The organism is Flavobacteriales bacterium (assembly GCA_016713875.1).
Classification (GTDB): Bacteria; Bacteroidota; Bacteroidia; order Flavobacteriales_F; family PHOS-HE28; genus PHOS-HE28.
Genome location: JADJOI010000003.1, coordinates 2,574,732 through 2,632,402 on the forward strand (window position 1 = coordinate 2,574,732; position 57,671 = coordinate 2,632,402).

Below are 57,671 nucleotides of genomic sequence, written 5' to 3' on the forward strand. Positions count from 1 at the left end.
CGGCCAATGCGGCGGCGGCCGTGTTGTCGAAGACCTGGATCAGCACCGTGTCCGTGGTGATGCCTGGTGCGCAGGGACCGTTGTCGATGGTCCACAGCAGCGTGGTGGTGCCCGGGGTCAGGCCGGTGATGTTGCTGGTGGGGCTCGCCGGATCGGTCACCGTGCCGCTGCCGTTCAGCACCGTCCACGTGCCGGTGGCCGGGAAGATGAGCGCGTTGCCGGCCAGCGTCGTGCTGCTGGTGGGCGTGCACAGCTCCTGGTCGGGACCCGCATCGGCCGCGTCCTGGCCGGCGTCGAACACGCTGATGGTCACCTGATCCGTCGTGGTGCCGTTCGGGCAGGGCCCGTTGCTCACCGTCCACTCGAACACGCTCACGCCCACCAGCAGGTCGGTGATGGTGGTGGTGGCGCTGGTGGGGTCCGTGATAGTGCCCGAACCGCTCACCAGCGTCCACTGGCCGGTGGCCGGGTAGGTGGGATCGGTGGCCGCCATCGTCACCGTGTTCGGGAAGGTGGGGATGCAGATCTCCTGGTCGGGACCGGCGTCGGCCGAGGCGGAGTTCTCATCGAAGAGCGTCACCTGCAGCGTGTCCGTGGTCACCGCGTCGGGGCAGGGCCCGTTGTCGATGGTCCACACGAACACGTTGTCGCCGATGCTCAGGTTGAACACCGCCGTGTTCGGGTCGCTCGCATCGGCCAGGATGCCACCGCCCTGCAACACCGTCCATTGGCCGGTGGCCGGGAAGATGGGATCGTTGGCCGTGAGCACCGCGCCGGTGGTGGGGGTGCAGAGCTCCTGGTCGGGACCGGTCTGCGCGGGCGGCTGGTTCTCGTCGAAGATGAAGACGCTCACCGTGTCGGTGCTCGGCGGGCCGAAGCCGCACTGGCCATTGTAGATCTGCCACACGAACACGTTCTCACCCACGGCCATGTCGGTGATCATCGTGAAGGGGTTGTTGGGCTCCACGATGGTGCCGCTGCCGCTCAACAGGCTCCAGGTGCCTACACCCGGGAAAGCGGGGATGTTGCCCTGCATCATGGTGCTCACCTGCGGGGTGCAGAGCTCCTGGTCGGGACCCGCATCGGCCGTCGGCGCGGTGGGGTCGTACACGTAGATCTGGATGGTGTCGCTCATGATGCCGTTCGGTGGGCAGGGACCATTGTCCAGGGTCCACACGAACGTGCTGATGCCCACGGTGAGGTCGGTGATGGCCGAGGTGGGGCTGGCGGGGTCCACGATGGTGCCCGAACCGCCGATCAGCGTCCAGCTGCCGGTGGCGGGGGCCTGGGGCGGAGCGGCGGCCATCACCGTGCTGGTCAGCGGCAGGCACACCTCCTGGTCCGGTCCTGCATCGGCGGCGCTGGTGCTGTCGCTGAAGAGGATGACGGACACGTCATCGAAGGTGATCGGGTTGGCGCAGGGGCCGTTGTCCACCGTCCACCGGAAGGTGTTGACGCCGATGCTCAGCGTGCTCACCAGTGTGCCGGGGTCGCTCGGGTCGGCGAACACGCCCGTGCCGGCGATCACCGTCCAGGTGCCCGTGGCCGGGAAGGTCGGCGTGTTGCCCGCCAGGAAGGTGCTGTCCGTGGGCATGCACAGTTCCTGGTCCGGACCGGCATCGGCCGGCGGGTTGTTCGGGTCGAACACGAAGATGCTCACCTGGTCGTCGCTGATCCCGCAAACACTGTTGTCGATGGTCCACTGGAAGATGTTCTCACCGATGGTGAGGCCCGTCACTTCCGTGAGCGGATCGTTGGCATCGGCGAACACGCCGGTGCCCTGCACCAGGGTCCAGGTGCCGATGGCCACGCCCACGGCGGTGTTGCCCTGCAGGAAGGTGCTGCTCGTCGGCGCGCAGAGGTCCTGGTCGGGGCCCGCATCGGCCGGCGGCGCGTTCTCGTCGAAGAGGTTGATCACCACGTTGTCCGTCGTGATGCCGTTGGCGCAGGGGCCGTTGTCCACCGTCCAGGCGAACTCGTTCAGGCCGATGCCCAGGCCGGTCACCGTGGTGTTCGGATCGCTCGGATCGGTGATGGTGCCCTGACCGTTCACCAGGGTCCACAGGCCCGTGGCCGGGAAGGTCACCGCGCTGCCGCTCAACGTGGCGCTGGTGATGGGCGTGCAGATGGCCTGATCGGCACCCGCGTTCGCATCGGGGTTGGTGTCATCGAAGATGAAGATGCTCATCGCGTCGCTCGTCACCGGGTTGGCGCAGGGCCCGTTCGTCACGGTCCACAGGAACACGTTCTCGCCCACCGTCAGACCCGTCACGGCCGAGCTCGGATCGGTCGGGTCCACGATGGTGCCCGTACCGCTCACCAGGGTCCACAGGCCCGAGGCGGGGAAGATCACCGCGCTGCCGGCCAGCGTGGTGGTGGTGTCGGGCGTGCAGCGTTGTTGATCGGGCCCGGCGTTCGCCACTGGATTGTTCTCATCGTAGAGCAGGATGGTCAGCGTATCACTGGTGAGGCCGTTCGCGCAGGGGCCGTTGTCCACGGTCCACACGAGGATGTTCTCACCCACGATCAGGCCGCTCACGGTGGTGGCCGGGTCGTTGGCATCGGCGAAGGTGCCGCCACCGGCCGCCACGGTCCATGTGCCCACGCTGGGGAAGATGGTCGCACTGCCCGCCAGGGTGGCGCTGGTGGTGGGCGTGCACAGGTCCTGGTCGGGGCCGGCGTTCGCATCGGCGCTCAGCGGATCGAAGACCTGGAGGCTCACCTGGTCGGTGGTGATGCCGTTGGTGCAGGGGCCGTTATCCACGGTCCACTCCAGGATGGTCTCGCCCACCACGAGGTCGGTCACCACGCTGTTGGGGTCGTTGGGGCTCACGATGGTGGCCGTGCCGCTCACCACGGTCCAGGTCCCGGTCGCGGGGAAGATCACCGGACTGCCGCTCAGGGTCACCGTGTTATCCGGTGCGCACAGCTCTTGATCGGCACCTGCGTCGGCCACCAGGTTGGCATCGTCGAACACGAAGAGGCTCACCAGGTCGGTGGTGTTCCCGTTCGCACAGGGCCCGTTGTCCACGGTCCATTGCAGTACGGTCTCACCCACGCCCAGGCCGCTCACCGCGCTGTTCGGGTCGTTCGCATCGGCGATGATGGCGTTGCCGCTCACCACGGTCCACGTGCCGATGGCCGGGAAGATCGGCGTGTTGCCGGCCAGCGTGGTGGTGCTTGTCGGCGTGCACAGCTCCTGGTCCGGACCTGCGTCGGCATTGGCGTTGGTGGCGTCGAAGAGGAACACGCTCACCGTATCGGAGGTGATGGGGTCCGTGCAGGGGCCGTTGCTCACGGTCCACACCAGCACGTTCTCACCCACGCCCAGGCCGCTCACCACAGCGGTCGGGTCGCCGGGGTCGTTGATCGTGCCGCTGCCGGCGATGAGCGTCCAGGTGCCGGTGGCCGGAAAGGTGAGGGCGCTGCCCGCCATCGTGGCGTTCACGTTGGGCGTGCAGAGCTCCTGGTCGGGCCCGGCATCGGCCACCAGGTTGTTCTGATCGAACACGAAGAGGCTCACCTCGTCGAAGGTGATCGGGTTCGCGCAGGGACCGTTGTTCACCGTCCAGCGGAACACGTTCTCGCCCACGGGCAGGCCGGTGATGGCGGTGGTGGGGCTGCCGGGCGTCACGATGGTGCCGCCGCCGCTCACCAGCGTCCAGGTGCCGGTGGCCGGGGTGATCAGCGCGCTGCCCGCCATCACGGTGCTCGTGTTCGGCGTGCACAGCTCCTGGTCGGGGCCCGCGTCGGCCGGGGGGTTGTTGGCATCGAAGACCAGGATGTTCATCTGGTCGTTCGTGTTGCCGTTGATGCAGGGGCCGTTGTCCACCGACCAGCGGAAAGTGTTGATGCCGACCGTCAGGTTGTCGACCGTGGTGTTCGGGTCGGTGGGATCGGCCAGCGTGCCGCTGCCGGCGATCAGGGTCCATATACCGGTCGCGGGCGGAAGCAGCTCACTGCCATCCAGCACCGCGGCATCGTCCGGGGTGCAGTACTGCTGGTCAGGGCCCGCGTTCGCGATGGGGTTGGTGTTGTCGTACACCACCACGCGCAGCGTATCCACCGTGAGCCCGTTGGCGCAGGGCCCGTTGCTCACCGTCCAGGTGTACACGTTGGTGCCGATCGAGAACCCGCTCAGGTTGGTGAAGGGCGCGTTCTGATCATCGAAGGTGCCGCTGCCGCTCACCACGGCCCAGGTGCCGGTGGCCGGGAAGGTCAGCGGACTGCCGTTCACCACGGTGAGGGTGGTGAGGATGCAGAGCTCCTGGTCCGGGCCGGCGTTGGCCACCGGGTTGTTCGCATCGAACACGAAGAGGCTCACCTCGTCGAAGCTGGGCGTTCCGCACACCCCGTTGTCCACGGTCCAACGGAGCACCGTCTCACCCACGCCCAGTCCGGTCACCAGCGTGTTGGGGTCGTTGGCCGACACGATGGCGGCCGAACCGCTCACCACCGTCCAGGTGCCCACGGCCGGGAAGGTCACCGTGCTACCGGCCATGCTGGTGCTGCTGGTGGGCGTGCACAGCTCCTGGTCGGGGCCGGCGTCCGCGGCGGCGTTGCCACCGTCGAACACCGTGATGCTCACCTGGTCCGTGGTGGTGCCGTTCGCGCAGGGTCCGTTGTTGATGGTCCACTGGAACACGTTGACGCCCACGCCGAGGCCGGTGACCACGGTCAGCGGGTCGTTCGGGTCGAAGATGCTGCCGCTGCCGCTCACCAGGGTCCAGGTCCCCGTGGCCGGGAAGGTGATGGCGTTGCCCGCCAGCGTCACCTGGTTGGGGACATCGGGGATGCAGATGCTCTGGTCCGGACCGGCGTTGGCGTTGGCCTGGTTGGCATCAAACACCGTCACCGTCATCACGTCCGTGCTCACACCACAGGCGCCGTTGTCGATGCTCCATTGCAGCACGTTGGTGCCCACGCTGAGGCCGGTCGCCGAGGTGGTGGCACTTCCGGCGTTGGCGAAGGTGGCCGTGCCTTGCAGCACGCTCCAGCTTCCGGTGGCCAGGCCTGTGGGCGTGTTGCCGGCCATGGTGATGCTCGTGGTCGTGCTGCAGATCGTCTGGTCAGGACCTGCCTCGGCGGGTTGAGCGTTGCCGTTGAAGAGGTTGATCGTCACCTGATCGCTGGTGATCGGGTTGGCGCAGTTGCCGTTGCTCACCGTCCATTGGAACACGTTGGGACCGAGTCCCAGACCGGTCACCTGGCTGTTCGGGTCGGTCGGATCGACGAGGGTGCCGCTGCCGCTGATCAGGGTCCAGGTGCCCGTGGCCGGCACGATCAGCGAACTGCCGCTGAGCACGGTGCTCGTGATCGGTGTGCAGAGATTCTGGTCGGGGCCGGCGTTGGCCACCGGGTTGGCGGCATCGAACACGAACACGGTGATCTCGTCGGTGGTGAGGCCGTTCGCGCACACCCCGTTGCTCACTGTCCAACGGAACACGTTGATGCCCACCGCCAGCCCCGTCACCAGGGTGTTGGGGTCGTTCGGGTCCACGATCGCACCGGTGCCGCTCACCAGGGTCCACGTGCCTACCGCGGGCGGGATCACCGCACTGCCGGCCAGGTTCACCTGCGAGGGGAAGGTGGGGATGCAGATCTGCTGGTCGGGACCGGCGTTGGCCACCGGGTTGGCGCTGTTGAAGAGCGTGATGCTGACCTCATCGCTGCTAGTGCCCGCGCAGGGACCGTTGCTCACCGTCCAGCGGAACACGTTCACACCCACACCGAGCCCGGTGATGCCGGTGCTGGCGCTGTTGGGCGAGGTGATCGTTCCCGTACCGCTCACCAGCGTCCAGGTGCCCGTGCCGGGGAAGATCACCGCGCTGCCGTTCAGCGTCGTGCTGTTGGTCGGCGTGCACAGCTGCTGGTCGGGTCCCGCGCTCGCCGCCAGCATGGACGGGTCGAACACGGCCACCGTCACCTGGTCCGAGGTCGGTGCGCCGCAGGCCCCGTTGTTCACGGTCCACTGGAACACGTTGTTGCCCACGGCAAGGCCGGTCACGGCGCTGGCGGGATCGTTGGGCGTGCTGATGCTGCCGCTGCCGCTCACCAGCGTCCAGGTGCCCGTGCCGGGCGCCGTCACCGCGTTGCCGGCCAGGGTGGTGCTCGTGGCCCCGCAGAGCGACTGGTCGGGACCTGCGCTGGCGTTCGCCTGGTTCGCATCGAACACCGTGATCGTCACCTGGTCCGAGCTGATCGGGTTCTGGCAGGCGCCGTTGTCCACCGTCCACTGGAACACGTTGGCACCCAAGCCAAGCCCGGTGACGATGCTGGCCGGGTTGCCCGGCGACACGATGTTGCCGCTGCCGCTCACCAAGGTCCACACGCCCGTGGCGGGGAAGGTCGGCGCGCTACCCCCCAGGGTGATGGAGGTCGTCGTGGAGCAGATGGACTGATCGGGGCCGGCGTTGGCGGTCGGCGCATTGGCGTCGAACACGCGGATCGTGACCTGGTCGTTGGTCAGGCCGTTGGCACAGGGTCCGTTGTTCACCGTCCACCGGAACACGTTGTTGCCGATGCCCAGGTTGGTCACCTGCGTGGTGGGATCGTTCGGGCTCACGATGGTGCCGCTGCCGCTCACGAGCGTCCACGTGCCCACAGCGGGCGCGATCGGCGTGTTGCCCGCCAGTTGCGTGCTGTTGGTGCTGCTGCAGATCTCCTGGTCGGGGCCGGCGTTCGCCGACGGCGAGGCGCTGCTGAAGACCGTCACGCTCACTTGGTCCTGGGTCACCCCATTGGCACAGGGACCATTGTTGAGGGTCCACTGGAAGATGTTGACGCCCAGGCCCAGGTTGGTCACCAGGGTGCTGGGGTTGCCTGGCGAGGAGATGGTGCCTTGTCCGCTCACCAGCGTCCACGTACCCGTGGCGGGCGCGATCGGGGCGTTACCGGTCAGGGTGATGCTGTTGGGCGGCGAGCAGAGGGTGAGGTCGGCACCGGCGTTGGCGTTCGGACTGTTCTGGTTGAAGACCGTCACGGTCACTTCATCCTGCGTGCTCGGCGGCGCGCAGGGTCCGTTGCTGATCGTCCAGCGGAAGCGGTTGACGCCGACGCTCAGGCCGCTCACGCCACTGGTGGGGTTGCTGGCGTTGGCGAACACACCGCTGCCCTGCACCACCGTCCAGGTGCCGGTGGCCGGGAAGATCACCGCGTTGCCGGCCAGCGTGGTGCTGGTCGTCGGTGTGCACAGTTGCTGGTCGGGGCCGGCGTTCGCAGCGGGCTGCGCGTTGTCGTACACGAAGAGGGTCACCTCATCGGTGGTCGGCGCACCGCAGGGTCCGTTGTTGATCGTCCATCGGAAGATGTTCGCACCGACGCTCAGGCCGCTCACCGCGCTGGTGGGGCTGTTCGGAGCGGCCACCGTGCCGGTGCCGCTCACCAGCGTCCAGGTGCCCACCGCCGGGGCTGCGGCCGTGTTGGCGGCCAGGTTGGTGCTGGTCGCCGGCAGGCACAGGGCCTGGTCGGGCCCCGCGTTCGCGGCGGCCTGCCCGGGGTTGAAGGAGGTGATCGTCACCTGATCGGTCGCGATGCCGCAGGTGCCGTAGTCCACGCTCCACTGGAACACGTTGGCGCCTTGCGAAAGACCGCTCACCCCGCTGGTGGCTGAGTTGGCGTTCGCGAACACGCCGCTGCCGCTCACCACGGTCCACGTACCCGTCACCTGGCTGTATGGAAGCACCCCGGCCAGGGTGGCCGTTCCACCGCAGACCTGTTGGTCGGGCCCGGCGTCCGCCGCCGTGAACGGAGGTGTCACGATCACCGAGTAACCGAAGTCGTTGGTGCCGACCAGGGGGCACGCATCATCGGTCACGGTCACCGTGAAGTTGTTGGTGCCGATGTCCGCCACCGCGGGCGTCCAGTTGAAAGTGCCCGTGGGGAAGGGCAGACCGGCCGTGGTGAACGTGGCTCCGGCAATGCCGCCGTTCCAGTTCATCTGCACCGTCTGCCCGGCGTTCGCATCGTTGGAGTTGATGGTGAACGTGATCGGCACACCGGCACAGACCGAGGTGGTGTAGTTCGCCGAACCGTTGATGCCGCTCGCGGTCGGGGCGGTATTGCCCGCGCACGCACGCACCACCACCTGCACGTCGCGCGTCACCGACCCGATCTGCACCCCGTTGCGGAACTCGCGCACACGATAGGTCACCACGGCCACCTGAAGCTGGTTGGGGATCACCGTCATGGTGCCGGTGGTGGCGTTCAGCTGCACGGCCCCGGCGCCGCCGCCGTTGCGCACCGGTTGCAGGGCGCTGTAGCCCGCCGCGTAGGTGAGGTTGTTGCCGTTCGCGCCGCGGGCGGCGATCAGTTCATAGGTGAGCTGATCACCATCGGGATCCACCGCGCCGGGGTTGTAGCTTACACTCTGGCCCAGGCAGTAGAACGGCGTGGGGTTGGTGAGGAAGTCGGCCGAGCTGTTGCACGGGGTCACCGTGTTGTTCAGCGTGGCGTCCAGATAGAGGTCCTGGTTCCCGGGGTTCTGCAGCGAGGTCACCGCGTTGTTGCGGCAGCACAGCGACCAGCTGAACACCCAATCGGTGCCGCAACCGGCCCATTGAGTGAGGTTCACCAGGCGCGTGTAGGTGTACTTCTCCACCCCGTATACACCTCCCGGATTGAGGCATCGGTCGGTCTCGCTGGCGCAGATCGGCGTGATCACCTGAACGCCCTGGAAGGTGAAGCACTGGTTGAAGTTGGCGCCGCATTGCGTGCTGCGCACATTGAAGCTGAGCCCGTTGTTGCAGTTGGTGGGCGCGGCCACCCCGTTGCAGTCGCGGTAGAAGTCGAGCGTCACCAGATACTGGTTCGGCGCCACACAGGTGTAGCTGATCTCCCCACCCATGGCGTGGGTGGCGTGGGCCTCATGCCCCCAACCCAGGGCGGCCACGACGGCCAGAGGGACCAGGGATCGACGGAGGAGGGAGGAGATGCGCGGGACGAAGCGGGAGCGGAGGGTTCGGGTCATGGACCAGCCTGTTGTGGCCCTTGCGGAAGCATGGCAGAGGGTCTTCCCTGCCGGACGCAACGCAGCCTCACTCTGAGTGAACCAGGTCCGCTTCGCTCAGCGGACCCGTGGTCTGCAACGCGCCCATGCTCCGTTAAGGTGCCGGGCAAACGTAGCCGCGGCCATGCCGCAGGGCTGAAGCGCAGCGGCCGCAGTTGTCAACACGGCGATGTGGGGTGCCCGCGCTGTTCTAGGCATGCACGCGAAGCGCCACCGCGGGCCCGCTCCGGCTCAACGCTTCACGAAACGCTCCATCCTCCGGGAGCCGTCGGTCAGGTCGAGCTCGAGCAGACCAGGACCGGACGGCAACCCGCGCACATCGATCGACGCGCGATGCGGTGTGGCGAAGCGGCCCCGTGAAAGCTCGCGCCCCTGCACATCCCGCAGGACCCATGCCTTCAGGCCTGCGCCCACAGGCGCGTCCACGAACAGCGCATCGTCGGCGGGGACCGGATACACGCGCGCAGCAGGCACGCGCTCCTGCGCGAGGCCCACATTGCCGCCCGACAGGTCCACATCATCCACCCACAGCACCGAACCCGGGTTGGTTCCTGAGAACACGGTCAACAACAGGGTGTCAGGCGTGAACATCACCACGGCCGGGGCCGAAAGCAAGGTCCAACCCGAGGTAGGCCCCGTGACCTCCGCATAGGCGGACCCGACCGGAACACCGCCGTTCATGAACAAGGCGAGGATCCGCGCGGTGTCCTGACCCGATGGCTGATACTGCACCCACGCGTTCATCGTGCCGGGCAGATCGGCATAGGGCACACCACCGCTCACACCGAAGCCCGTCACCGTGCCGTTCGTCAGGATGCCAGGAATGGTGTCGTTGCCCACGCCCAGAGTGGTGATGCGCGCGGAGAGCGCACCGCTGTGCGCCTGGGTGGAAGGGATCACCGATGCCAGTTGGTACGGAGCGAGCAGTGCGTTGAAGGAGCTCCACCCGTCCGGGTCCTCGCTCGTCACTTCATCCCACAGCTCGAACTCATGATTGGGCAGCACGTCCGGTGCAGGCGTGATGAAGGACGTGAGCCGCACGGCGTCCACCTCGATCCAGGAGCCATCGGCGATCCCTGCTGGAGCGAAGGGGTTCGAGCTCGCGAAGGCCACCACCACGCTGTCCGGTGCGATGGGCACCCCCTGGTTCACCGGCAGGTCGAAGGCGGTCCAGGCGGCCTGCGTTCCTCCGATCGTGTGCACATCCACGACGGCGAGCACCCCGAAGCTCCAGATGCCCACCAGCACCACGGCCGAATCACCGGGCTGCAGGTCGTAGCGATAGAAACCTTCGATGGCGTCGATTGCGGTGGTGAAGGGCACCCCGGCCACCGGGGCATTGCCATCGATGTTCCCGAGCAGGGCGTACCCGAAGACCGTGTCGTTGCCCAGGATGCGCGTCTCCAGACGCACACCAAAGCTGCCGGAGGCCCCGGGCACCTGGGCGATGGTGTTCAGACCTGGAACCTGCTGTTCGGAAGTGGTCCAGTCGCTCAATCGTTCGTCGAGCACGGTGGTGCTCCACGACTCGAAGCCACTGTTGGTGATGCCCTGCGCCGCAACGGAGAGCGAGAGGGCAAGGACGGCACCGGAAAGCAGGATGCGCAGCGTCATGGTCGGTGGGTGAACAGGCGAAAGCTAGAGGTTCGGCCCGGACCACCGGATCCGGTCAGCGCTTGATGAACCGGAAGCTGCGCAGCCCTTCGGCAAGGTCCACCACCACGAAATAGGAGCCGGCAGAGAGGTCACCGACAGCCATGGACCACATCGATCCTTCTGCGATCGTGGTGCTGCGGAGCATGCGGCCCTGGGCATCGTGGATGCGCACCTGTCGAACACGCCCGTGGTCCACGTGGAGGTACAACATGTCCGTCACCGGATCGGGGTAATGCCTGACCGTGGCCGCGTGCAGGTCTTCCAGACCTTGAGCCAAGGTGATCGATACATCATCGAACTGACCGCTGCCCGGTTGGATGGGACCGCCGATCAGGCCGGAGTTGAACACCAACAGCAGGGTGTCCCCGGTGCCCAGCTCAACGGTATCGGAGAACATCACATAGGTCCACGCGGTACCGATCGCACCCGTGCCCTCCTCCAGCTCGATCACCCCATTGTTGATCCGCCCAAGCCCCATGTAGGCCCCCAGGCAGGCCGGTCCGCCATCGCAGCGCAACCAGGCGGCCATGTCGATGATCTGCCCGTTCGAGAAGCCGGTCAGCCGTTGGAACAGGTAGCTGGGGAAGCAGCCCTGGGTCTGTCCCGCTTCCTTGGAGACGGCCCAGTCGCCCGCAGCAGGCGCACCGCCGGAAACAGCCATCGGGTCCGAACAGGTCCATTCCCAACCGGCGAGCGAGAACTGCCCGGCCTGTTCGAAACTGCCGTTCACCACTTGGGCCTTCAACGGCATAGGGGCCTGCGACAGGAGGATGACGAAGGCGCCGGTGCGGAGGAGTGTGCGATGGTCCATGCCCGGATGACGAGGAATGGGTCGCGAACGCTGCCTGAATACCATGTCATGCACGACCTTCGCGCACATGGCAGGCATCCTACTTTGGTCCATCGTAGCGCTGGTCCTTGCCTCCTCGGGCCTTGGGCTGTTGCTGGTGGGCTACCGCCGTCGTGCCGCCTGGCTCCTCATCCCGGGCGTGCTCTGCCTGATGGCCTCCACCGTGTGTGCCGGCGTGGTGGTGGTGAAGGCCGTGGAGCACGCGGCGGAGCACAAGGAAGTGCGGTGAGCGCTCGTGCCCGAGGCTCCGCAGCAGGCCGTATATTCCGTGGGACTTACAACCCCAACAACACCTCGCCCGGATCCTTGCCGCCGAACACCAGCTTGCTGGGATCCTCGATCATCTCCTTCACCTTGTGCAGGAAGCTCACGCTCTCCTTGCCATCGATGATGCGGTGATGCCCCGCAGGCGCCACGCCTGTGATCTCGTCAAACAGTGCACCCCTTAGGCCTCTTGAACAAAACCGAGATATCAATGCAGCAATCTGCGCTTCTCCACATAAGCTCCCTGCTCAAAATGCCGCATGATATACCGCTCATACTTGGTCAAATGATCGGCACTACGCACCACATGGTCAAAGCATTCTTCCTGCCAGAAAGTGCCTGTACGTCCTATCAGCTTGTTAATGGCCTTGGCCGTATACGACTTCCAGCTGTGCATGATGACAGACAGGTCATAGCCGGGATATGGTACAACCAGAACATGAATATGGTTGCCAGCGATGGCCATGGTCCCGAGTTGGTAGCGTTCGCCATCCCAGAGGTGCAGCGTTTCCAGCATGACCTGCCGAGCCTCCGGTATGCGCAAGGCACATGATCCGGCACCGGCATCCAGCCATTTCTCCACGCGAGCACGGAACAGCTTATGATGCTCCAACTGCACTTCACGCGGCAGGGTGACGATATCCTGCGATCCATACTGCCGGTTCCAGGCGTCCCGGTCCTTCTTCAACTGCTCCAACTGCACCTTGGCCAAACTGTCCGCCTGCCGCCACGTGACGAAGTGCACCTTGCCCGGCTGCTTCCAATGCGGCCGGTTGCGGTAGGTGATCATCAACTCCGCGCGCTTGTCGAAGAAGAGATCGTTCGGGTCCATCTAGCAAGACGGCATCGGTTCGGGATTGAAGGTAATGCGGGGCGGTGGGGGCTCGTCCCACAGGCGCCCCGCCTGTGGTGGAGCGGGGCAATCAAGACTAACGTGATGCAATGATCTCTGAACTGATCATCGCCATAGACGTTCACCAGGGCCTTGTGATCAGGCTGAACAGCTCTTGTCGAAACTGCGCACTACTTCTCAATACATCTGTTCAACTCGAGTTGCCGCTCAGAAGCCGAACCAGTTCTCGGCAATACACGAAAGTGAACACGGTACCGACCATACATCCCGCTAAAAAGATCCACACCCTCGCAACCTCCTACAGCCTCATCCAACGTGTGCCCATTAGCAGGAACTCGGGAATGTATTCGACTGAATAGCACGCATTCGCTCCAACAAAACCGACAAGGAGGTAGATGAATGTCATCAACAGGCCGCCTCCCTTGTCAGCCACTGCCGCGCCGATGATCTCCGACGACAGCAACACCAGTGCTGTTGGAACGCACAGTAGCCCCAAGAAGACGAGCCTACGTCGTTCCCAATAGAGCAGTCGTTGGTTCCGATAGGTCCGCAAAGACCCAAGCGTCGAGGAAGCATGATCATCCATCGCTCAGGGTACAACTACAGTCTGCTACGGATCGTTGTCGCGCCTTCAGTCAACAGGCGAGGCGCCTGTTGCACTACAACCCCAACAACACCTCGCCCGGATCCTTGCCGCCGAACACCAGCTTGCTGGGATCCTCGATCATCTCCTTCACCTTGTGCAGGAAGCTCACGCTCTCCTTGCCATCGATGATGCGGTGATCGTAGCTGAGCGCCACGTACATCACCGGGCGGATCACCACCTGGCCGTTGACGGCCACGGGGCGCTCCACGATGTTGTGCATACCCAGGATGGCGCTATGCGGCGGGTTGATGATGGGTGTGCTGAGCATGCTGCCGAACACCCCGCCATTGGTGATGGTGAAGGTACCACCGGTCATCTCATCGATGCTCAGTTTGCCGTCGCGCGCCTTCACGGCGAGCTCCTTGATCTTCGCTTCGATCTCCGCCAGGCTCATGCGCTCGGCGTTGCGGACGATGGGCACCATCAGCCCCTTGGGACTGCTCACCGCGATGCCGATGTCGGCGTAGTCGAAGGTGACGATCTCGTCGCCCTGGATCTGGCCGTTCACCGCAGGGAACAGGCGCAGCGCCTCCGTCACCGCCTTGGTGAAGAAGCTCATGAAGCCCAGGTTCACGCCTTTCTGCTCCTTGAACTTGTCCTTGTACTTGTCGCGAAGGGCCATCACCGCGCTCATGTCCACCTCGTTGAAGGTGGTGAGCATCGCGGTGGTGTTCTTCACGCTCACCAGGCGCTCGGCCACCTTCTTGCGCAGGGTGGTCATCTTGGCCCGGCTGTCGTTGCGCGTGCCGCCCCAGCCGTTCATCAGCCTGCCGCCAGCATCCACGCCGCCGGCGATGTAGGCCTCCACATCGCTCTTGGTGATGCGGCCGTTGGGGCCGCTCCCCTTCACCTTGCTCGGGTCCACGCCCTTCTCATCCAGCATCGCCTTGGCCACGGGGGTGGCGTGCGCTGCGGCTGCAGGGGCGGGCGCAGGCGCCGCGGCAGGGGCAGGCTTCTTTGCCTCCTGCACCGGCTCCTGCGCCTTGGGCTTGGCCTCGGCCTTCACACTGGTATCGATCTTCGCCACGACGTCGCCCACGTTCACCGTGGCATCCGCGGCGGCGAGCAGTTCGATGCGGCCCTCCGCCTCGGCGCTGAGTTCCAGCGTGGCCTTGTCGCTGTCGATCTCGGCGATCACCTGGTCCTTCTCCACCGTATCGCCGCTCTTCACGAGCCATTGCGCGATGCGGACCTCACTGATGCTCTCTCCGGGGCTGGGGACCTTGATGTCTACGGTGGCCATTGGCGGAATGTGGGAATGCGGTGCTTGTTACTTGAACCTTGACACGTGTTCCTTGTCACTTGCTCAGGCACGGGCCTTTTTGGTCGTGGGCGCTTTCGTGCCGGAGCGGCCCGCCCCGAACGCCTGTTCGATGATGGCCACCTGTTGATTGGCGCTGCGCTTGCTGCTGCCGGTGGCGGGCGCACCGCTCGCCGGACGGCTGATGCACTCGAGCCTCACATCGAGCTCCGGCTGCAGCTGTGTGAGGATGTGCGTCCACGCGCCCATGTTGCGCGGCTCCTCCTGCACCCACAGGAAGCGCTCGGCCTTGGCGTACTTCCGCAACGCCGCCTTGATCGCGTCCACGGGCAGCGGGTGCAACTGCTCCACGCGCAGCAGCGCAGTGTCGGTGATGCCCTGCGCTTCGCGGTGCTCGGCCAGGTCGTGGTGCACCTTGCCCTGGGTGAGGATCACCGTGCGCACCAGCTTCGGATCGGCGGTCGCATCGTCGATGAACGGCTGAAAGCGGCCCTTCGCGAGCTCGTCCAGGGTGCTCACGCACCTCGGGTGGCGCAGCAGGCTCTTGGGCGTGAACACCACCAGCGGTTTGCGGAAGTCCCACGCCAGCTGGCGGCGCAGCACGTGGAAGAAGTTGGCCGGTGTGGTGCAGTTCACCACCACCATGTTCTCGTCGGCGCAGCTCTGCAGGAAGCGCTCCATGCGCGCGCTGCTATGCTCGGCGCCCTGGCCCTCATAGCCGTGCGGGAGCAGCAGCACAAGGCTGTTCTGCGTGTCCCACTTCTCCTCCGCACAACAGAGGTACTGGTCGAGGATGATCTGCGCGCCGTTGACGAAATCGCCGAACTGCGCCTCCCAGATGGTGAGCGTGTTGGGGTTGGTGAGCGCATAGCCGTATTCGAACCCGAGCACCGCGTACTCGCTCAGCAGCGAGTTGTAGATCTGCAGCAGCGCCTGCCCCTCCTGGATGTGCTTCAGGTGGATGAACTCCTCCTCGCTGTCCTCCACCTTCACCACGGCGTGGCGATGGCTGAAGGTGCCGCGTTCCACGTCCTGGCCGGTGAAGCGCACGGGCTTCCCTTCCACGAGCAGCGAACCGTAGGCGAGCAGTTCGGCGAGGCCCCAGTCGAGGGTCTCCTCCTCCATCATCTTCCTGCGGTCGTTGAGGATCTTCTCCAGCTTGCTGAAGAACTTCATGCCGTTGGGGTGAGGCACGGTGAGCTTCTCCCCGATCATCCGCAAGGTCTCCTTCTTCACGCCCGTGGCCGGTGCGGAGAGCAGGTCGGCGACGGTGGCGCGGCGGAAGCCTTTCCAGCGCTCGGCCATGAAGTTGGTGATCCGGCCCACGCGCTGCTGCTTGGCCTCGTTGAGGCGCTCGTCCAGCATGGCGGTGAAGCTGCGCTCCATCTCCGCGGCGAGCTCCTTGGCCCCCTCCACGCCGCTGTCGATCAGCTTCTGCGTGTAGATGGCGCGCGGGTCGGGGTGGGCAGAGATGGCCTTGTACAACATGGGCTGCGTGAACTTGGGCTCGTCGCCTTCGTTGTGGCCATGCTTGCGGTAGCAGAGGATGTCCACCCAGATGTCGGTGCCGTACTTCTGGCGGTAGTCCATCGCCAGCTTCATGGTGAAGGCCACGGCCTCCGCATCGTCGCCGTTCACGTGGAACACCGGGCACTGCGTCACCTTGGCCACGTCGGTGCAGTAGGTGCTGGTGCGCGCGTCGATGTAGTTGGTGGTGAAGCCCACCTGGTTGTTCACCACGATGTGGATGGTGCCGCCGACCTCATAGGCCTTGAGCCCGGCCATCTGCACCACCTCGTACACCACGCCCTGCCCGGCCACCGCCGCATCGCCATGGATGAGGATGGGCGCCGTGATGCCCATCTTGAACTTGTCGTCGTGCTCGATGATGGCGCGGCTGATGCCCTCCATCACGGGACCCACGCTCTCCAGGTGGCTGGGGTTGGGCGCCAGCGTGAGGCGCACCTCCTTGCCGGTGTTGGTCTTCAGCACGGAGCTGTAGCCCATGTGGTACTTCACGTCGCCCTCCACGAGCTCGTCCTCGTAGTCCTTGCCTTCGAACTCGCTGAAGATCTGGTCGTAGCTCTTGCGCAGGGTGTTGGCCAGCACGTTGAGGCGGCCGCGGTGGGCCATGCCGATCACGTACTCGGTGATGCCCTGGCCGGCGCCGTGCTCGATCACCGTGTCCAGCGCGGGGATCAACGCCTCGGCGCCCTCGATGCTGAAGCGCTTGGCGCCGATGAACTTCTTGCCGAGGAACTTCTCGAAGACCACCGCCTCGTTGAGCTTGGCCAGGATGGCCTTCTTCTGCTCGATGGTGAGGTCGGGCGTGTTGCGCGATCCCTCCATCCGCTGCTGCAGCCACTTCACCTTCTCGGGGTTGCGGATGTAGCGGAACTCGGCGCCGATGCTCTGGCAGTAGGTCTGGTCCAGCAGGGCGAGGATGTCGCGCAACTTGGCAGCACCCAGGCCCACCTCGCTGCCGGCGGCGAACACGGTGTCCAGGTCGGCCTCACTGAGCCCGTAGGTGGGCAGGTCCAGGGGCGGGCTGTACTTGCGGCGTTCGCGCACCGGGTTTGTGCGGGTGAAGAGGTGGCCGCGCTGGCGATAGGCGTTGATGAGCTCGATGACCTTGACCTCCTTGGTCAACTGCTCGGACCCCGCTCCCGTGGACGCGGCGACACCGGGGAGCAGGTCGTGCTGCGTGCGGGCCAGCTCGAAGCCTTCGAAGAATCGGGCCCAGCCGGGGTCGACCGAGGCGGGGTCCTTGAGGTATTGCTGGTAGACGGCGTCGAGCGCGGCCGGGTCGGCGTTGCTCAGGTAGGAATGCTTGTCCATTCAGGCGGCGGACCGGGGTGGCAAAGGTAGCCAGCGGACCGGGCCGCTGTACGAGGTTGACCCTCAGGAGGTTACACTCGTCAGGGAATCAAGTCATCAACACTTTGCCTGATTCAAACGATGTTGATCAATGCCTGTCCTTGTACCTGCTCTTTTTGACCAGTTCACGCAACACTTCCATCTGAGCCTTTATCAACTCCTCCAGCATTCTGGCGCGCTCCCGGCTTTCTCCCATTAAGCGTTCAACGATCTCCATGGGTACAGTTTGTTGCTGTTGGTTCTGGATACTCATATACCCGTTGTCCGCATGGTTGTTCGTTAGCGATAAGGAAACCGGCTCTGGCGACCCAAGCTCATCTGGAGGCACATCCAGTACCTTGGCAATGGCACCGACCTGTTCACTGGTCAACCCCTTACCATGTTCCCAGAGGCTGTACGTATTCTGTTTCACCCCGAGCTACGCGGCCATGTATGTCTGCGTATAGTTACGCCACTCTCGAATGTTCTAGACCTTCAGACCGATTCGGAGCATGTTTGACATGGTTCATTACGTTGAACAACTGCTAAATTACTAGACGTTCTTGATAATCCACCATACCTATCAGGATGATCATTAACATGACATCCAAGACCTTCGTGTGCCACTCGACCCAGGGTGGGAAAAAAGAACAAACCATGGACTGCAACAAGTTTTGATCTTCGTGCTCAGGAGCATCCTTGCTCCGCTTGGCGCCCTCGCCCAAGGTCCATCCCTGTGCCCGAATCCTCCTTGCGCACCCGGAATAGCGATTTATCGATGGGAGAACGGCGGGACCCCAACCGTAAAGATCAAATGCTACAACACATCCATCTACAACTGCTTCAGTGTGGAGGCCGGGGTCAGCGTAGTGCATCCTTCAGATATCCTGCCTGGTACTGAGGGGCGGCTGACCATCAACGACAATGACGGCCGACCGGCCGCTCAGCCTGTAAATGTGAGGTATCGTACTCGGGACGAAAGTGATGGGACCTTCCTTTTCGATGTGATCCATTGACGCGATAGGACCGACCAAGTCGATGTCGCCAGCATCAACAGTACCTTCGATCGCAATGGTCCAAGGTGCGGTGCTTGTGGCGATGGCCGTGTGGAGCACGGGTATTCTGCATGCGCAGGCCGAACTCCATGTTTTGCTCAACTTGGCCAATTGCGAAGCCCATTCACGGCAGATCGCCACGTTGAACGACCTGCCCCGAGACCTGAAAAAAACCGTCTGGTTAAGCCGGTCGGACAGCGCTCTGACGCCGTGGGTGGTGGATCGATTTGCTCTTGAAGGGATCAAGCAGCTTGGATTCCGCTATCTCTCCCCTCAACGCTTGAGGGGATACCTCGGCCAGTATGGCACATCCACCTGTTTCGTCACGGTCGGACTGGACACGGTGGACCGATTTCCTCTGGAGGCGCTCCCCTCTCGTGCGGCCGAGATCAAGGATGCGCACGCGCGTGCGAAACTCGACCCTGCCAGAGAAGCCGGGCTTGCGCTCATCGCACCACCAGCCGTGCAGGATCCGAGTGCGGGTCCGGGTTCTCCCTCCATGTATTCTGTCACCACCGGTCGACGTGCTACTGTCGTGCGGACGCGCCGTTGGAAGGTGGAACGAACGGCCGACCAAGGCCCGATCAGCTCGGCCGTCCAACTGGTCGCGACCCAACGTTCAGTCTGGCTGCTGGACGAGATCGTTGGAATGGTATACAGGATGGACCTGGACACTGGCGATCGCGTCCAGCTCGTGAAGATCGGCGATGCGCACGCATTAATGAACCTGGCCTCACGAAGCGCACCGGCCGCCGCAGGTCTTGCGGTACTGGATCTCCGGAGTGAAGGGCTCATCCATGCGCGCACGCCGGAAGAGGGCTGCGGACTGGTCATGTGGTGCGTCGATCCAGCAGCAGATGATCGGAACATCCGTGCGGCCCGAACCCAGCAGGTCGTGTTGACACTGCCGACACAAGGTGAACCGACCTTGACCCGCGTGATCGATCGATCGGCCGTCGATGGACGAGGGCTGATGCTCACCCCGAGCGGCCTTGGGCACCTGGACAGCGTTCATATCGCACAGATCTTCAAGTTGGATGGGGCGGACGAAGGCCATCCGCTCTTCGCCGAGCTGCATTGGCGGGGGGATTCCATGTACGTCGGCCAAACCGTCCCGTTCGACTATTTCAACGAATCCTGGGAAGGGTTGAGGCCCTACCAATTCGTGAACGGCCACTTCAGTGCGGACCACTTCATCTATGCCTCTGCTCCGCGCATGGTGTCGCTTCGGGATGGGAAGCAGAGCGACCTCTCAGCTCTTTTAGCCATACCACCAGGACCTGTCGCCATTCACATGAGGCAGAACTACTTTACCATGAGCATGCATTGCGAAAAGGACACGATCAGCATCGTGTACTTCTCCAACGATGCGTTGCACCTCGCGCGCATCGGTCATGCGCAAGCCGGATCATATACACCGATCGACCTCACGCCCATCCCTTTGAAGGGTCATGACGTGAAAGCGCTTCAACTGATCGGCACGGACCAGCTCCTTGTTCTTTCCGCTGCGTTGGATGAAGTGGTCCTGTTCACGTTCGAGTGACCGCCCGGGAGTGGCGGGTCAACGTTGTGAAAGCGCTTGAGCAGGTTACTTCTCCGCCAACCACGCCGCGTAGCGCATGCGCGTCAGCACCTTCTGCAAGGCGCGCAGCACCAGCTGGCCGGCGAGTTCGGGCAGACCTCCCGCGGCCATGCTGCGTCGGGCGTGCGCCTCGGGCAGGTCCACCCGGTAGAGCACCACGCCGAGCGCATGCTGCCCCTGCCGGTGGCGGTCCTCCACCACCGGCAGCACCTGGGCCCGCAGCGCCTCGAAGGCCCCCTCCCCCACCGCGGGCACCACGAGCTCCGGGGTGTTGAGGTCCTTGCGGAGCTGCGCCACGGTGGCCGCCAGCACCTCCGCACGGTCCAGGCCGTGCAGCAGCCCGCCTCCCGTTGTTGACAGATCGCCGCTCATCCTGTCGAAAACTACGCCGAAGCCCGCGGGAACATGGCACTATTTTCGTCGCCCGCCGGCACCGGACGACCGGCCCTCCACCGCAAACGGCACCAACCCACCATGCGCATCATCCCATCCAGCCTGCTCCTCGCGTTCTGCACCCTCACGGCCACCGCCCAGTACGGCACCTTCGACGCCAACGCGGTGAAGGACGCATCCACCACCACCACCCTGGTGGTGCTCGACGCGGGCGACAGCCCGTACAACCGGGCGATGATGGACGCCGTGAAGGCGCACTGGACCTTCACCAAGAGCGTGGACTTCATCACGGTGAACGACCTGGCCACGCAGCCGCTGGGTGCCGACAAGACCTACCTGGTGAAGACCCTGCGCAACGACCCGGAGAAGTTCACGGGCACGTTCCTCACGCTGATGCGCGGCTGGAAGCAGAAGAAGGGCGAGGTGCTGGAGGTGACGGACAATGCCATCGTGAACCTGCCTCCGTCGCAGGACGTGGCCTTCCTGCAGATCGACCCGGCGGGCATGGCCACCCATGGCACCACCGCCTTCGTCAACCTGTACCTGAAGGCCATCCAGGACTACCTCAAGCAGGTGTCCACCGGCAAGATCACCGACAAGGCCACGGCCGACCGGCTGTACGCCGGCCGCAACCGGCTGCTGCGCGACGAGCTCGACCTGTGGATCGCCAAGGAGCACCTGGACAAGAGCCTGCCCGATGCGGCCGCGGTGAAGACGCACTACACGCACAGGGCACAGGTGATGGACCTGATGCAGTTGAACGCCGCGGTGGGCAAGGGAGAGGGCGGCGTGGCCGTCACCGACGTGCTGCTCACGGGCGAGCACAAGAACAAGCACTGCTTCAAGCGGGTCTTCAAGGTCAGCACTGGTGAACTGATGTACCTGCGGGACGATGCGGCCATCTTCGGCAAGAAGGAAGGGCTGCTGGACGAGGACCTCAAGACCATCGAACGAGCACGCTGAACTCCATCAGGAGCATCCAAGGAAAGGGCGCCACAGGGCGCCTTTTCCGTTCAAGCGCCGAACATTCCGGATCGGCCGTCGTTGCTGGAACATGGACCGGCTGCCTCCTGCGGTGCACGTGACCACCGCCGCGCTTCTCCTCAACCTCGCCCTTGGGCTCTTCGGAGGGCCTCCCTGGCTCATCGGCGGTCTTATCCTGGTGGGACCGGGCCTGGTGCTCTGGATGGTGTGGTCCGTCCTGAACGACCGCCGCGTCCAGGTGCGTGACCTGGACCCGCAGGAAGCCTGGGGCTACCAGGACCGGCCCGACCTGCGCCCCATGGACGAGCAGTGATGGTGAAGGATCGTGAAAAGCGTCAACGAAGTGTGAACGCGGTCGGCTGCTGAACTGCGGCATGTTCCCTTTGCACCATGAGCACGATCCTCATCACCGGTGGAAGCGGACTGATCGGTTCCGCGCTCACGGCTCACCTGCGGCAGGGCGGACACGAGGTGCGCTGGCTCGGCCGCGCGGTCGCCGGGTCGGACGGTGTCGCGGGTTTCGCCTGGCATCCTCGGCTGGGCGCACCTGACGAGGCGGTGCGGGACGTCGAGCATGTGGTGCACCTGGCCGGCGCGCCGATCGCGGACAAACGCTGGAGCAAGGACCGTGTGCGGGAGCTCACCACGAGCCGAACGGCCGGTCCTGAGGCCCTCTGGCAGGCGGCCCAGCGCACCGGGTGGCGGCCGCGCTCCTTCGTCAGCGCATCCGGGTCCGGGTGGTACGGTGCAGGTCGCTGGAACACGCCGCTCGCCGAGGAGGCGCCGTCCGGCAAGGACGTCATCGCCGGCATCACCACGGCCTGGGAGGCAGCGGCGGACCGCTGGTCGCCGCACGCACGGGTGGTCAAGCTCCGCACACCGATCGTGCTGGCGCGCACCGGGGGCGCACTGCCCCGGCTGGTTCGGCTGGCCCGCCTCGGACTGGCCGCAACCTTGGGCGATGGACGGCAGGTGATGACCTGGGTGCACCTGAACGACCTGGTCTCCGCCTATTCGGCCGCGCTCTTCAACACGGACCTGCGTGGGGCCTACAACGTGGCCGCGCCGGAACAGCCGGACAGCCGGACCTTCATACGCACGCTGACGCATGTGCTGCATCGACCCTTCGTGATGCCGGCGGTGCCGGGCATCGCATTGCGCGTGGCGCTCGGTGGCATCGCCGATGTCCTGCTGGGCGGCGGTCCCATGCGCACCAAACGGTTGGAGGCCACCGGCTGGCGGTGTGCGCACCCCGGACTGGAGGCTGCGCTGCGCGATCTGTTGCGGTAGGGTCAGTGCACCCGATCGAGCAGGGCCTGGGCGAGCTCGCGCAGCGGGGCCTTGCGGGCGTCGGCCACGTCGATCGTGTCCAGGGCGTCCAAGGCCATCGCGTGGTGACGCTCCACCTCGGCCGCGGCTTCGGCCTCCACGCCGAGCTCGTCCAGCACGTGCAACATCCGCTGCACGTCGCGTGCCTCGGGCGCCTTCGCCAACTCCTCCCTGAGCTCGGTGCGCCCCGCAGCGTCGCTCTTTTCCAGGCCGCGGATCAGCAGGAAGGTGCGCTTGCCGGCGCGCAGGTCGCCCCCGCGTTGCTTGCCCACCTTGTCGGGATCGCCGAAGGCATCGAGCAGGTCGTCGCGCAGCTGGAAGGCCAGGCCCAGGTGCTCACCCATGGCGCCGATGCGCATGCGCTCGGCGGACGGTGCCTTGGCGAGGGTGGCCCCCACCTGCAGCGCGCAGCCCAGCAGAACGGCGGTCTTCAGGCGGATCATCTCGGTATACTCGTCCACATGCACGTCGGCGCGGTGCTCGAGGTCCATGTCGCGCTGCTGGCCTTCACAGACACCGAGCGCGTAGTGGCTGAAGAGACGGAGCACCTCGGGGTCGCGCGCCATCAACTGATAGGCCTTCACCAGCATGGCATCGCCGCTGAGGATGGCCGTGTTGACGTTCCACTTGGTGTGCACGGTGGGCATGCCCCGGCGCAGCGGCGCCTGGTCCATGATGTCGTCGTGCATCAGGGTGAAGTTGTGGAAGAGCTCGATGCCGAGGGCCTCATCGAGCACATCGTCCGGATCATGGCCGAAGAGCTCGGCGGCGAGCAGCACGGCGCCGGGGCGCACGCGCTTGCCGGGCAGCCGCATCAGGTAGGCCATCGGGGCGTAGAGCGGATCGTCGGGCAGGCCGGCCACCCAGCGCTCGATGCGCTGTTCGATGCGCGCGCGGTGCGCGGCGAGGATCCCGGTGCTCATCCCTCGGTGAGCCGCATGAGGTATTCCCCGTAGCCGCTCTTGATCAGGGGACGCGCGAGGGCGTGCAGTTGTTCGGCGGTGATGTAGCCTTTCTTGTAGGCCACCTCCTCGATGCAACCGATGCGCAGGCCCTGCCGCTCCTCGATCACCTGCACGAACTGGCCGGCCTGCATCAGGCTGCGGAAGGTCCCGGTGTCGAGCCAGGCGGTACCGCGGTCCATGATCTCCACCTTCAACCGGCCCTGCCGCAGGTACTCCCGGTTCACATCGGTGATCTCGTACTCGCCCCGTGCACTGGGCTTGAGCGCGGCCGCGATGTCCACCACGTCGTTGGCGTAGAAGTACAGGCCGGGCACCGCATGGTTGCTCTTGGGCCGCTCCGGCTTCTCCTCGATGCTCAGCACGCGGTTGTCCGCGTCGAACTCCACCACGCCGTAGCGCTCGGGATCGCTCACGTGGTACGCGAACACCAGGCCACCGTCCGGGTCCGTGTGCTGGGCGAGCATGCGGCCGAAGCCGCGGCCGTAGAAGATGTTGTCACCCAGGATCAGCGCCACGGGGTCGCGCCCCACGAAGTCGCGGCCGATCACGAAGGCCTGTGCCAGTCCGTTGGGCACCGGCTGCTCGGCGTAGGTGAAGCTGCAGCCCAGCTGGGCGCCGTCGCCCAGCAGCTTGCGGAAGCTCGGCAGGTCGTGCGGGGTGCTGATGATGAGCACCTCGCGGACGCCGGCCGCCAGCAGGGTGCTGAGCGGGTAGTAGATCATGGGCTTGTCGTACACCGGCATCAGTTGCTTGCTCACGGCGAGCGTCAGCGGGTGCAGGCGGGTGCCGGATCCCCCGGCCAGGATGATGCCTTTCATTCGTCGTCGGTGGTGCTGTCGGTGGCCAGCGCCGCGGTGTTGTCACGCCCGGGCTCGAGCTTCAGTTCCATCAGGTCGATGTCCTCCTCCTCATCGAGGATCTCCAACAGCGGTTCCTCGAAGGCCTTCGTCATCAGCGCCTTGTTGAAGGAGATCAGCAATGAGGGCAGCACCAGCAGGTTGGTGAACATGGCCACCAGCAGGGTGAGGCTGGTGAGGATGCCGAGCGCCTGGATGCCGCCGAAGTGCGAGAAGGCGAACATGCAGAAGCCGGCGAGCAGCACCACGCTGGTGTAGATGATGCCCACGCTCACCTCGCGGGTGGCCAGGTCCACACTGCGCTTCAGGTCATGGCCGGTGAGCCGCAGCTCCAGCCGGTAGCGGGCCAGGAAGTGGATGGCGTTGTCCACCGCGATGCCGAGGGCGATGCCGAAGACCAGGATGGTGCTCGGCTTGATGGGGATGTGCAGGAAGCCCATCAGCCCGGCGGTGACCACCAGGGGGATCAGGTTGGGGATGAGCGACACCACGAGGATCCGCAACGAGTTGAACAGCAGGGCCATCATGCCCACGATGAGCACCACGGCCCAAAAGAGGCTGATCACCAGGTTGCTCACCAGATAGCTGCTGCCCTTCAGGAAGACCACGCTCGTTCCGGTGAGGGTCACCTTGTACTGATCGGCGCTGAACAGGCTGTCCACCTGGGTGCGCAGCTTGCCGAGCACGGCGTCCATGCGCATGGTACCCACGTCGGCCATCTGCACGGTGATGCGGGTGGTGCTGCGCGTGCTGTCCAGGAAGGCCTTGGCCATGCCCTGCTTGCCGTCCAACGCCTCCAGGTACGGCGCGATGAAGGTCTTGTCCGTGCTGGTGAGCAGACCGTAGGCCGCCGGGTCGCCACCGTAGAAGGCCTGGCGGGTGAACTTCACGGCGTCCACGATGCTCAGCGGTCGGCTGAACTCAGGGTGCGTGGCCAGGGTGTCGCCCAGACGGTCGATGCGCTTGAGGGTGGCGTCCTTGAACACCCCGTTGCGCTTGCCGGTGGACACCAGGACCTCCAGCGGCATCACGCCCTTGAAGTGCCGCTCGAAGAACCGCAGGTCGGTGAGCACGGGGTTGTCCTCCGGCAGGTCGTCCACGATGCGGCTCTCGTCGCGCAGGCGCAACATGCCGAACAGCGCGAAGACGAAGACGAAGGCGGTGATGGCGTAGATCAGCGGCCGGCGGTCGCGCACTGTGCGCACGATCCACTCCACGGCGGCATCGAGCCAGCGACGCTCCAGGTGCTTGAGGTGGCGCGGCTTGGGCGCGGGCATATAGCTGAAGAGCACGGGGATCAGCAGCATGCTCAGGGCCCAGAGCACCATGATGCCGAACGTGGCGATCCAGCCGAACTCCTTCAGGGTATCGCTGTAGGTGAAGCAGAAGGTGGTGAAGCCCACCGCGGTGGTGGCGTTGGTGAGGAAGGCGGCGGCACCGATGCGGCTGATCACGCGCTGCAGGGCCTTCATCTTGTTGCCGTGGCGCACGTACTCGTAGTGGTACGCGTTGATGAGGAACACGCAATTGGGCACGCCGGTGACGATCACCAGCGGGGCGATCACGCTCATGAGGATGGTGATCTTGTAGCCGAGCAGGCCCATGGCGCCGAAGCTCCAGACCACGCTGATGGCGACCACGCCCATGCAGATCCACATCACGCGCCAGCTTCGGAAGAAGAGCAGCAGCAGCACGCCGCACAGGAACATGCTGAGGCCCATGAACACGGGCATCTCCGCCTTCACCATGCCGGTGCTGCGCACGCGGATATAGGGCAGGCCGCTGAGATGCACCGGCAGCCCCTGCTCGGCCTCGAAGCGGCGCGCATGGGCCTCGATGCGGTCGACGACATCGCCGCGCCGTTCGCTGTTGAAGCGCGCCGCGTCCACGAACACCATCATCAGGCTGGCCTTGGCGCTGTCGTTGTAGAGCAGGTCGGCATAGAAGGGCAGCGCCCGCACACGGGCCCGCAACGAGTCCATGGCCGCCTGGTCCCCCGGTGGGCCCTGCCACAGCTCGCGCAGCCGGAAGCGTTTGAGGCTGTCGTCGCGAAGCAGCTCGAAGAGGTGGGCCTCACTGAACACCGAGTCCACACCGTCCTCCTGCTTCAGGCCGTCGCCCAGGGCACGCCAGGCGGTGAAAGCCTTCGGGGTGTACAGTCCATCGCCCTGCGTGCCGATCACCAGCACGTTGCCGTCCTCGCTGAACTGAGCCAGGAAGCGTTCGTACTCGACATAGGCACTGTCGGTGCGCGGCAGCAGGCCACCGTGCTTGAACTGCATGGCCACATGGGTGGCCTCGTAGCCCATCCAGCCGGTGAGCAGGGCCACCATGACCAGCACCGCGATGCGGTTGCGCAGGATCCTACTCGCCAGCCAGGCCCACATGGGTTCGGACAAAAAGGCCCCGGCCATGCCGGAGCCCGCGCAAAGGAACGAGATCCGGGGCAGAGCGCCTGTTCAACCCTCAGAGGATCAGGGACAAGGTGAGCTTCACGGCCGCGTCATCCTCCAGCCTCCCCGTGGCGTAGGCGCCCACGCGCAGGGCACCAAGCACACCCAGACCCACCACGCCGCTGCGCAACACCTGGTCCAACGCAAGGCCCACTTCCTGGTAGCCGTGTTCCGGGGCCTCGAAGGTCCAACCCACATGGCGGTCCGGATGGTCCAGCGCGCCCACGGCCCCTGAGGCGATGAGCACGGGAAGCGGCCGGGACAGGCGATGGCGCCACAGCACAGGGCCCAGGCCGAAACGCAGGTGCAGTGCTGCGAAGCGGTCGGCCACGAAGCTGTTCGGGGCCATGGTCTCGAAGGCCCATGGCGTGCCGACGGCCAGGTCTTCGGTGGCCGTGCCGCGCAGGTTGAAGAGGAAGGGGGCCGGCACGAGCGGATCGGCCATGCCCGCCACCACCCGCCAGGCCAGGCTGCGCACAGCCCCGCGATGCACATCACCGAGCTGCAGCACCACGCGCCAGAGGTCGCGATCGCCGTTCCAGAGCCCGTCCACCGCACGCCAGGCGTTCACCTGCAGCTCGGGCCGGCCGGCACGGGTCACCGCATGGCGGCCGGGCAGCTGCGCGGTGCGCTCGCCCGGGGCATAGCGCAGACCGAAGGTGACCGCACCGGTCACGAAGCGCCGGTCGTACAGCGTGATCCCATCGCCCACCGCCGTGGCGAAGCGGTAACCCGTGCGATCGCTGCGGTCGGCGCGCTCGGTGCCCAGCCACAGCTTCAAGCCCTCCAGCACCCGCACGCCCACCACGGCTTCCAGCCGGTCCACGGCATCCATGCGCGTGATGTACAGCAGGCGGTAGCCCTCTTCGCTCAGGAGCGTGGGGGGGCGCTGGAAGCCCCAACCGCCGGTCTCGGTCACGTCGCGTTGGGCCGCCACGCGCAGGTCGTGGTCGCGGCCGTTCCAAGGGCGCACCGTCACTTCGCCGCCGAACTTGGTGGCGCGATCGCTGAAGCCGTAGGCCGCGTAGCCGCCGAGCGTGAACCGGCGGCTCACTCGGGCGTTGGTGCGCAGGCCAAGGCCCACGCGGAACCCCTCGTAGCCGTTGTAGGCGATCAAGCGGTCCAGCGGCAGGTCCACCGGGCCCCAGGGGATGGCCCCGCGCAGTAGGGCGTCCAGTCCACGCACCGTGCGGTCCAGGCGCTCGGCGCGGCCCAGGCTGTCGATCGTGCGGTAGGTCATGCGGTCCTTGGCGTCCAGCGGCACCGTGCGCAGGCTGTCCCACATGGTGGCTTCCGTACGGATGTTCATGCGGTCGGCCACCAGGTCGGCACCGCGGAAGGCAGAGCGCGGCAGGTCCGGATCGAGCTCGATGTCGGTGAGGTCCACGCGCACCCGGCCCACCAGCGCATAGGAGCCCACCTGCAGGGTGTTCAGGTACAGCGTGCTCTCCACCTGTTCGGGGAACCAGGTGTCGCCCACGGGCCGGTGCAGCTGCCGCATCCGCATGCCCAGCCCGTTGCGCTGTTCCTTCGGTTCGGCCGTCACATGGTGCACGGCATGGTCGCCGGCGTGGAGGCCCAGCACGCCTTGCAGCCCGTCGAAGCGTGCCCCGGTACGGGGGAAGAAACGGATGATGAACACCGTGTCGCCGGCCTGCGCCAGCGTGTCCTCCAGCACGTAGCGATAGCGGTCCGTGGCACCGGGAGCGATGGGGCTGGGGAAGCGCCGTTCATTGAGCTCGATCAGGGGCTCGTACACCGACCAGCTACGGCTGTTGGCCGCCACGGCCAGCAAGGCCGGGTCCTGCAGGCCGCTCACGCGCAGGGCGAGCACCTCCTCGGTGCGCTGCCCGGGCGGGCGGGCGGTGCAGCGCGTGGCGCTCTCCATCAGCAGCACGTGCTGGCGTTGGGCGAAGCGCACGGCCTCGCGGTCGCTGGAGCCCAGGGCGGCGATGCGCGTGGTGTCGGCCAGCAGCGCGCTGTCCACGGCCAGGGTGAAGACGGTGCGCGCGTAGGAGCGGTAGCGGTGGGCGCGATGGCCCAGGCCATGGTTCAGATGGCGTCGCGCGATGGCTCCTTCGATGAGGGCCAGAGCAGGGTTCACGCCCGGGCGGATGTCCACCGCAGGCAGCTGTTCCACAGCGGGCTGTAGACGGATGACCAAGTGGTCGTCCTCGGATACGGTCACCATCGCTGGCCGAAAGCCGATGCAGCTCACGCGCAGCACGTTCACGTCCCCTGGCACCTCGATCGCGAAGCGACCGTGCAGGTCGGAGCCCACGCCACCCCGCCCATCGGGCAGCTGCACCGCGGCGAAAGGCACGGGCTCACCGCTGCCCGCGTCGAGCACCAGACCGGTGACCACCCGCTGGGCCTGAGCGCATGCGCAACAGGCCAGCAGCAGGGCCGCTGCGGCCAGCCGCGACAGAGGAAGCGTGCGCATGAGGTCCATCGGTGTGACGAGGACAGGGCGCGGAAAGTAACAGCCGGAAGGCGGCCGGGGCCTGTACCTTGGCGGCATGGCCCTTTCGCCCCTGGCCCCGGCCCGCGATGCCGCGCTGTGGGCCCGCTCGTTCACCGGACGCCGGGCCGCGAACGCCTACCGCATCTGGAGCAGCTTCCGCCGGGCGAGCCGCACCAAGGACCCGCGCATCGACGGACTGCCGATGCACATCGCCATCGAGCCCACCACGGCCTGCAACCTGCGCTGCCCCGAATGCCCCAGCGGGCTCCGGAGCTTCACCCGGCCCACCGGCAACCTGCGGCAGGAGCTCTTCACCCGCGTGATCGACGAGCTGGCGCCCGACCTGTGGGGCCTCACCTTCTACTTCCAGGGCGAGCCCTACATCAACCCCGGCTTCCTGGCCATGGTGGCGCACGCCCGGAGCCGCGGGCTCTACACCGCCACGAGCACCAACGCGCATTTCCTCGACGAGGCCAAGGCGGAGGCCACCGTGCGCAGCGGGCTCTCTCGCCTCATCATCTCACTGGATGGCACCACGCAGGAAACGTACTCCGCGTACCGGATCGAAGGCGAACTGGCCCAGGTGATCGAGGGCGCCGAACGCATCGTGACGTGGAAACGGAAGCTGAGGAGCAGCACGCCCCACGTGGTGTTCCAGTTCCTGGTGGTGCGCCCCAACGAGCACCAGATCCCCCAAGCACGCGCCCTCGCCAGGAAGATCGGCGTGGACGACCTGTGGCTGAAGACCGCCCAGGTGTACGACCCCAAGGACGACCACCCTCTGATCCCCACGCAGGACAGGTACTCACGGTACCGCCGCAACGCGCGCGGCGTGTGGGAGGTGAAGAACGCCCTCGACGACCGCTGCTGGAAGATGTGGCACAGCTGCGTGATCACCTGGGACGGCCGCGTGGTGCCCTGCTGCTTCGACAAGGACGCGCACCATGTGCTCGGCGACCTGCGCACGCAGAGCTTCCGTGAGATCTGGACGGGCGAGGCCTACACGGCCTTCCGGCGGAACCTGCTGGCCGCGCGCAGCAGCGTCGAGATATGCCGGAATTGCAGCGAAGGGAGCCCGGTGTGGGCGTAGGACCATGTGCACAAGCCCTACACCTTCATGATGTCCTTCTCTTTCGCCTCGATCAAGGCCTCCACCTTCTTGTTGTAGCCGGCGGTGAGCTTCTCCACCTGGTCCTGACCGTCCTTGATGACGTCCTCGGGCAGCTTGGAGCCCTTGATGGCCTCCATGGCCTTCTGGCGCGCTCCGCGGATGCTCACACGGGCGTGCTCGCCCTCCTTGTGCGCGGCCTTCACCAGGTCCTTGCGGCGCTCCTCGGTGAGCATGGGCACGTTGATGATGACGCTCTCGCCATTGTTGCTGGGGTTGAAGCCCAGGTTGGCGGCCTGGATGGCCTTCTCGATGGCGTCGATCATCTTCTTGTCCCACGGCTGGATCATCAGCGTCCGGGCGTCGGGGGTGTTGACGTTGGCCACCTGGTTGAGGGGCATGTGGGCCCCGTACGCCTCCACGCGCACCGTGTCCAGCATGGCGGGGTTGGCGCGTCCGGTGCGCACCTTGGTGAGCTCGTGCTCCAGATGGTCGATGGCCTTCTGCATCAGGTCCTCGCTCGGGGCGATCAGTGTCTTCACGTCCATCGTCAGGTCGGTTTCGGGATGGCGAAATTAGCAGGACCCCGGGAAGCGGCATCCAGAGCAAGCTCGGTCTCCAGCCTCAAGACCTCGGCTTCCGGCCTCAAGCCCCCAGCCTCCAGCTTCCGGCCGCCGGCCTCCAGCTTTCGCACCCCCGTACCGCTCCACCTCACCCACATCTCGACGGCTGCTTGCCGCTCCGCGCCCTCTGCCCCTCTGCGTGAGCCTCGCCCCCTGCCTCTGGCTTCCGGCCTCAAGCTTCCGGCCTCCTGCCACCAGCTTCAGTACCCTCGCATCGCTCCAGCTCAACAGCATCTCTCCGGCTGCCTGCCGCTCTGCGCCCTCTGCCCCTCTGCGTGAGCATCGCCCTCTGCCTCCAGCCTCAAGCTTCCGGCCTCCTGCCACCAGCTTCAGTACCCTCGCATCGCTCCAGCTCAACAGCATCTCTCCGGCTGCCTGCCGCTCTGCGCCCTCTGCCCCTCTGCGTGAGCATCGCCCTCTGCCTCCGGCTTCCGGCCTCAAGCTTCCGGCCTCCTGCCACCAGCTTCAGTACCCTCGCATCGCTCCAGCTCAACAGCATCTCTCCGGCTGCCTGCCGCTCTGCGCCCTCTGCCCCTCTGCGTGAGCATCGCCCTCTGCCTCCGGCTTCCGGCCTCAAGCTTCCGGCCTCCTGCCACCAGCTTCAGTACCCTCGCATCGCTCCAGCTCAACAGCATCTCTCCGGCGGCCTGCCGCTCTGCGCCCTCTGCCCCTCTGCGTGAGCATCGCCCTCTGCCTCCGGCTTCCGGCCTCAAGCTTCCGGCCTCCTGCCACCAGCTTCAGTACCCTCGCATCGCTCCAGCTCAACAGCATCTCTCCGGCTGCCTGCCGCTCTGCGCCCTCTGCCCCTCTGCGTGAGCATCGCCCTCTGCCTCCAGCCTCAAGCTTCCGGCCGCCGGCCTCCAGCTTTCGCACCCTCGCACCGCTCCAGCTCACCAGCATCTCTCGGGCGGCCTGCCGCTCCGCGCCCTCTGCCCCTCTGCGTGAGCATCGCCCTCTGCCTCCGGCTTCCGGCCTCAAGCTTCCGGCCTCCTGCCACCAGCTTCAGTACCCTCGCATCGCTCCAGCTCAACAGCATCTCTCCGGCGGCCTGCCGCTCTGCGCCCTCTGCCCCTCTGCGTGAGCATCGCCCTCTGCCTCCGGCTTCCGGCCTCAAGCTTCCGGCCTCCTGCCACCAGCTTCAGTACCCTCGCACCGCTCCAGCTCACCAGCATCTCTCGGGCGGCCTGCCGCTCCGCGCCCTCTGCCCCTCTGCGTGAGCCTCGCCCTCTGCCTCCGGCTTCCAGCCTCAAGCTTCCGGCCTCCTGCCACCGGCTTCCGGCTTCCGGCCACCGGCCTCCAGCTTTCGCACCCTCGCACCGCTCCAGCTCACCAGCATCTCGTGCTGCCTGCCGCTCCGCGCCCTCTGCCCCTCTGCGTGAGCCTCGCCCTCTGCCTCAACGTGCCTCCCGGTCAGAACTCCACCAGCGTGCCCACCTGCTCACCGGCCACCACCTTGCGCAGGTTGCCGGGCTTGTTCATGTCGAAGACGATGATGGGCAGCTTGTTCTCGTTGCAGAGCGTGAAGGCGGTGAGGTCCATCACGTTCAGGCCCTTGTCGTACACCTCGGTGAAGGTGATGCGCTCGTAGCGCACGGCGGCGGGGTCCTTCTCCGGGTCGGCGGTGTAGATGCCGTCCACGCGGGTGCCTTTCAGGATCACATCGGCCTCGATCTCGATGGCGCGCAGGCTGGCGGCGGTATCGGTGGTGAAGTAGGGGTTGCCGGTGCCGGCACCGAAGATCACGATGCGGCCCTTCTCCAGGTGGCGCACGGCGCGGCGGCGGATGAAGGGCTCGGCGATGGTGTCCATCTTGATGGCGCTCATCAGCCGGGTCTTGTACCCTTTGGCCTCCAGGGCGCTCTGCAGGGCCAGGCTGTTGATCATGGTGGCCAGCATGCCCATGTGGTCGCCCTGCACGCGGTCGATGGCGCCCTCGGCCTCCATGCCGCGGTAGATGTTGCCGCCGCCGATCACCACGGCCACCTGCACGCCGCTCTCGGCCACCGCGATGATCTCGTCGGCGTAGGCGCCCAGGCGTTCACTGTCGATGCCATAGGCCTTGGTGCCCATGAGGCTTTCGCCGGAGAGCTTCAGGAGGATGCGGTGGTAGGTGCGGGCCATGGTGCGGGGGGTGGGGACAAAGAAAAAAGAGGGAGGCCGAAGCCCCCCTCTCCATGTCGGTGATGCGCGAACATCAGATCGTGAGCGAGTGCCGCTTGAAGTCGGTGACCGTAAGGTCCTTCTCCGCGCTCTTGAGGTACTGCTCCACGCTGAGCTTGTTGTCCTTGATGAACTCCTGGGCGAGCAGGGTGCTCTCCTTGAAGAACTTGTTGAGGCGGCCCACGGCGATCTTCTCGGCCATGTCGGCGGGTTTGCCCTCCTGGATGGCGAGCTCCTTGCCGATCTCGATCTCCTTGTCGATCACGGACTGGGGCACGCTCTCCTTGTTGACGGCGACCGGGGCCATGGCGGCCACCTGCATGGCCACGTCCTTGGCGGCGTTCTCAAAGCCGGCCTTGTTGAGGCCCACGATGCTGGCCACCTTGTTGCCCGGGTGGTTGTAGGCCAGCACGAAGGCGGCCTTCACCTCGTGGCAGGCGCTGATGTCGATCTTCTCCCCGATGACGCCCGTCTGCTCGACGAGCTTCTCGGCGATGCTCAGGCCATTGCTGTCATAGGGCAGGGCCTTCAGGGCGTCCACGCTGCCAGCGCCCTTGTCCAGGGCGGTCTGGGCCATGCGTTCGGCCATGGCGGCGAAGTCGCCGTTCTTGGCCACGAAGTCGGTCTCGCAGTTCACGCACACCAGCACGCCACGGGTGCCGTCGGCGGTGGTCTTGGCGATCACGAGGCCCTCGTTGGCGTCGCGGTCGGCGCGCTTGGCGGCCACCTTCTGGCCCTTTTTGCGCAGGATGTCGATGGCGGTATCGAAGTCGCCATTGGCCTCACTGAGGGCCTGTTTGCAATCCATCATGCCTGCGCCGGTCATCTGGCGCAGCTTGTTCACGTCGGCGGCGGTGATGGCCATGGTCGTGCTCACTTGCGTTCGGTTGATGTTGGGGTTCAGTTGGCCTCCTCCTCGGAGCCCTCGGCCTCCACTTCCTCGCCCTCCTCGCCTTCCTCGGCCTCGCCCTCGGGTAGGCTGCTCTTGTCGTTCTTGCGCTCCTCGAGGCCTTCGTTGATGGCGGCGATGGCCACGTCCACGATGAGCTCGATGCTCTTGGTGGCATCGTCGTTGGCCGGGATGGGGAAGTCCACCAGGGTGGGATCGCTGTTGGTGTCCACCATGGCGAACACCGGGATGTTGAGCTTGCGGGCCTCGGCGACGGCGATGTGCTCCTTCACGATGTCCACCACGAAGAGGGCGGCCGGCTGGCGGGTGAGGTCAGCGATGGAGCCCAGGTTCTTCTCCATCTTCTCGCGCTGACGCATCACCTGCAGGCGTTCGCGCTTGCTCATGTTGTCGAAGGTGCCGTCGGTCTTCATCCGGTCGATCGCGGCCATCTTCTTGATGGCGCGGCGGATGGTGCCGAAGTTGGTGAGCATGCCACCGCTCCAGCGCTCGGTGACGTAGGGCATGCCGGTGGCCTTCACCTTCTCTGCGACGATGTCCTTCGCCTGCTTCTTGGTGGCGACGAAGAGGATCTTCTTGCCGCTGCGGGCCACGCTCTTGAGGGCGGAGGCCGCCTCGTCGAGCTTGACGACGGTCTTGTTGAGGTCGATGATGTGGATCCCCTTCTTCTCCCCGAAGATGTACGGGGCCATGTTGGGGTTCCACTTGCGGCGCAGGTGACCGAAGTGGACGCCGGCGTCGAGCAGTTTGTTGAAATCAGTGCGGGCCATGTGCGTTGTCTGGTACTGGGTTCACGTTCCTTTTTCCCGTTTGAGCAGGCATCCGGGCGGTAGCCTTTCCCGCTGGGCGGGACCGAGTCCGTCCGGATTGGATGCTGAACCCGCCGGTGCCAGGGCCCGTGCGGGTCTCGCAAGCGCGGGTTTAACGCTTGCTGAACTGGTAGCGCTTGCGCGCCTTCTTGCGGCCGAACTTCTTGCGCTCCACGGCACGGGGGTCGCGGGTCATGAGGTTCTCGGCCTTGAGCTTGGGTTTGTTCTCGGCATCGGCCTCCACCAGCGCACGGGCGATGCCCAGGCGCAGGGCGTCGGCCTGGCCGGTGATGCCACCGCCGTCCACGCGGGCCTGCACGTCGTACTTGCCCTCGGTGCCCGTGAGCTTGAAGGGCTGGTTCATCTTGAACTGTTGGGCCAGCAGGGGGAAGTACTCCTTGCCTTCCACGCCGTTGATGGTGACCGCTCCGCTGCCCTCGGTGAGGATCACGCGGGCCACGGAGGTCTTGCGGCGGCCGATGGTGTTGATGGGCTCCATCTTACTTGATGCTGTTCAGGTCGATCTTGCGGGGGTTCTGCGCACCGTGCTTGTGCTCGGTGCCGGCCACCACGTGCAGGTTGGTGAACTGGGCGCGGCCCAGGCGGGTCTTGGGAAGCATGCCGCGCACGGCGATCTCCACCAGGGCGGTCGGTTTACGGCGGTGCAGCTTGTGCGCCACCTCCACGGTGCGGCCACCGGGGTACCCGCTGAAGCGCTGGTACTCCTTGTCGTCCATCTTGGTGCCCGTCAGACGCACCTTGTCGGCGTTGATCACCACCACATGGTCACCGGTGTCCACATGAGCGGTGAAGGTGGGCTTGTGCTTGCCGCGCACCAGCATGGCCACCATGCTGGCCAGGCGGCCCAGCGTTTCGTTCTCGGCGTCCACCAGGAGCCATTCCTTGGTGACGGTGGCCTTGTTGGCCATGCTCGTCGTATGCGTTGTCGATGCCATGGGCGTGCGGATCGTGTACACCTCCCCGCGGAAGGGGCCGCGAAGTTAGATCGTTTCCGCGATCGCACAAACGCGACCGTCCACAAGATCCCCACCGCGCCGTCCACCGGTCCTCCATACCCGGGAACAGGACGGGCGGCCTCGCGGACCGCCCGTCGCTATAGTTTCTTGTGGGTCAGCCAGTTACATGGCCTATGGCAGTTGCTGGACCTTCACGGCCGTGGGCAGGGTGCCGCCGACCGACTGCAGGATGGGGTCCCGGTCGTTGTTGCTTCCGGTGTACTTCACCACCCCGTCCAGGTTCACGTCCTCGTCCAGGTAACCGGGGGCCGTGGCCGTGGGCACCGTGCCGCCCACCCCCACCAGGATCGGATCGCGGTCGTTGTTGCTGCCGGCGTACTTGATGGTGCCCTCGCCCGTGACGTCACCGGCCCACAGCACCATCACGCCGCTGCGGTTCCGTCGGGCATCGGTGCCATAGGTGGGCGTCGACGGATCGGTGAGGTCGATCATGGTGTTCCACTCGCGGAGCAGCACCGGCTGGAAGGTCATCGCTCCGAGGTGATTGCGGTGGCGCACCACCACATGGTAGTTGCCCGCCGGCACCCCGGGGAAGGTCACCGTCTGCTCACCACCGGGCATCATCACATCGCCGGAGCGCTGGACGAGCACGGCGCGCGTGGCCACCACCTGCGTGGGGTTGGCGTTGTTGCGCAGTTCCACCAGGGCCCAGTCCACCGGGGCGGTCATGCCCTGGCGGGCCAGCACGTTGGGGGCGGCCTGGGTGTTCAGCCCATACGGGTCCGTGCCGGGCAGCAAGCCCGCCGGGCCCAGGTCGGCCTTCATGCCGCCCGTCTGGTAGGGTCCGTCGAGGAACATGCGCAGGTTCACGCGGGCATGGGTGTCGTCCTGGTCCAGGATGCCGTCGGCGTCCGCGTCCACGCCCATGCGGATGCGGGTGGTGGGCTGCACCAGCGTCCAGCTGAGCGGACCGCCGGAGCCCTGTGCAGAGGCCACCAGCTGGGCGTGGGTCACCGTCTGCCCGCTGATGTCGCTCTGGTAGTTCTCGCCGCCCAAGTAGTAGAAGCCGCGCATCACCCCGCCGTAGCGGCCCTTCACGATCATGCCGTACTCGGTGGGCCGGTCGTTGGCCAACGCCTTCATGGTGTTGAGGCGGGTGGTGCTGCCGATCGTGCTGCCGTTGAGGGTCTCCCGGAAGCCCACCGCCGGCAGGGCATCGTTCACCACATTGCTCGATAACGGGAAGTTGAAGCTCTGCGGGCTGTTGGCAAAGTTGATCCCTCCGGACCACGACAGCAGCTCAGGCTCGTAGTCGCCCAGGTAGTTGGCCACGCCACCGCCGTTGAACCAGGTCTCCATCACCCCTTCGCTCATCATGCCGAAGCCGCTGGTGCACTCGGTGGTGTTGTAGAAGAAGCCGTTCTTCCGGTAGGTGCTCCGCAGGTCGGCCGCCATGTTGCGGTTCGGGCCGAAGTCGACCAGCGATCCCGCTCCCGTGCCAGCCACGTTGTCATTGCCGGGCAGCTCACCGCGTCCGGTCTGGGCGTTGTGGCAATGTGAGCAGTTCGCCTGCACGCTCACGAACAGGTTCACGGCCGGTGGAACCGTCTGGAAGGTGGTGCCCGTGCCCCGCACGCGGTTGGGGTTGAGGCGCAGGGTGCTGCTCTCGCTCTCGGGCCGCAGGGTGCGGAAGGGGTTCGGCACGTACCAGGTGGCGGCCAGGAAGTCGGCGAACTCCTGCATCTCGGCTTGGGACTTCGGGGCGTCCATTCCTTGCAGATGATGGAAGGCACCGTCGAACTCACCGAAGTTGCGCTTATCACCGCGCCAGTGCAGGTTGCCCCGGCCACGTCCGATGATGTCGATGAGGAACTGGGTGGTCTTCACCCCCTTCATGGGGTGCAGCACCTTGCCGTCCACCGTGTCCATCGACAAGCTGGGATCGCCGAGGTCCCAACCCAGACGGTCCCAGCGGCCGTCCACGTGGCAGCTGCCGCAGGAGATGTGTCCCGTGCCGGAACCCAGATGGGTGTTGTACAGGTGCTTGCGCCCGGCCTTGATCACCATGGGCGTGGGGTCGAAGAAGTTGGCGCGGGCCACCTCCTTGTTGGTGGACAGGTCCACGGTGCTCACCGTGCCCTCGAACTTGTTGAGCACGTAAGCGCGGGTGTTGCCGGTGTTCAGCTTGATGCCGGTGGGGCCCTCGCCCACCGGGATGGGGTCGGCCAGGTTGCGGGTGCCGTCGCTGTTGATCACCACCACGTTGTTGGAGCCCATGCCCGTGACGTAGGCTTTGGTGCCGTCCGTGGTGAAGGCGATGCCGCGCGGATCGCCCAGGGACTGCTTGCGCAGGGCCGGGGCCACGCTGGGTGTGGCATACGTGAGGTGCGGGTTGAGGTCTGTGATGGTGTTGGCCCCGCCCACCGACGAGAAGCGGCTGATGTTGACCCGGAGGAACTTGCCGTTGAGGACCGGCTCGAAGCGCACCTCGTTGGTGGCATCGGTGCCCACCACGCTCACCTGGCCGTTGGTGGGGTTCACGGCCATCGCCATCAGCATGTTGCCCATGCGGGTCTGGTATTGCACGCCGGCGGTGCTGGGGGCGTTGGCGTCGATGACGGCCACATCGCGGTCGGGCATGTCCCACCCGGCGATGCGCGCCTTGCCGGCAGCGTTGCCGCTCACCATGTTGGTCCAGTTGCCGCCGTTGTCGTCCAGCCATTGGCCCGCGGCGTTCTTGCGCACGATGATGCTGTGCGTGTTGATGAGGTTGGTGGGGTTGGCCGGGTTCATCGGCGGGTTGAAGCCCATGCCGGCGTTGGGGATGGGCACCACGCCCGCATAGGGTCCAGCGGGGTTGGTGGCATCGTTGGGGATCACCGTGCAGCCGCCCTGGGGGGAACAGATGCCGAACCGGTTCGTACCGTGCTGGAAGTTGAAGAACGTGTTGCCGTTGAGCACCGTGGTGGCGTTGCCGCTCTCGAAGAAGGCGCAGTACACCGTATTGCCGCTGGGGCTCACGGCCAGGGCCCGGGGCTGTTCGCCCTTCAGCAGCACCTCGGTGGGGGCGGCGCTGAGGTCGGCCAGGTTGAACACCTGCACGCTCTCGCGGCCGGCGCACGACACAAAGGCCTTGGTGGCGGGCACCCCGCCGGCGAAGACCACGTCGGCGGGCTCATCCTCGGTGAGCAGGCTGCGCACCACGATGTTCTGGGTGAGGTCCACGATGCTCACCTCATCGCTCACCTGGTTCACCACCCAGGCCTCGGTGTTGCTGCGCACCCGTACGGTCACCGGGTCAAGGCCCACGGGGATGCTGGCCTGCAGCAGCAGGTTGTTGGGCGTCACCTGGAACACCTCCAGGGCGTTGTTGGCCGTGTTCACCGCCAGCAGCTTGGTGCCGTCGGGCGTCAGGTCGAGGGGGTGCACATGGGCGCTCTCGAAGTTGACGAACTGGTTCGCCGGCACGGCCGAGCCCACGTTGGGCAGTTCATAGGCCTGGAAGGCCGAGGTGAAGACCACGCCACCGAGGAGGGCACCAGCGATCAGGAATTTGTTCCGGGTAATGAGCTTGACCATGGGTTCGGGGATGTAGTTGACGCCGCGCTCCTCCGCACAAGGGTCGGGGAAGTTAAGCGGAACGCCGCCAAAAGGGAAATCCCGGTCCGGGTCAGGCGATGACGCCCAGCTCGCGGCCCACCTTGCCGAAGGCCGCCAGGGCCTGGTCGATGTGGGCGTCGGTGTGGGCCGCGCTCAGCTGTACGCGGATCCGCGCCGTGTCCTTCGGCACCACGGGGTAGAAGAAGCCGATCACATAGATGCCCTCCTCCAGCAGCCGGTCGGCCATCACCTGGCTCAGGCGGGCATCGCCCAGCATCACGGGGACGATCGCGGCACCGGCCCCGCGGGTGGCGAAGCCCAGGGCCTCGATGCCGGAGCGGAAGCGCAGCACGTTGGCCTCCAGCCGGTCGCGCAGCTCGGTGCTGCGGCTCAGCAGGTCGATCACGGCGATGCTGGCACCCACGATGGCCGGGGCCAGGGAGTTGCTGAAGAGGTAGGGCCGGCTGCGCTGTCGAAGCATCTCGATGATCTCCTTGCGGCCTGTGGTGTAGCCGCCCATGGCCCCGCCCAGGGCCTTGCCCAGAGTACCGGTGATGATGTCCACGCGGCCCATCACTCCGCAGTGCTCCACGCTGCCGCGCCCCGTCGTGCCGATGAAGCCGGCCGCGTGGCACTCATCGACCATCACCAACGCCTCGTAGCGGTCGGCCAGGTCGCAAATGCCCTTGAGGTCGGCCACGATGCCGTCCATGCTGAACACCCCGTCGGTGACCACGACGATGTGGCGGCACCCATCGGCGCGGGCCGCTTTGAGCTGCTGCTCTAGGTCGGCCATGTCGTTGTTGGCATAGCGGTACCGCTTCGCCTTGCACAGCCGCACCCCGTCGATGATGCTCGCGTGGTTGAGCGCATCGCTGATGATGGCGTCCTCCTCACCCAGCAGGGGCTCGAACACGCCGCCGTTCGCATCGAAGCAGGCCGCGTAGAGGATGGTGTCCTCCGTACCGTGGAACTCCGCGAGCTTGTGCTCGAGCTCCTTATGGATGTCCTGCGTGCCGCAGATGAATCGCACGCTGCTCATCCCATACCCGTGGGTGTCGAGGGTCGCGTGGGCGGCCTTCACCACCTCGGGATGTGAACTGAGCCCCAGGTAGTTGTTCGCACAGAAGTTGAGCACCTGCCGGCCGTTCACCGTGATCTCGGCGCCCTGCTCACTGGTGATGATGCGCTCGCGCTTGAACAGGCCGGCCTCGTCGATGGCCTTCAATTCACGCTGTAGGTGGTGCTGGAGGGAGCCGTACATGGGTGCCGGGGCTGGTGGGCGGCGAAGGTACTGGCCGGGGCAGGACGAGCGGTCGCGGGACAGATGACCAAGCAACGCCTTGGATATGAATGTGTTAAATAATCAATCCGGGTTATCAACACCTGTTGACAACTTTCTTCTTTCGTCTATCTTCGCACCTCGTTCATCGAACCCATGCGTGCATTCGTCACACGAAATCCGGTGTTCACCTTCGTGGTGCTCACCTGGATCCTGCAGTGGGGCCTCATCGGCGTCGTCATGCTCATCACCCCGGCGGGGTTGCACGTCACCGAGGACGAGACCGCGCACATGGTGTTCCGCCTGCGGCTGATCGGCCCGCTGCTGGTCTGCCTGGCCGTCACCTACTACCTGGAGGGCGGCAAAGGGGTGGGCAAGCTCTTCGCCGCATACACCCGATGGAAGGTGCCGGGGCGGTGGTACATGCTGGCCTTCACCTGGAAGTTCATCAACGCCTACCTCGCCATCGGGTTCGTGTTCCTGATCTACGGCACCTTCCCGGGCTACTACGTCGATCGGTTCTGGGAAGGCTGGGCGATCAACCTGCCGGCGATCATCTACATCGCCCTGATGGAGGAGACCTCCTGGATGAAGTTCGGCGTCACCCGTCTACAGATGCGGTACAATGCGCTCACCTCGGCCCTGATCATCGGGTTCTGCTGGGGCATGTGGTACCTGCCCATGCTGATCATCAACGAGGGGGTGCCCCCGGGGTATCCGGTGGCGGTCTTCATGGGCTGCATGCTGGGCCTTGGCATCATGCTCACCTGGGCGTACAACATGACGCGCAGCGGGCTGGTACTGCTCGTGATGCAGATCATCAGCAACACCGCCTTCTTCGTCACCCCGGTGCTCTTCGCGGTCACCAACGACCAGCACTACATCGTGGCCTACAGTTGGGTGTTCATAGCCTTCTGCGCCACGCTGCCTCTCCTCTTCGGGGCGAAGGACCTGGCCCGGCGGCCGAGGGCCCGTTGGGACACGGACACCGTGTTCCCCGCACCCACGGAGGAGGAGGAGCAGGTCGCCGCACCTCTGGCCATGAGCGGCGGACCCCGGCGCTGATCGCTCAGCCCTTGTCCACCACGCGCGGCACCTTGAAGTAGTCGCTGTCCTTCACCGGGGCGTTGCGCAGGGCGTCCTGCTTGCTGACGCCCGGAAGGGCCACATCGTCGCGCAGCACGTTCTCCTCCTCGGTCATGAACACCAGGGGCTCCACCCCGCGGGTGTCCACCTGGTTGAGCTGCTCCACGAAGGACAGCACGCGCTCCATGTCCTTGAGGATCGCTGCACGCCGGGCGGGGTCGCTGAAGTCCAGCCGCGCCAGTTCGGCGATGCGGTCCAGGGTAGCGTCATCCAGCTTCATGCTCCAACAGCGGCGCTTCGATGAGGTCGAACACGCGGTGGCGCAAAGCTACCACATCGCTGTCCTGCAGGCCGGTGGTGTGCACGGCGGAGTGCACCACGGCGCGGCTGATGCCGGGATGGCCGCGGCTCAGCAGGTCCTCCGGATCGCCGAACAGGCGCCAATGGTTGAGGAAGGTGACCGGCACCACGGGCACCTGTTTCTCGATGGCCAGCCGGAAGGCGCCGTCCTTGAACGGCTTCATGCGCGGCACAGTGTGCGGGATGGTGCCCTCGGGGAAGAGCACCACGCAGGCCCCGCTGTCCAGGGCCTTGGCGGCGCGGCGGAAGGCCTTCGCCGCTTCCACATGGCTGCCGCGGTTCACGGCGATGTCCATGTCCTTGAAGAAGATGCGGAACAACGGCCAACGCTGCAGCTCGTATTTACCCATCATCAGGAAGTAGTGCGGCACGAGGTTGAACATCTGCACGATGTCGATGTAGCTGCTGTGGTTGCTCACCACCACGTAGGGCGGCTCGGGCAGGGGCCCGCGCCAGGTGATGTGCTGGGGAAAGAGCCCGGCCCAGTGCAGGAAGGCGCCCCACACGCGCTTCAACCGGAAGGCGGCCCGGTAGCCCTTCGGCCGTCGCAGCAGCAGCTTGAACGGAACGTACAGCACCAGCAGGCTGAGCCAGAACAGCAGGCCGAACCACAGCTTGTACGCGAGCCGCAGGGGGGCGAAAAGCCATTTGAGCACGGGGCTCCTGCGCTCCTCGCCCGTGCGGATGGCCGGGCGGTCATGGTGCGGATGCGCAGGCATGGTCGGGGAAAGGCCGCAAAGCTAACCGGCTATCTTCGCGGGCCCCGACCCATGACCCGCGTCCTCACCGGCATCCAGAGCACCGGCACCCCGCATCTCGGCAACGTGCTGGGCGCCATCCGCCCTGCGGTATCCTTGGCGGACCGTGGCGCGGGCGGCTCCTTCCTGTTCATCGCCGACCTGCACGCCCTCACCCAGGTGAAGGACCCCGCGGCCATGCGCGAGAACACCGACCGTGTGGCGGCCGCGTGGCTGGCCTGCGGGCTGGACCCGGCGCGCACCATGTTCTACCGCCAGAGCGACGTGCCCGAAGTGACCGAACTGGCCTGGTACCTCAGCTGCTTCTTCCCCTACTCGCGCCTGGCGCTGGCGCACAGCTTCAAGGACAAGGCCGACCGGTTGGAGGATGTGAACGGCGGGCTCTTCACCTACCCGATGCTGATGGCGGCCGACATCCTGCTGTACGATGCGGAGGTGGTGCCGGTGGGCAAGGACCAGAAGCAGCATCTGGAGTTCACGCGGGACGTGGCCGAGCGGTTCAACCACCAGATGGGCGACACCTTCGTGCTGCCCGATGCGCGCATCGACGAGGACGTGATGATCGTACCCGGCACCGATGGGGAGAAGATGAGCAAGAGCCGGGGGAACCTCATCCGCCCGTTCGCCCCCGAGAAGGAGCTGAAGCAGGAGGTGATGGGCATCGTGACGGACAGCGCGCCCTTGGAGGCACCGAAGGATCCCGAGGCGAACACGGTGTACCGCTTGTACAAGCTGGTGGCGCCGACAGACGCGGTGGCCGACATGGCCGGGAAGTTCCGCGCAGGCGGCTACGGCTACGGCCATGCCAAGAAGGACCTGCTCGCCGCGCTGCTCGACGGGTTCCGCACCGAGCGGGACACGTACGACCGGCTGATGGCCGATCGCGGCGAGTTGGATCGGCAGTTGCGCGTCGGTGCCGACAAGGCGCGCACTGTGGCCACCGCCACCCTGGCCCGGGTGCGCGAACGGCTCGGGCTGCGCGCCCGCTGACCGTGGGCAACCTTGTTCGTAACCTCTGGGCAACGTGACCGTGCGGGCCATCAGGTGCCCTTGGCCGTGGCGTAAACTTGCGCCCATCCTCCACCACCGGGTACGTTGAGCGGAACAAAGCGCATTGGCAGCGCACTGATATCGGTCTATCACAAGGACGGGCTGGAGCCCATCGTCCAGGAACTGCATCGGCTCGGGGTCACGCTCTACAGCACCGGTGGCACGCAGGAATTCATCGAAGGCCTGGGCATCCCCGTGGTGCCCGTGGAGGACCTCACCAGCTATCCCAGCATCCTAGGCGGTCGCGTGAAGACCCTGCACCCGAAGGTGTTCGGCGGCATCCTGGGGCGGCGCGACCTCGCGAGCGATGTGGCGCAGCTGGAAGAGTATGCGATCCCGCCGATCGACCTGGTGATCGTGGACCTGTACCCCTTCGAGGCCACGGTGGCGGCGGGCGGCAGCGAGGAGGCCATCATCGAGAAGATCGACATCGGCGGCATCAGCCTGATCCGGGCGGGGGCCAAGAACCACGCCGATGTGGTGATCGTGGCCGCACAGGCCCAGTACGGCGACCTGCTGCGGATCCTGCGTGGATCGAACGGCCATACGGACCTGTCGGAGCGCAAACGCCTGGCCGGTCTCGCCTTCGGCGTCAGCAGCCGCTACGACCGCGCCATCCATGCCTGGTTCACCGGAGAGCCTGCGGACCAGCCGCTGCCGACCGGCCAGCCTGCGCACACGCTCCGCTATGGCGAGAACCCCCACCAGCCGGCCAGTTTCCACGGCGATCTGCACGGTCTGTTCGAGCAGGTGCAGGGCAAGGAGCTCAGCTACAACAACCTGCTGGACCTGGACGCGGCGCTCGAGCTGATCGACGACCTGGCCACGCTGCCCGGGGTGCCCTTCGCCATCCTGAAGCACAACAACGCCTGTGGTGCCGCCGTGCGCCCCACGGTGAAGCAGGCCTGGGACGCTGCGCTGGCCGGCGATCCGGTGAGCGCCTTCGGTGGGGTGCTCGTCACCACAGCGCCGATCGATCGGGCCACCGCCGAGGCCATCGACGGCATCTTCTTCGAGATCATCTGCGCACCGGACTACGCTCCCGAGGCCATGGACGTGCTGCGCCGGAAGAAGAACCGGATCATCCTCAAGCGGCTCGCCCATGGGCGGATGGCCCGCAAGTGGCGCACCGCGCTGAACGGCCTGTTGGTGCAGGCTCCGGACAGCGTGGTCGACAACGAGTCGAACATGCGCGCGGCCACGCACCGGGCACCGACGGACGCCGAGCTGCAGGACCTGGTGTTCGCCAACATCCTGGTGAAGCACACCAAGAGCAACGCCATCGTGCTGGCGAAGGGCGCACAGCTCCTGGCGAGCGGCACCGGTCAGACGAGCCGGGTGGACGCCCTGGAGCAGGCCATCGCGAAGGCGCGCAAGTTCAACTTCGCCCTTAACGGGGCGGTGATGGCGAGCGATGCCTTCTTCCCCTTCCCGGACTGTGTCACCATCGCCGGTGCGGCCGGCATCGCGGCGGTGGTGCAACCGGGTGGCAGCATTAAGGACCAGGAGAGCGTGGCCGCCTGCGACGAGCGCGGGATGGCCATGTGCATCACCGGCAACCGACACTTCAAACACTGACGCGTCCGCATGGGCCTGCTCAACTTCTTCACCCAGGAGATCGCGATCGACCTTGGTACGGCGAACACCCTGATCATCCACAACGACAAGGTGGTGGTGGATGAACCCAGCATCGTGGCGGTGGACCGCACCACGGGGCGTGTGATCGCCATCGGGCGCCAGGCGCAGCAGATGCACGGCAAGACGCACGAGAACATCAAGACGGTGCGCCCCCTCCGCGACGGCGTGATCGCCGATTTCCAGGCGGCCGAGGAGATGATCAAGGGCATGATCAAGATGATCAAGCCCGGACGGCAGCTCTTCACCCCCAACCTGCGCATGGTGATCTGCATCCCCAGCGGCATCACCGAGGTGGAGAAGCGCGCCGTGCGCGACAGCGCCGAGCACGCCGGGGCCAAGGAGGTGTACCTGATCCACGAGCCGATGGCCGCGGCCATCGGCATCGGCATCGACGTGGAGGAGCCGATGGGCAACATGATCATCGACATCGGGGGCGGCACCTCGGAGATCGCGGTGATCGCCCTGGGCGGCATCGTGTGCGACAAGAACATCCGGGTGGCGGGCGATGAGTTCACCCAGGACATCGAGGAGTACATGCGCCGCCAGCACAACATCCTGGTGGGCGAACGCACCGCCGAGCAGATCAAGATCGAGGTGGGCGCGGCGATGACCGAGCTGGAGAACCCACCGCCGGACTATGCGGTGCGGGGCCGCGACCTGATGACGGGCATCCCCAAGGAGATCACCGTCACCTACAGCGAGATCGCGCAGGCGCTGGACAAGAGCATCAGCAAGATCGAGGAGGCCATCCTCAGCGCGCTGGAGGCCACCCCGCCCGAACTGAGCGCCGACATCTACAAGACGGGCATCTACATGGCCGGCGGTGGGGCGTTGCTTCGCGGGCTGGACAAGCGCATCAGCATCAAGACCAAGCTTCCGGTGCACGTGAGCGAGGATCCGCTGCGGGCCGTGGCGCGCGGCACCGGCATCGCCCTGAAGAACATCGACCGGTTCCAGTTCCTGATGAGGGAGTAATGAACGGCGAGTGGCGAATGGCGAGCGCTCCGTCGTCCGGAGGGTGGAGCGCTCGCCACTCGCCACTCGGTACTCGCCACTCGGCTTAGCATGCGCGACCTTTTCCGTTTCCTGTTCCGGATCCGCAGCACCCTGCTCTTCCTGCTGCTGATGGCCCTGGCCTACGGTTGGGCACTGGACGGCAACGAGCATCACCGGTCGCGGGCCATCGGTTCGGCCAACACCGCCATCGGCACCCTGTACACCTGGCGCTCGGACGTGGCCACCTATGCCGGGCTGCGCGAGGAGAACGAGCGGCTGGCGCGGGCCAACGCCGACCTGATGATGCGCGGGCGCGGCAATTACGCCCCGGTGTCCGCCCGGTTCACCGCCTTCCACGACACGGTGCATGAGCAGCGCTACGCGCACCTGGCCGCCCGTGTGGTGAACAGCACCACGCACAAGCAACGCAACACCCTCACGCTGGACAAGGGGACGGGTGCCGGTGTGGCGCCCGACATGGGCGTCATCGGCGACCATGGCATCGTGGGCGTGGTGCGGCAGGTGGGGCCCCGGTTCTGCGTGGCCGCCAGCGTGCTCGACCCGGACCTGAACACGAGCGTGCAGCTGAAACGGACCGGGCATTTCGGCCTGCTGAGCTGGGACACCGGCGATCCGCGCACCGCCTCGGCGCTGGACATCGCCAAGCACGCTCCGGTGTCCGTCGGCGACACCCTGGTGACGCGCGGTGGCGACGGCATCTTCCCGGCCGGCATCGATGTGGGCGTGGTCACCGAGGTGGTCAACGACCCGAGCAGCAACTACCACACGATCCGCGTGCGGCTCACCGAGGACCTCACCCGCAGCGGCCACGTGTACCTCGTCAAGGACCTGCACCGCGTGGAACGGGACACGCTGGAGGCGCGCATCCAGGCCCCATGATCGCCACCATCATCGCCAACCTGCTGCGTTTCGTGGTGCTCGTCGCCCTGCAGGTGATCGTGCTGGACCACCTGGATGTGGCGAACGGCTGGCTGGTCCCCTACCTGTACGTCCTGTTCCTGCTGATGCTCCCCTTCGAGCTTCCGGCGTGGTCGCTGCTGCTGGCCGGTGGCGCCGTCGGCGGGCTGATGGACCTGCTGAGCGACACACCGGGCATGCACACCACCGCCTGCCTGGTGATGATGTACGTCCGCGGCATCTGGCAACGCCTCATCGCCCCGCGCGAGGGGTACGAGTACGGCATGCGCCCCGATGTGCAGCACATGGGCCTTTCCTGGACCCTGACCTACGCCGGGGTGCTGGTGCTGGTGCACCACCAGTGGCTGTTCTTCTTCGAGCTGCACCGGTTCGACCGGGCGGGCGGCACCCTGCTGCGCGCGGTGGGCAGCGCGGCCTTCACCCTGGTGCTCGCGCTGCTGGCCCAGTTCCTGATGCGCACCGACCGACGGGCCCGGACATGAACTTCGAGGAGCGCAAATACGTCCTCATCGCCGCGGTGATCCTGATCAGCTCGGTGTTCCTCCTCCGGCTCTTCTGGGTGCAGGTGGTGGACGATCACTGGAAGGCCGAGGCCGCGAACATCAGCGAGCGCAAGGTGACCGTCTACCCGGCGCGTGGGTTGATCCTGGACCGGAACGGGGAGCTGCTGGTGGCCAACACACCGGTGTACGACATCATGGTGGTGCCGCGCGAGGTCGTCGCCTTCGACACCACCGCCTTCGCCACCCTGGTGGGCGTGCCCCTGGAGGAGGTCAAGCGCCGCATTGCCGAGGCGGGCCGCTACAGCAGCTACAAACCCTCGGTGTTCGAGAAACAGATCACCGCCGACCAGTACGCCGCCATCGCCCCGCATCTGTCCAAGTACCACGGGTTCTACGGGCAGAGCCGCACGCTGCGCACCTACCCAAGGCGCATTGCCGCCCACCTGCTGGGCTACCTCAGCGAGGTGGACGCCCGCAAGGTGGAGCAGGATCCGTACTACAAGCCGGGCGACGTGATCGGTGTGGGTGGCCTGGAGCAGTACTACGAAAAGGACCTGCGGGGGCGACGCGGCGTGAAGTACGTGGTGGTGGACGTGCATAACAAGGTGCAGGGGCCCTTCCGCGAAGGCTTGTACGACACGCTGGCCCACGAGGGGAAGCACCTCTACACCAGCATCGACGCGCGCATGCAGGCCTATGGGGAGCGCCTCATGAAAGGCAAGAAGGGCAGCATCGTGGCCATCGAGCCCGCCACGGGTGAGATCCTCTGCCTGGTGACCTCCCCCACCTACGACCCCGAACTGCTCGTGGGCCGGGTTCGCAACACGAACTACGGAGTGCTGCAGCGCGACAGCCTGAAGCCGCTCTTCGACCGGGCGCTGCAGGCCCAGTACCCGCCGGGCTCCATCTACAAGATCGTGCAGTCGCTCCTGGCGCTGCAGGACTCGGCCATCACGCCGAACACCGGTTTCCCGTGCAACAAGTCCCTCGTAGGCTGCCACGGGCACCCCAACGCCGGCACGATCCAGAGCGCGATCCAATACTCGTGCAACCCATACTTCTACATGGTGTTCAAGCGGCTCATGGAGCAGGGGGACCACCCGGACCGGTTCACTGCGGCCAGCATCAACCTGGACCACTGGAACACGGGCATGCGATCGTTCGGTCTGGGCCAGCGCCCGCAGGTGGACCTGCCCGCGCTCAAGGGCGGCAGCATCCCGGATGCGAAGTTCTACGACCGTATCTACGGCAAGGGACGTTGGGCCTTCAGCACCATCTACAGCGTGAGCATCGGGCAGGGCGAGGTGCTGGTGGTGCCCATGCAGATGGCCAACCTGGCGGCCATCTTCGCCAACAAGGGCTGGTACCGCGACCCGCATGTGGTGCGCGCCGTGGGCCGGCCGGACAGCATGCTGCCACAGTGGGAGCAGAAGCACTTCACGGACGTGGATGCGCATTGGTACGACCTGATCCAGGAGGGCATGCGGCGCGTGGTGAACGAACCGGGTGGCACCGCACGCCAGGCACGGATCCCCGGTGTCACCGTGTGCGGAAAGACGGGCACGGCGGAGAACCCACACGGCCAGGACCACGCGGTGTTCGTGTGCTTCGCGCCCATGGAGGATCCCCGGATCGCCATGGCCGTGTACGTGGAGAACAGCGGTTTCGGCGGCACCTGGGCGGCGCCCATCGCCAGCCTGCTCATGGAGCAGTACCTCACCGACAGCATCAGCCGGCCCGACCTGGAGAAGCGCATGCTGGAGGCCGACCTCATCGCACAGGAGAAGTTCTTCCGCAAGAAACCCAAGGCCCCCCGGCGTCGGCGATGAGCACCACACGCGACCGCATCACGGCGCATCTGGACCCGGTGCTGGTGATCCTGTACCTCGTGCTGATGGGCGCCGGCTGGGCCAACATCTACTCGGCGGCCTACCACCCCGACCATCCGGGGCTCTTCGACCAGAGCATGGAGTATGGCCGCCAGAGCGTGTGGATCGTGGCGAGCCTGGTGCTGGGTGCCGGCATCCTGCTCATCCAGGGCCGCTTCTTCCGAGACCTGGCCTGGGCGATCTACGCGGCGGTGCTCGTGCTGCTGGCCCTGGTGTTGCTGGTGGGCAAGGAGGTCAATGGGGCCAAGGCCTGGTTCGGGGTGGGCAGTTTCGGCATCCAGCCCGCCGAGTTCGCCAAGTTCGCCACCAGCCTCGCCCTGTCGCGCTACCTCAGCGGCCTCAAGGCCCTGGCCGACCTGCGTTCGCGCGCCATCGCCACCCTGCTCATCCTGGCGCCGGTCGCCCTCATCATGCTTCAGCCGGACACGGGCACCGCGCTGGTCTCCGGGGCCTTCATCCTGGTGCTCTACCGGGAAGGGCTATCCGGCAACATCCTGCTGATCGCCATCGTGGCCGCGGTGCTCAGCGTGCTGGCGCTGATCCTCAAGGAGAGCAGCTTCGGGCTGCCCTTCACCGACGCGCGGCTGGGCGGCCAGTACTTCCTGATGGCGCTGATCGCCGCGTTCGCGCTGCTGGCCTTCTGGGCCGTGCGCAACCTGGTGGTGCGGCGCTACCGCAAGCGCTTCTACGGCCTCATCCTCTTCGCCCTGCTGGGCAGCATCGGTTTCATCAGCAGCGTGGACCACCTGGTGAGCGGCCTGGCGCAGCATCAGCGCGACCGCATCCTGGTGATGCTCGGGCAGATGGAGGACCCGCAGGGGCTGGGCTACAACGTGAAACAGAGCCAGACGGCCATCGGCAGCGGCGGTTTCACAGGCAAGGGCTACCTCAAGGGCACCCTGACGAAGTACAAGTACGTGCCCATGCAGAGCACCGACTTCATCTTCTGCACGGTGGGCGAGGAATGGGGCTTCCTGGGCACCACGATGGTGGTGGTCCTCTTCACGCTCCTCATCCTGCGCTGCATCCAGATCAGTGACCGGCAGCGCAGCCGGTTCTCACGCATCTATGCCTACTGTGTGGCCTGCGTGTTCTTCCTGCACCTGATGATCAACGTGGGCATGGCCATCGGCCTGGCCCCGGTGATCGGCATCCCGCTGCCTTTCTTCAGCTACGGGGGAAGCTCGCTGCTGGGCTTCACCATCCTGCTGGGCATCCTGGTGCGGTTGGACGCCGAGCGGCTCACGCAGCTGCGCTGAAACGCGGAGCGGGCCCCGAAAAGGCCCGCCCCTTGAAGAGATGGTCGGTGCTCAGTAGAACTTGCTGCGCTCGTCCACCACGTTGGCGGCCTCGCGCAGGGCGCTGAAGAGGTTGCCCTCGGCCCGGCCCTGCATGCGCTGCAGCAGGCTGGTCCGTTCGGCGTTCACATCGGCCAGTTCGGGCGCCGGCGTCAGGGCCGTCGCGTTCACCACGTACACCGCGTTATCGCCCTTGAGGGGCCCGCGGGTCTCGCCGGCGGGGATGGCGAAAATGTGGCCGATGACCTCGGTCTCGGTGAAACCGCCGGGGATGCTGGTGGCGCTGAAGGCCAGATCGGCGGCGTTCTGCACGGCGGAGCCCAGCTCGCCGGCCAGCGCGTTGAGGTCGGTCTTGCCGGCCATCTTCGCCGTCCAGGACTCCGCCTTCTTCTCCTTCACGGCCTCGCGGGTGAAGGCCTCCCGCACGTCATCCAGTTCGGGACGACCCTGGGCGCGCACCTTGCGCAGCAGGGCCACCACATAGCTCTCCCCCACTTCGATGGGCTCACTGGCCTTGCCCACCTCGGCCCGGTTCACCCAGCTGATGAGGCTGAAGGGCTCTTGAAGGCCGGGCACGAAGCGCTGATCGGCGCGCAGCTCGTCCACGTTCATGAACTGCAGTCCGCGTTGCTCCGCGGCGGCCTTCATGCTGTCCGCCGTGGCGTGATTGAGGCTGAACTCGTTGGCCGTCTTGTACACCTCCTTGTAGGTGGCGGGCAGCGGCTTGATGCGGCGCGAGAGGCTCACCACCCGACGCTCATCGCGCTGGCGCTGGCCCAGCACCTCCACGATGTGATAGCCGAAGGTCGTCTTGGCGATGGTGATGGCGCCGACCTTCTCGTCGAAGCTGGCCTTGGTGAACTCGGGCACCATGCGGGTGCGGTCGAACCACTCGTACACGCCACCGTTGGGCACGCTGCCGGGGTCCTCGCTGTACTTCTTCACCAGGTCCTCGAACACGCCCTTGTTGCGCTTCACGGCCGCGAGCACGCTGTCGGCGCGCTGCTTCACCTCGTCCTCGGCCTTGCCGCTCTGGGTGCTGAGCAGGATGTGGCGCACGCGGGCCTCCTCCACCTTGGCCAGCTCCTTCACCTTCACCATCTTGAAGTTCAGACCCTCGCGGAAGGGCCCCACCACGGTGCCCACGGCGGCGGCCTGGATGAGGCTGTCGTTGAGCGCGTCGGCGGTGCCCGGGCTGTACGGGGTCACCGCATAGCTCCGGTCCTCGCTGTTGGCCGTGATGAAGAGGGAGTCGTTGGCGGCGGCGGCCATCTCGTCGGTCAGGGCCACCATGTCGGTGCGCAGCTGTTCGATGTCGGCGCCGGTGGCCGTCACCGGGAAGGTGACGTAGTCGAAGGCGCGCGAAGGCTTCTGGGCATGGCGCTTGTCGTCCTTGTGGGCCTCGTAGTAGCGGCGCAGCTCCTGGTCGGTCACCGTGTAGAGGCTGTCGGGCTCGCTGTCGAAGCGCTTGGCCACGAAGTTGAAGGTGGCCTTGGCGTTGCGCTGCATGTGGTCGTCCTTCACCTGGGCGGCGTTGACGAACACGCTCTTGCGCACGAGGGTGTTGTACTTGGTGATCAGCCGGTTGGTGATCATGCGGTGCTTCTGGATCTCGTGGTAGACCGGGGCGTTGGTCTGCACGCTCTCGAAGTAGTTACGCAGGGCGTCCTTGTTGGGCTGACCGTCCGGGCCCTGGAAGTTGGGATTGCCCTTGAACTCGGCCAGCAAATTGTTGCCGAAGCGGATGTCGTCGTACTCCTCCTTGCTGAGGGTGCCGCCGAAGCCGGCCTCCTCCGCGCTGCGAAGCAGGGTGTGCTCACGCACCACCTCCTGCCACACACTGTTGCGGACCTGTTCGGTCATCTGGCCGTCCACGGTCTGCCCGAAGTCGTTGCGGTAGCTGTCGAGCTCGTCGCTGACGCGCTTCTCGAACTGCACCAGGGGGATCTCCTCGCCGTTGATGGCGCCCACGGCCTGGTCGTTGATGTTGCTGCCGCGGTTGCTGAAGAGGTCGGTGAGGATGAAGGCCACCATGGCGCCGCCCACCAGGACGAGGAGTAGGCCGCTGCGCTCACGGATCTTGCCGATGACTGCCATGGGTGCTCTATTGAAAGGGGTGCAAATATAGGCGGCTGGACCTTAGGGGATATAGCCCCGCCCGGGGTCGGTCACGAGCAGGCGCACCAGGTCGATGCGGCTGTGGACCACCTGGGCCACCGTGAAGCGGAAGGGCCCCAGGTCGATCACCTGCCCCTGCTCGGGCAGCGAGCCGGTGTGGTGCAGCAGCAGGCCTGCGAGCGTGTCGTACTCCTCGCTCTGGGGCAGGGCCAGGCGGTGGGCTTCCACCAGGCGCTCCACTTCGGTGCGGGCGCTGAAGAGGAACTCATGCTCGCCCACCCGCTCCTCCACCCCCTCACCGCTGTCGTGCTCGTCCTCGATGTCGCCCACGATGGTCTCCACCACGTCCTCAATGGTGAGCAGCCCTGCGGTGCCCCCGAACTCATCCACCACCACGGCGACATGGGCGCGTTGCTTGGTGAACTTCTGGAGGACCTCATCGGCCGGCATGGTGCCAGGGATGAAGTCCACCGGGCGCAGCACCGAGCGGATGGTGCGGGGCTTGCGGAACATCTCGTAGCTGTGCACGTAGCCGATGATGTTGTCGATGCTGTCCTTGTAGACCAGCATTTTGCTGAGGCCGCTCTCTGCGAAGCGCTGGTGCAGGACGCCCATGGGCTCCTCGACCTCGATGGCCTCGATCTCGGCCCGGGGCACCATCACATCGCGGGCCTTGGTGGCGCTCAGGGCCAGGGTGTTCCGGAAGTACTCCACCTCGGCGTCCATCTGCTCAGGCCGGGGTCCGTCGGCGCTCATCTCGCGCAGGAACTCGTCGAGGTCCACCCGGCCGAAGGTGGGTCTGCGCGCCTGTCCTTTCACCCCGAAGAGGCGCAGCAGGCCCTGGCTCACTCCCGTGAGCAGCATCACGATGGGCCAGAGGAGCACATAGAGCGTGCGCAGGGGCAGGGCGAAGAGGGCCAGGCTGTTGTTGGGGTCGATGCGGAACACGGCCTTGGGCAGGAACTCCGCCAGGATCAAGATCACCAGGGTGCTGAGGCCGGTCTGGGCCGCCAGCACGAAGAGCTCGTTCGGGTGGATGCCACGCAGCCAGGGCTCCAGCACCTGGGCGGTCACCAGGCCGAAGACCACCAAGGCGATGTTGTTGCCCACCAGAAGCGCCCCGATCACGCGGGCCGGCCGGTCGAGCAGGGGCGCCACCAGGGCGGCCCACCAGGCGCCCTGCTTGCGCTGGAGTTCGATGTAGAGCTTGTTGCTGGTGACGAAGGCGATCTCGAGCCCCGAACAGAGGGCGGACACCAGGAGACTGGCAACGAGCAGGATGGTGTCGGCCGTGGCCATGCGGAAAGCCTAGGCCTTGCGGGCCCGGTCGTCCATGGCCTCCAGCTTGCCGCGCACCATGCGGCGCATGCCCCACATGGCCGCGGCGATCACCGGGAACCACAGCCAGCGGCCGCCCTCGTGCCACCCGTTCACCGCGATGGCCCAGATGGCGGCCAGCAGGGTGCCGATGGCCACGGCGAGCCAGAAGTGCTCCATGAAGCGGTGGACCTTGCGCATGGCGGGTCAGCGGGCCTGGGTGGCGAAGGTATCGCCCGTGGCGACAACGAAGATGCCGGTGATGTGCTTGACGGTGTAGCGGCTGAAGTCCTCGTTGGCCTCCAGGCCCACGCCATGGATGACATCGGCGCCCCGCGCGATGCGCACCGGCCGATCGGTGTGCACACGACCGCTGTCCTGGCTCCATACCAGGTGCTCGGTCTCCAACCGCTCGCCGCGGACGTTGGTGAACACCACGTTCTCACTGACCTCCATGCGGTCCTCGGCCGGCAGGATGACGCCGCGGCGGGCGGTGAGCACGCTGCCCGGTCTTCCGGTGCGGTCGAAGAAGACCAGTTCCACGCCCTCGCTCAGGTCGGTGCGGCGCCTGTCCTTGGCCAGGTGCTCCGCGATGCGGCCGGCACGCAGCCGGTTCTGCAGACGCCCGCTGTCGGTGAAGAGGTATTCCGCATCACTGGTGATGCGGTCGGGCGCGTCGGCGGCCACCTCCACGGAGGCCACGCGGTCCAGGTCGTTGGTGCAGGCCATGGGGCCGGCGGCCAGCCCGCCAAGCACCAGCCAGGGCAGCGGCCGTCCGGCGCCCCGGTTCATTCGATGCGGCGCTTGCGGAACCACACCTCGCGGATGTCCGGGGTGATGGTGAAGCCCACGTACAGGTCGAGGAAGCCCTCGCTGATCCGGCCCGCGGCGGGGCTCGTGCGCTGGCCCAGGTCGGCTCCGAGGTTGAACCGCGAGCGCGTCATGGAGCCCATCAGCGGCAGCGACAGGCCGGCGCTCACGGCGGTCTCGCGCAGCGCCTCCCCCCCCACCCGCAGGTAGTCCTGGGCATGGCGGAACCCGAGGCGGTACGTGGTGCGGCCCAGGAAGGAGCCGTTGCGCAGGCCCAATGGGGTCCAGGCGGCACCGAGGGCGTAGGCCATGCTGGGGCCGAGGTCCTCCGGAAGGGTATACCCCTCCACATCGAGGCGCAGGCTGCTCCAGTCGCGCAGACGGGCCTCCGCCATCACGGTCCAGGTGGGGCTCACCAGCCCCACGCCCAGCCCCCAGGCGGTGGGCAGCCCCACGGTACCGCGGGCCCCGTCGGTGAAGGAGATGGTGTCGCGGAAGGTCTCCACACCCGTGGTCGTGGCCGTGAAGGAGTTCACCAGCTCGGTGCGGCGCGCACTGATCGCGAAGCCGGGGTCGACGCTGAGGGCCACCGTGTAGCGCAGCGGCTCCTCGTCCAGCGTGGTGCGGCGGCGCAGGTCGCCGAGGTATTGGAGTCCGAGGGTGGCGGCGGGCCCGCGCATCACCAGCGACGAGAAGGCCTGCGTGTTGAGGTAGTTGGCGCCTTCGGGGTAGTACGCCTTGCGGGTGCGTTCGATGCCACCGAAGAGGTACACGAAGTTGCCCCCGGCGGTGAGCTTGTGCCCATTGCCCAGGGAATCGCGCTGCTGCCACACCGTGGTGCCCACCCCGACGAAGGCCTTGTTCAGGCCGCCGGAGCCTTCGTAGGTGTAGCGCACCGAGCTGCCATCGGGCAGGGTGCCGGTGTCCCCGATGCGGTAACCCACATCGGTGAAGGGGGAGAGGCCGAGGGCGAGACCGGCCTTGCCCTTGGCGAACGGGATGCCGACGCTGAGGCCCAGCGGCCGCACCGCGCTGCGCTGTTGTTCGCCCTCATCGGAACGCAGGCGCACCCAGCGGGCCAGGCCGCCGATCTCGAAGGTGGGCTTCAGCAGGTGGGCGTAGCTGGCGGGCTGTTGGGCGCTGACGCTGTAGGGGTCGGTGGCGGCCACGCCCACACCGCCCATGGCGGCCTGCACCACCTGGTTGGTGTTCAGCAGGTCACCGAAGCCGTAGGACGAATAGGGCGATTCATCACTTTCCTGTGCCCATATCGGCCGCAGCCCCACCACACCCAGGATCGCGAGGATGGTGGCGGTGGTGCGCAAGCAGGGCATGGAGGCCGCGAAGGGTCAGGAGCGGGTCGGCAAAGATGCCACTTTTGAGGGCGGCGGCGTAGGCGGGTGCGGCACCACCGGTGAGCACAACGGCCAGGCCGGGGTGCTGTTGCCCCAGTTCGCCGATCATGCCGGCCAGTTCGAAGCGCACTCCATGGTGGATGCCGGAGGCCAGGCCACCCGGCGTATCGGTGCCCACCAGCGCCGGTCGGCCGGGGTCTTCCACCAGGGGCAGGCGGGCGCTGTAGCGATGCATGGCCTGGCCGCGCATCCGGGGTCCGGGGCTGATGGCGCCCCCCACGAATCCGGAGCCGGGCAGCACCAGGTCGTAGGTGATGCAGGTGCCCAGGTCGATGGCCAGGGCGGGGCGGCCAGGGAAGAGGGCATGCAGCGCGGCCGCGTTGGCCAGGCGGTCCACTCCGAGCGTGCCCGGGCTCGCGTATGCGTTCGGCAGGGGCGCTGACGAACTGCCGGTGAGCTCCACCACGGGGCCATGGGTGGCGAGCACCGGAAGCAGCGGGCCGATCGGGACGCCCACCGAGGCGGCGGCGATGTGCGTGGGCCGGTCGGCGCCGAGGAAGCCACGGAGCACATGCGCATCGAGGCGGTCGATCCGGGCGAAGCGCAGCAC

Annotated in this window: 43 protein-coding genes (2 of these 43 cut by a window edge); 14 read left to right on the forward strand and 29 right to left on the reverse strand. The window is 66.2% G+C overall.

The genetic code is table 11. From position 1 onward, the window contains the following. From IPJ87_12475 to IPJ87_12485, 3 genes are all read right to left on the reverse strand, one after another. Window positions 1–8,968: the 5' portion of a gliding motility-associated C-terminal domain-containing protein gene (locus IPJ87_12475; protein MBK7942668.1), read on the reverse strand. 788 nt of this gene lie to the left of the window's left edge; the window shows 8,968 of its 9,756 coding nt (coding positions 1–8,968); its start codon is at window positions 8,966–8,968; its stop codon lies off the left edge, out of view. 270 nt (window positions 8,969–9,238) lie between these two features. Beyond that, entirely contained in the window at window positions 9,239–10,621 is a 1,383-nt protein-coding gene (locus IPJ87_12480; protein MBK7942669.1) for a hypothetical protein, read from the reverse strand. 55 nt (window positions 10,622–10,676) lie between these two features. Further along, on the reverse strand, window positions 10,677–11,474 hold the full coding sequence (locus IPJ87_12485) for a T9SS type A sorting domain-containing protein (GenBank protein ID MBK7942670.1): 798 nt from the start codon (window positions 11,472–11,474) through the stop codon (window positions 10,677–10,679). Window positions 11,475–11,541: 67 nt separating this feature from the next. Here IPJ87_12485 and IPJ87_12490 point away from each other — a divergent pair, with 67 nt between their 5' ends. After that, entirely contained in the window at window positions 11,542–11,742 is a 201-nt protein-coding gene (locus IPJ87_12490; GenBank protein ID MBK7942671.1) for a hypothetical protein, read from the forward strand. A 46-nt stretch (window positions 11,743–11,788) separates the two neighbouring features. Here the strand turns inward: IPJ87_12490 and IPJ87_12495 are convergent, their stop codons facing one another. The 5 genes from IPJ87_12495 to IPJ87_12515 all read right to left on the reverse strand — a co-directional run bounded on the left by IPJ87_12495 (window position 11,789) and on the right by IPJ87_12515 (window position 17,826). Then, entirely contained in the window at window positions 11,789–11,998 is a 210-nt protein-coding gene (locus IPJ87_12495; GenBank protein MBK7942672.1) for a 2-oxo acid dehydrogenase subunit E2, read from the reverse strand. Beyond that, window positions 11,986–12,609: a transposase gene (locus IPJ87_12500; protein ID MBK7942673.1), complete on the reverse strand. Its 624-nt coding sequence runs from the start codon at window positions 12,607–12,609 to the stop codon at window positions 11,986–11,988. The genes IPJ87_12495 and IPJ87_12500 overlap by 13 nt, the downstream gene beginning before the upstream one ends. Before the next feature lie 680 nt (window positions 12,610–13,289). Next, window positions 13,290–14,519 carry a 2-oxoglutarate dehydrogenase complex dihydrolipoyllysine-residue succinyltransferase gene (gene odhB, locus IPJ87_12505; protein ID MBK7942674.1) on the reverse strand — a complete coding sequence of 410 codons (1,230 nt, stop codon included), beginning with the start codon at window positions 14,517–14,519 and terminating at the stop codon, window positions 13,290–13,292. A 63-nt stretch (window positions 14,520–14,582) separates the two neighbouring features. Next, the gene (locus IPJ87_12510) at window positions 14,583–17,375 is read right to left on the reverse strand and encodes a 2-oxoglutarate dehydrogenase E1 component (protein ID MBK7942675.1); all 2,793 of its coding nucleotides are present in this window, start codon (window positions 17,373–17,375) and stop codon (window positions 14,583–14,585) included. A 127-nt stretch (window positions 17,376–17,502) separates the two neighbouring features. Then, the gene (locus tag IPJ87_12515) at window positions 17,503–17,826 is read right to left on the reverse strand and encodes a hypothetical protein (protein MBK7942676.1); all 324 of its coding nucleotides are present in this window, start codon (window positions 17,824–17,826) and stop codon (window positions 17,503–17,505) included. Window positions 17,827–18,464: 638 nt separating this feature from the next. Between IPJ87_12515 and IPJ87_12520 the strand changes: the two genes are divergently transcribed. Next, window positions 18,465–19,991: a hypothetical protein gene (locus tag IPJ87_12520; protein MBK7942677.1), complete on the forward strand. Its 1,527-nt coding sequence runs from the start codon at window positions 18,465–18,467 to the stop codon at window positions 19,989–19,991. A gap of 45 nt (window positions 19,992–20,036) precedes the next feature. On the opposite strand, the gene IPJ87_12525 is transcribed toward IPJ87_12520, so the two are convergent. Then, a complete protein-coding gene (locus IPJ87_12525) occupies window positions 20,037–20,402 on the reverse strand; it encodes a hypothetical protein (protein MBK7942678.1) in 366 nt (121 codons plus the stop codon). Window positions 20,403–20,504: 102 nt separating this feature from the next. On the opposite strand from IPJ87_12525, the gene IPJ87_12530 reads away from it, so the two are divergent. The 3 genes from IPJ87_12530 (at window position 20,505) to IPJ87_12540 (ending at window position 22,697) form a co-directional block, all read left to right on the forward strand. Further along, on the forward strand, window positions 20,505–21,386 hold the full coding sequence (locus IPJ87_12530) for a hypothetical protein (GenBank protein ID MBK7942679.1): 882 nt from the start codon (window positions 20,505–20,507) through the stop codon (window positions 21,384–21,386). Window positions 21,387–21,477: 91 nt separating this feature from the next. Next, window positions 21,478–21,720 (forward strand): hypothetical protein, encoded by a 243-nt coding sequence (locus IPJ87_12535; GenBank protein ID MBK7942680.1) that lies wholly within the window; start codon window positions 21,478–21,480, stop codon window positions 21,718–21,720. A gap of 77 nt (window positions 21,721–21,797) precedes the next feature. Beyond that, on the forward strand, window positions 21,798–22,697 hold the full coding sequence (locus IPJ87_12540; protein MBK7942681.1) for a TIGR01777 family protein: 900 nt from the start codon (window positions 21,798–21,800) through the stop codon (window positions 22,695–22,697). Between the two features lie 2 nt (window positions 22,698–22,699). Here IPJ87_12540 and IPJ87_12545 read toward each other — a convergent pair whose 3' ends face one another. The 4 genes from IPJ87_12545 to IPJ87_12560 all read right to left on the reverse strand — a co-directional run bounded on the left by IPJ87_12545 (window position 22,700) and on the right by IPJ87_12560 (window position 29,454). Continuing rightward, window positions 22,700–23,659, reverse strand: a complete 960-nt coding sequence (locus tag IPJ87_12545; protein MBK7942682.1) for a polyprenyl synthetase family protein — start codon at window positions 23,657–23,659, stop codon at window positions 22,700–22,702. After that, entirely contained in the window at window positions 23,656–24,519 is an 864-nt protein-coding gene (gene rfbA / locus IPJ87_12550; GenBank protein MBK7942683.1) for a glucose-1-phosphate thymidylyltransferase RfbA, read from the reverse strand. Before rfbA ends, IPJ87_12545 begins: the two co-directional genes overlap by 4 nt. Next, the gene (locus IPJ87_12555) at window positions 24,516–26,945 is read right to left on the reverse strand and encodes an MMPL family transporter (protein ID MBK7942684.1); all 2,430 of its coding nucleotides are present in this window, start codon (window positions 26,943–26,945) and stop codon (window positions 24,516–24,518) included. The genes rfbA and IPJ87_12555 overlap by 4 nt, the downstream gene beginning before the upstream one ends. A gap of 79 nt (window positions 26,946–27,024) precedes the next feature. After that, window positions 27,025–29,454: a carboxypeptidase-like regulatory domain-containing protein gene (locus IPJ87_12560; protein ID MBK7942685.1), complete on the reverse strand. Its 2,430-nt coding sequence runs from the start codon at window positions 29,452–29,454 to the stop codon at window positions 27,025–27,027. A gap of 76 nt (window positions 29,455–29,530) precedes the next feature. On the opposite strand from IPJ87_12560, the gene IPJ87_12565 reads away from it, so the two are divergent. After that, the gene (locus tag IPJ87_12565; GenBank protein MBK7942686.1) at window positions 29,531–30,565 is read left to right on the forward strand and encodes an SPASM domain-containing protein; all 1,035 of its coding nucleotides are present in this window, start codon (window positions 29,531–29,533) and stop codon (window positions 30,563–30,565) included. A gap of 17 nt (window positions 30,566–30,582) precedes the next feature. Here IPJ87_12565 and frr read toward each other — a convergent pair whose 3' ends face one another. From frr to kbl, 8 genes are all read right to left on the reverse strand, one after another. Then, window positions 30,583–31,137 (reverse strand): ribosome recycling factor, encoded by a 555-nt coding sequence (gene frr, locus IPJ87_12570; GenBank protein ID MBK7942687.1) that lies wholly within the window; start codon window positions 31,135–31,137, stop codon window positions 30,583–30,585. A 1,479-nt stretch (window positions 31,138–32,616) separates the two neighbouring features. After that, window positions 32,617–33,327 (reverse strand): UMP kinase, encoded by a 711-nt coding sequence (locus IPJ87_12575; GenBank protein MBK7942688.1) that lies wholly within the window; start codon window positions 33,325–33,327, stop codon window positions 32,617–32,619. 73 nt (window positions 33,328–33,400) lie between these two features. Next, complete coding sequence (locus tag IPJ87_12580; GenBank protein MBK7942689.1) at window positions 33,401–34,231, reverse strand: elongation factor Ts; 831 nt, start codon at window positions 34,229–34,231, stop codon at window positions 33,401–33,403. Window positions 34,232–34,266: 35 nt separating this feature from the next. Then, the gene (gene rpsB, locus IPJ87_12585; protein ID MBK7942690.1) at window positions 34,267–35,046 is read right to left on the reverse strand and encodes a 30S ribosomal protein S2; all 780 of its coding nucleotides are present in this window, start codon (window positions 35,044–35,046) and stop codon (window positions 34,267–34,269) included. Between the two features lie 151 nt (window positions 35,047–35,197). Then, a complete protein-coding gene (gene rpsI / locus IPJ87_12590; GenBank protein MBK7942691.1) occupies window positions 35,198–35,584 on the reverse strand; it encodes a 30S ribosomal protein S9 in 387 nt (128 codons plus the stop codon). A 1-nt stretch (window position 35,585) separates the two neighbouring features. Then, window positions 35,586–36,041: a 50S ribosomal protein L13 gene (gene rplM, locus IPJ87_12595; GenBank protein ID MBK7942692.1), complete on the reverse strand. Its 456-nt coding sequence runs from the start codon at window positions 36,039–36,041 to the stop codon at window positions 35,586–35,588. Between the two features lie 192 nt (window positions 36,042–36,233). Beyond that, window positions 36,234–39,641 (reverse strand): beta-propeller fold lactonase family protein, encoded by a 3,408-nt coding sequence (locus IPJ87_12600; GenBank protein ID MBK7942693.1) that lies wholly within the window; start codon window positions 39,639–39,641, stop codon window positions 36,234–36,236. Window positions 39,642–39,732: 91 nt separating this feature from the next. Continuing rightward, window positions 39,733–40,926, reverse strand: coding sequence for a glycine C-acetyltransferase (gene kbl, locus IPJ87_12605; protein ID MBK7942694.1), 1,194 nt, complete (start codon window positions 40,924–40,926; stop codon window positions 39,733–39,735). 174 nt (window positions 40,927–41,100) lie between these two features. Between kbl and IPJ87_12610 the strand changes: the two genes are divergently transcribed. Then, window positions 41,101–42,009 carry a hypothetical protein gene (locus IPJ87_12610; GenBank protein MBK7942695.1) on the forward strand — a complete coding sequence of 303 codons (909 nt, stop codon included), beginning with the start codon at window positions 41,101–41,103 and terminating at the stop codon, window positions 42,007–42,009. Between the two features lie 4 nt (window positions 42,010–42,013). Here IPJ87_12610 and gatC read toward each other — a convergent pair whose 3' ends face one another. Together gatC and IPJ87_12620 are read right to left on the reverse strand one after the other, a co-directional pair. Further along, entirely contained in the window at window positions 42,014–42,310 is a 297-nt protein-coding gene (gatC, locus tag IPJ87_12615) for an Asp-tRNA(Asn)/Glu-tRNA(Gln) amidotransferase subunit GatC (GenBank protein ID MBK7942696.1), read from the reverse strand. Beyond that, window positions 42,297–43,109, reverse strand: coding sequence for a 1-acyl-sn-glycerol-3-phosphate acyltransferase (locus IPJ87_12620; GenBank protein MBK7942697.1), 813 nt, complete (start codon window positions 43,107–43,109; stop codon window positions 42,297–42,299). Before IPJ87_12620 ends, gatC begins: the two co-directional genes overlap by 14 nt. Before the next feature lie 51 nt (window positions 43,110–43,160). Here IPJ87_12620 and trpS point away from each other — a divergent pair, with 51 nt between their 5' ends. The 7 genes from trpS to rodA all read left to right on the forward strand — a co-directional run bounded on the left by trpS (window position 43,161) and on the right by rodA (window position 51,422). Beyond that, a complete protein-coding gene (gene trpS / locus IPJ87_12625; GenBank protein ID MBK7942698.1) occupies window positions 43,161–44,138 on the forward strand; it encodes a tryptophan--tRNA ligase in 978 nt (325 codons plus the stop codon). Window positions 44,139–44,243: 105 nt separating this feature from the next. Continuing rightward, the gene (purH, locus tag IPJ87_12630; GenBank protein MBK7942699.1) at window positions 44,244–45,776 is read left to right on the forward strand and encodes a bifunctional phosphoribosylaminoimidazolecarboxamide formyltransferase/IMP cyclohydrolase; all 1,533 of its coding nucleotides are present in this window, start codon (window positions 44,244–44,246) and stop codon (window positions 45,774–45,776) included. A gap of 9 nt (window positions 45,777–45,785) precedes the next feature. Further along, the gene (locus IPJ87_12635) at window positions 45,786–46,811 is read left to right on the forward strand and encodes a rod shape-determining protein (GenBank protein ID MBK7942700.1); all 1,026 of its coding nucleotides are present in this window, start codon (window positions 45,786–45,788) and stop codon (window positions 46,809–46,811) included. 90 nt (window positions 46,812–46,901) lie between these two features. Beyond that, window positions 46,902–47,732, forward strand: a complete 831-nt coding sequence (locus tag IPJ87_12640; GenBank protein MBK7942701.1) for a rod shape-determining protein MreC — start codon at window positions 46,902–46,904, stop codon at window positions 47,730–47,732. Next, a complete protein-coding gene (gene mreD, locus IPJ87_12645) occupies window positions 47,729–48,253 on the forward strand; it encodes a rod shape-determining protein MreD (GenBank protein ID MBK7942702.1) in 525 nt (174 codons plus the stop codon). The genes IPJ87_12640 and mreD overlap by 4 nt, the downstream gene beginning before the upstream one ends. After that, a complete protein-coding gene (gene mrdA, locus IPJ87_12650) occupies window positions 48,250–50,103 on the forward strand; it encodes a penicillin-binding protein 2 (protein MBK7942703.1) in 1,854 nt (617 codons plus the stop codon). Before mreD ends, mrdA begins: the two co-directional genes overlap by 4 nt. After that, entirely contained in the window at window positions 50,100–51,422 is a 1,323-nt protein-coding gene (gene rodA, locus IPJ87_12655; GenBank protein MBK7942704.1) for a rod shape-determining protein RodA, read from the forward strand. The genes mrdA and rodA overlap by 4 nt, the downstream gene beginning before the upstream one ends. A 51-nt stretch (window positions 51,423–51,473) precedes the next feature. Here rodA and IPJ87_12660 read toward each other — a convergent pair whose 3' ends face one another. The 6 genes in view from IPJ87_12660 to IPJ87_12685 are tightly spaced (at most 42 nt apart) and all read right to left on the reverse strand, a layout consistent with a single transcriptional unit that may run on beyond the window. Further along, entirely contained in the window at window positions 51,474–53,558 is a 2,085-nt protein-coding gene (locus tag IPJ87_12660) for a peptidylprolyl isomerase (GenBank protein MBK7942705.1), read from the reverse strand. Between the two features lie 42 nt (window positions 53,559–53,600). Continuing rightward, window positions 53,601–54,878: an HlyC/CorC family transporter gene (locus IPJ87_12665; GenBank protein MBK7942706.1), complete on the reverse strand. Its 1,278-nt coding sequence runs from the start codon at window positions 54,876–54,878 to the stop codon at window positions 53,601–53,603. Between the two features lie 9 nt (window positions 54,879–54,887). After that, the gene (locus IPJ87_12670) at window positions 54,888–55,097 is read right to left on the reverse strand and encodes a hypothetical protein (GenBank protein MBK7942707.1); all 210 of its coding nucleotides are present in this window, start codon (window positions 55,095–55,097) and stop codon (window positions 54,888–54,890) included. Between the two features lie 6 nt (window positions 55,098–55,103). Further along, a complete protein-coding gene (lptC, locus tag IPJ87_12675; GenBank protein MBK7942708.1) occupies window positions 55,104–55,688 on the reverse strand; it encodes an LPS export ABC transporter periplasmic protein LptC in 585 nt (194 codons plus the stop codon). Beyond that, a complete protein-coding gene (locus IPJ87_12680; protein ID MBK7942709.1) occupies window positions 55,685–57,040 on the reverse strand; it encodes a hypothetical protein in 1,356 nt (451 codons plus the stop codon). Before IPJ87_12680 ends, lptC begins: the two co-directional genes overlap by 4 nt. Further along, window positions 56,958–57,671 carry the 3' portion of a type III pantothenate kinase gene (locus IPJ87_12685; GenBank protein MBK7942710.1) on the reverse strand. 87 nt of this gene lie beyond the right edge of the window, so only the last 714 of its 801 coding nucleotides appear in the window; its start codon lies off the right edge, out of view; it ends in the stop codon at window positions 56,958–56,960. The genes IPJ87_12680 and IPJ87_12685 overlap by 83 nt, the downstream gene beginning before the upstream one ends.

Excerpts from the sequence above, each read along its gene's own strand:
- IPJ87_12480 (MBK7942669.1), bottom strand. The coding sequence starts at position 10,621 with ATGACGCTGCGCATCCTGCTTTCCGGTGCCGTCCTTGCCCTCTCGCTC.
- IPJ87_12485 (MBK7942670.1), bottom strand. The coding sequence starts at position 11,474 with ATGGACCATCGCACACTCCTCCGCACCGGCGCCTTCGTCATCCTCCTG.
- IPJ87_12490 (MBK7942671.1), top strand. The coding sequence starts at position 11,542 with ATGGCAGGCATCCTACTTTGGTCCATCGTAGCGCTGGTCCTTGCCTCC.
- IPJ87_12500 (MBK7942673.1), bottom strand. The coding sequence starts at position 12,609 with ATGGACCCGAACGATCTCTTCTTCGACAAGCGCGCGGAGTTGATGATC.
- odhB (MBK7942674.1), bottom strand. The coding sequence starts at position 14,519 with ATGGCCACCGTAGACATCAAGGTCCCCAGCCCCGGAGAGAGCATCAGT.
- IPJ87_12510 (MBK7942675.1), bottom strand. The coding sequence starts at position 17,375 with ATGGACAAGCATTCCTACCTGAGCAACGCCGACCCGGCCGCGCTCGAC.
- IPJ87_12520 (MBK7942677.1), top strand. The coding sequence starts at position 18,465 with ATGGTCCAAGGTGCGGTGCTTGTGGCGATGGCCGTGTGGAGCACGGGT.
- IPJ87_12525 (MBK7942678.1), bottom strand. The coding sequence starts at position 20,402 with ATGAGCGGCGATCTGTCAACAACGGGAGGCGGGCTGCTGCACGGCCTG.
- IPJ87_12530 (MBK7942679.1), top strand. The coding sequence starts at position 20,505 with ATGCGCATCATCCCATCCAGCCTGCTCCTCGCGTTCTGCACCCTCACG.
- IPJ87_12535 (MBK7942680.1), top strand. The coding sequence starts at position 21,478 with ATGGACCGGCTGCCTCCTGCGGTGCACGTGACCACCGCCGCGCTTCTC.
- IPJ87_12540 (MBK7942681.1), top strand. The coding sequence starts at position 21,798 with ATGAGCACGATCCTCATCACCGGTGGAAGCGGACTGATCGGTTCCGCG.
- IPJ87_12545 (MBK7942682.1), bottom strand. The coding sequence starts at position 23,659 with ATGAGCACCGGGATCCTCGCCGCGCACCGCGCGCGCATCGAACAGCGC.
- rfbA (MBK7942683.1), bottom strand. The coding sequence starts at position 24,519 with ATGAAAGGCATCATCCTGGCCGGGGGATCCGGCACCCGCCTGCACCCG.
- IPJ87_12555 (MBK7942684.1), bottom strand. The coding sequence starts at position 26,945 with ATGTGGGCCTGGCTGGCGAGTAGGATCCTGCGCAACCGCATCGCGGTG.
- IPJ87_12560 (MBK7942685.1), bottom strand. The coding sequence starts at position 29,454 with ATGCGCACGCTTCCTCTGTCGCGGCTGGCCGCAGCGGCCCTGCTGCTG.
- IPJ87_12565 (MBK7942686.1), top strand. The coding sequence starts at position 29,531 with ATGGCCCTTTCGCCCCTGGCCCCGGCCCGCGATGCCGCGCTGTGGGCC.
- IPJ87_12575 (MBK7942688.1), bottom strand. The coding sequence starts at position 33,327 with ATGGCCCGCACCTACCACCGCATCCTCCTGAAGCTCTCCGGCGAAAGC.
- IPJ87_12580 (MBK7942689.1), bottom strand. The coding sequence starts at position 34,231 with ATGGCCATCACCGCCGCCGACGTGAACAAGCTGCGCCAGATGACCGGC.
- rpsB (MBK7942690.1), bottom strand. The coding sequence starts at position 35,046 with ATGGCCCGCACTGATTTCAACAAACTGCTCGACGCCGGCGTCCACTTC.
- rpsI (MBK7942691.1), bottom strand. The coding sequence starts at position 35,584 with ATGGAGCCCATCAACACCATCGGCCGCCGCAAGACCTCCGTGGCCCGC.
- rplM (MBK7942692.1), bottom strand. The coding sequence starts at position 36,041 with ATGGCATCGACAACGCATACGACGAGCATGGCCAACAAGGCCACCGTC.
- IPJ87_12600 (MBK7942693.1), bottom strand. The coding sequence starts at position 39,641 with ATGGTCAAGCTCATTACCCGGAACAAATTCCTGATCGCTGGTGCCCTC.
- kbl (MBK7942694.1), bottom strand. The coding sequence starts at position 40,926 with ATGTACGGCTCCCTCCAGCACCACCTACAGCGTGAATTGAAGGCCATC.
- IPJ87_12610 (MBK7942695.1), top strand. The coding sequence starts at position 41,101 with ATGCGTGCATTCGTCACACGAAATCCGGTGTTCACCTTCGTGGTGCTC.
- gatC (MBK7942696.1), bottom strand. The coding sequence starts at position 42,310 with ATGAAGCTGGATGACGCTACCCTGGACCGCATCGCCGAACTGGCGCGG.
- IPJ87_12620 (MBK7942697.1), bottom strand. The coding sequence starts at position 43,109 with ATGCCTGCGCATCCGCACCATGACCGCCCGGCCATCCGCACGGGCGAG.
- trpS (MBK7942698.1), top strand. The coding sequence starts at position 43,161 with ATGACCCGCGTCCTCACCGGCATCCAGAGCACCGGCACCCCGCATCTC.
- IPJ87_12635 (MBK7942700.1), top strand. The coding sequence starts at position 45,786 with ATGGGCCTGCTCAACTTCTTCACCCAGGAGATCGCGATCGACCTTGGT.
- IPJ87_12640 (MBK7942701.1), top strand. The coding sequence starts at position 46,902 with ATGCGCGACCTTTTCCGTTTCCTGTTCCGGATCCGCAGCACCCTGCTC.
- mreD (MBK7942702.1), top strand. The coding sequence starts at position 47,729 with ATGATCGCCACCATCATCGCCAACCTGCTGCGTTTCGTGGTGCTCGTC.
- mrdA (MBK7942703.1), top strand. The coding sequence starts at position 48,250 with ATGAACTTCGAGGAGCGCAAATACGTCCTCATCGCCGCGGTGATCCTG.
- rodA (MBK7942704.1), top strand. The coding sequence starts at position 50,100 with ATGAGCACCACACGCGACCGCATCACGGCGCATCTGGACCCGGTGCTG.
- IPJ87_12660 (MBK7942705.1), bottom strand. The coding sequence starts at position 53,558 with ATGGCAGTCATCGGCAAGATCCGTGAGCGCAGCGGCCTACTCCTCGTC.
- IPJ87_12665 (MBK7942706.1), bottom strand. The coding sequence starts at position 54,878 with ATGGCCACGGCCGACACCATCCTGCTCGTTGCCAGTCTCCTGGTGTCC.
- IPJ87_12670 (MBK7942707.1), bottom strand. The coding sequence starts at position 55,097 with ATGCGCAAGGTCCACCGCTTCATGGAGCACTTCTGGCTCGCCGTGGCC.
- lptC (MBK7942708.1), bottom strand. The coding sequence starts at position 55,688 with ATGAACCGGGGCGCCGGACGGCCGCTGCCCTGGCTGGTGCTTGGCGGG.
- IPJ87_12680 (MBK7942709.1), bottom strand. The coding sequence starts at position 57,040 with ATGCCCTGCTTGCGCACCACCGCCACCATCCTCGCGATCCTGGGTGTG.